The organism is Croceitalea sp. MTPC6 (assembly GCF_036985525.1).
In the GTDB taxonomy this organism is placed as follows: domain Bacteria; phylum Bacteroidota; class Bacteroidia; order Flavobacteriales; family Flavobacteriaceae; genus Croceitalea.
The window spans coordinates 57,672-115,342 of record NZ_BTGR01000004.1 but is presented as its reverse complement, the minus strand read 5'-3'; the positions used below and the strand labels follow the sequence as shown (position 1 = coordinate 115,342).

Below are 57,671 nucleotides of genomic sequence, written 5' to 3'. Positions count from 1 at the left end.
TAGGTAAAAAAAATAATTTTGAAATGGGGATGCGTATTGAGCACAATGAGGTTAATGGCGAGGTTGCTACGGAAGATTCCCCAGTTATTTCTAGGTCGAATACCAATCTTTTTCCCAAAGCCAATCTCTCAATTACAATTGATAGTACACAAACTCTCAACTTAAATTACGCAAGAAGCATTCAAAGGCCAGATTTCTCTAGGGCAAGCTCTATTACGGTTTTTATAAATCCGTTTTTAGAAGGCTCTGGCAATGTCAATTTAAGACCAACCTTGACCAATGAAATATCCGTGAATTACCAAAAGGGGAATAAATCACTATTTTTTAATTACTATCAAAATCAAAACCCAACTAATTTTACTATTGCTTATGATACGCAAAATGATACAGGGGTACTGTCATTGGTAAATTTGGAAAAAGAAAGAGGGTTTTATGCAGGCGTCACATTGCCCTATACCAAAGGAATATGGACTTCAAACAATACGGTAACCTTGAATTATAATCGTTTAATAGATAGTAGAGCTTCTTTTTCTTCTACTAAACCTTATATATATATTTATACCAATCATCAGTTGAAAGTAGCAAAAGATATGACTTTGGTATTGTGTGCATGGACCTTGGGTAGAAGACAAGAAGGTATCTTTAAAAGAAATGGCCTCACAGTATTTGAAGCGTCTTTATCAAAAACTTTTTTAAAAAAATGGGATTGTACCCTACGTTTTAATGATATCACCAGAGCGATGAACTTCGAGGAAAGCTATGCAGTAGATGGTGTTATAGCGGATGGAGTTTATTTTGGAGATGTGAGGGAAATTGCCCTTTCCTTAAAATATAGATTTGGTTCAAAAAATAATCCCAATTTTAAAAATAAAGATGTTGACGGAAATATTGACAGAATAAAATAAAAGCCATATCAGTTGGTTAGCTCAGTAAACAAACTCTCTAAGTTTTTATTCTTTCTGCTCAACTGCAATGTTTTTAATTTGTTCTCATGAGCAAAATCAAAAACTACTGGTCGCATATCCTCTGAGGTATTAAAGGTAATTTCATAAACAAAACCACCAGTATTTTTGACCTTGGATACATTTGATAATTTGTTTAGTAGTACTTCTTCTACCCGATAATCAAATTCTACCTCTACTATTTGATTTTCGTCTTCTCTTAGGTCTTCCAGTTTTTTGTCTACAACTAACTTTCCTTTATTGATAATTATGACTCGGTCACAAACAGCTTCAACTTCTTTCATGATGTGGGTTGAGAGTAAAATGGTTTTCTCTTTTCCAATTTCCCGAATCAATTTTCGGATCTCGATTAATTGATTAGGATCAAGGCCAGTAGTTGGTTCATCTAAAATCAGTACATCAGGATTGTGCAGTAGTGCAGCTGCCAAGCCTACACGTTGGCGATACCCTTTTGATAATTGCCCTATTTTTTTATGTGCCTCAGGATTTAATCCTGTTTGTGCTATAACTTCGTTGATTCGGTTTTTTTCAACTTTATACACATCAGCATTAAAGGCCAAATATTCTTTAACAAACATCTCTAAATACAAAGGATTGTGCTCAGGTAAATAACCAATACTTTGTTGGACTTTGGTTTTCTCCTGCTGTACATCAAACCCATTTACGGCAGCTTCACCGGAATTTGCTTTATGGTATGTAGTCAGCACTCGCATCATAGTGGATTTTCCAGCTCCATTGGGACCTAAAAAACCAACTATTTCACCTTTATTTATAGAAAATGAAATGTTACTAAGAGCTTCCTGAGTTCCAAATTTTTTGGTAATGTTTTTTACTTTAATAGACATTAATTCAAATTTCAGTTCAAAAATAATATATTCCTGTTTGCGAAATCAGTTTTCATATTCATAAAAAAAATAGCGATGATCCTATCTATCTTCAACGAATGTTTTAATTATTCAAAAAATTCAAAAAACTTAACTATTATCTTTGATTTCTCGATTGAATGCCTAATCTTAGCTTAGAATTACAACAAAATGACTAATACGTATTTCTGGAACGGTTTTTATTTCTATTTCTTTTTTAAAAGAAGTACGGGACTGTTCTAACATACGCTAAGTATAAAAAACAATGAGGTCCTGATATTAATCAGGACTTTTTTTTGTAATGAATTTAAAAATAGCCATACAGGGAATAAGGGGAAGTAATCATCATCAAGTCGCTAAGGACTTTTTTGGTGAAGGTATCGAACTTGTGGAATGTTTGTCTTTTGATAAGTTAATAGCCTCTCTTTTAAATGGTAAGGCTGATAAGGGCGTAATGGCTATTGAGAATTCGATTGCTGGGAGCATTATCCCGAATTATAATCTAATCTACCATAATAAAATCCACATTATTGGGGAATACTATTTAGGTATTCATCACAACCTAATGGTTAAAAAGGGAATTACCATTGATAATATCAAAGAAGTACACTCACATCCTATGGCACTTTTACAGTGTAAAGAGTTTTTTAAAACATTTCCAGATATTAAGTTGGTAGAGGATGTAGATACCGCAGAAACTGCAAAAAGAATTCAAGAAAAGGAGTTGACCAAAATAGGTGCTATAGCACCTAAAGTAGCAGCAGAACTATATGATTTGGAAATTATTGCTCCAGGAATACAGACAATTAAAAATAATGCAACCCGCTTTATAATTCTTAAAAAACAAAATAAAGTACTGCCAAAAGAGGAAATTAATAAGGCATCACTTCGCTTTATTACAGATCATAAACGAGGTAGCTTGGCTACAGTATTAAATGTAATGAGTGATTGTAACATGAATTTGACTAAGATTCAGTCCTTACCAGTTATTGAAACACCATGGAAATACGCATTTTTCGTGGATGTGACATTTGATGCTTATGCAGATTTTGAAAAAGGAAAAGCTTTATTGAACATTATGTCTGAAGACTTTAGGGTTTTGGGAGAATATAAAAATGCATTGAAGTTATGATAACGGCAGATAGGTTAAAATCAGTTCAAGAGTATTATTTCTCTAAAAAATTACGTGAAGTTAGAGGATTAATTGCTGATGGTAAGCCCATTATAAATATGGGTATTGGCAGTCCAGATTTGGCACCTTCAGAAGAAGTTTTAGATATTTTAAAGGACGCGGTTAGAGACCCAGGAGCTAGTCAATATCAAAGTTATCAAGGCTTGCCAGAGCTTAGGGGAGCAATTGCATCTTTTTACAAAACTAAATTTGTAGTAAAAGTAAATCCAGAAAACGAAATTTTACCCTTAATGGGGTCAAAAGAGGGTATTATGCACGTTAGCATGGCATTTTTGAATGCTAGGGATGAGGTTTTAATTCCAAATCCTGGGTATCCAACATATGCCTCGGTCACTAAACTAGTAGAAGCCATACCACGTACATATGATTTAAAAGAGGAAAATGCCTGGTTTCCTGATTTGAATGAACTTTCAAAACAAGACTTGTCAAAAGTAAAGTTGATGTGGGTGAGCTATCCACATATGCCAACTGGAGCAAAGGCATCTAAAGAGCAGTTAACAAAATTGGTAGCTTTTGCAAAAGCCAATGATATTTTATTGATAAATGACAATCCATACAGTTTTGTTCTTAACGATAACCCTATCAGTATTTTATCTATTGATGGGGCAAAAGACTGCTGTTTGGAGTTAAATTCTTTAAGCAAAACCTTTAATATGGCTGGTTGGCGTGTAGGGATGGTTCTTGGAAATGCCGAAAACGTCAATTCGATTTTAAAGGTGAAAAGTAATATGGATTCCGGCATGTTTTATGGAATTCAGAAAGGAGCTATAGCTGCGCTACAAAGTGGAAGTGATTGGTTTACAAATCTAGATACGGTATATAATAGCAGACGAAAATTACTTTTTGAATTGGTAGATAAAATCGGTGCCACCTATGATAGCAATGCAGTAGGGATGTTTGTTTGGGCCAAGCTGCCTGAAGGTTCAAAATCGTCTGAAGAGTATATAGATGGCTTACTGAATGATAAAAATATTTTCATAGCTCCCGGGACAATTTTTGGCAGTAATGGGGAAGGATATATTCGGTTCTCACTATGTGTAAAAGAAGAAAAAATTAAAGAAGCAATTGACAGATTTTAAACAATGAAAGTAGTAATAATCGGCGTTGGATTAATAGGAGGCTCTTTTGCAAAAGATTTAAGGAAGTTGCATGCTAATGTTCAAATTATTGGAGTGGATGCAAGTACCGAACATTTAGATAAGGCTGTGACATTAGGGCTAATTGATGAAAAATCAGATTATGGTGCCTTATCAAATGCAGATATGGTATTTGTTGCCATACCTGTAGACGTTTTGGTAACAGAAATTCCAATAATCTTAGATAAGGTCGGAGATGAAACTATGGTTTTTGATGCAGGTTCAACAAAGTCAATGGTATGTAAAGCAATAGAAGACCATCCAAAACGAAGAAATTTTCTTGCCTGTCACCCCATAGCTGGAACAGAGTTTTCGGGTCCTGAAGCTGCTGTAGAAAATCTTTACAAAGGAAAGACCAATATCATATGTGAGGTGGAAAAGACTGCTTTTAAACTTCAAGAAAAAGCTTTACAGCTTTTTCAAGATATGGGAATGCGCATACGCTATATGAATGCAAAAGCGCATGACAAACACATTGCATATGTTTCTCACCTGTCGCATATTAGCTCTTTTATGTTAGGAAAGACGGTTATTGAAAAAGAAAAGAATGAGCGTGATATTTTTGATATGGCTGGGAGTGGATTTGAAAGCACAGTACGGTTGGCAAAAAGCTCTCCAGCCATGTGGACACCCATTTTTGAACAGAACAAGGAAAATGTAATCGAAACTTTAGCGGAATATATCCAAAATCTTGAAGCCTTTAAGAAATTGATTGAAGAAGATGATTTTGGAGCAGTGTATGCAGAAATGGATAACACAAATAAGATAAAACAAATTTTAAACGGAATACCACTTACAAAATAGAATACACCTATGGAAAATTCAAAAGAAATGAGAACATGGTTAGATGATATGGCTTTACCACATCCTTTGGTTATTGCAGGACCATGTAGTGCAGAAACGGAAGGTCAAGTGCTTAAAATCGCACATGAGCTTAAAGATACCGATGTAAATTATTATCGTGCAGGTATCTGGAAGCCTAGGACCAGACCAGGAAATTTTGAGGGTGTTGGTGCCATAGGTTTAAAATGGCTACAGAAAGTAAAAGAAGAAACTGGATTAAAAACTGCTACTGAAGTTGCTAACAAAGCTCATGTAGAGTTAGCTCTTGAGCATGATATTGACTTGTTGTGGATTGGAGCACGTTCTACGGTCAGTCCCTTCATAATGCAGGATTTAGCCGATGCTCTGGAAGGAACTGATAAAATCGTTTTGGTAAAAAACCCAGTAAATCCAGATTTGGCATTATGGCTGGGAGGAATAGAGCGATTACATACTGCGGGCATTAAAAAGTTGGGGGCTATACACAGGGGTTTTTCAACCTATCAAAAAACAAAATATCGTAATATTCCAGAGTGGCAATTGGCAATTGAATTTCAGAATAGATTCCCGGATTTACCATTGATTAATGACCCATCTCACATTACAGGAAAAAGGGATATGATTTTTGATGTTTCTCAAACCGCATTGGATTTAAATTTTGATGGGTTGATGATTGAAACCCATACAGACCCGGATAATGCCTGGAGTGATGCTGCACAGCAGGTAACACCTAAACGATTGGTACAGATTATGCAAGATTTAAAAATTAGAAAAGAAACAGATGAGGAAGCTGAGTACAATACCAAACTTAGTAATCTAAGGGCCCAAATAGATGTTATAGACAATCAATTAATTGAAACTCTTGGCGAAAGAATGAAAGTGTCTGATGGTATTGGGAAGCTTAAAAAGCAAAAGAACGTTGCAGTTTTACAAACCAATAGATGGAATGCTATTCTGGGTAAAATGATTCTAGAAGGAGAGTCAAAGGGATTAAGCGAAGAATTTGTGCTTAGAATGTTCAAGGCAATTCACCAAGAATCTATTAATCATCAAGAAAAGATTATTAAGGCATAGTATTATTTTATTAAAATATGACTAAATAAAAAAGCCCCAATTTTAAATTGGGGCTTTTTTATTTGGAAAAAGAAATCTTACTTTTTAAAGATATATCTCGTAATAAAAATACCTTTACCATCACCCTTGCCACCTTCACTTTCAACGGCACTGGTAACGAATGCAAGTTCCCAACCATTGGCAACCATATCATTGATCATAGATGTTAACAAAGCATCATTGGCAGCAATATTCTGAAAACGAATACCGCCAATATTGTAGAAGTTCAATAATTTGGTTTCCTCAAAATTCTTAACTCTAATCTCACCTCTTTTTGATTTGTTTCTCGTGTTGTCTTCATCAGTTTGTACACTAGTGTATTCACGATAGTCTTTATCTTCAAGGGCATTGACAATTCTTGATCTACCTAACCCATTGGGAACAATAGATTCTACACTGGTAATAACTTTAAATTGTTGAGCATTCATTTCAAAAGTTGAAGCCAAAGCGATAAAGGCAATAAAAAGTACTTTTTTCATAATTGATTTGTTTTTGTTGATTATGACTTATCAAGTTTAATACCATTTTTTAAGAAAAGAAAATTGTTTCTTTGTTATTCTATGAATTGTTATCAACATGCCTCTTAATGAAGGGAATCGTTTATAAATCTACAGGAAGTTGGTACACCGTTAAATCGGAAGAAGGCAACTTTTACGATTGTCGTATAAAAGGTAAATTTCGAATTAAGGGAATAAAGAGTACCAATCCAATAGCTGTTGGGGATATTGTATTGTTTGAGTTGGAAAAAAAGGGGGACGAAACTATTGGTATTATTCATGAAATTAAGGAAAGAAAGAATTACATTATCCGAAAATCGGTCAATCTTTCTAAACAGACCCACATTATTGCAGTTAATCTTGACCAAGTTTTTTTAATGGTCACTTTAAATAACCCAACTACTTTTAGCAGTTTTATAGATCGTTTTTTAGTAACTGCTGAAGCCTATGAAATCCCTGCAATTTTACTATTCAACAAAATAGACTCTTATGATAATAAAGAAAAAGAGGAAGTAGATTATTTATTACAACTCTATAAGGATATTGGTTACCAATGTATTGAAATTTCAGCTAAAAATGGAATTAATGTAGATTTGGTAAAAGAATTGATGAAAGATAAAATAAGTATGTTTTCAGGTCACTCTGGAGTGGGAAAATCCACTTTAGTGAATGCTTTGGAGCGTGGACTGGCATTGAAAACTGCAGAAATCTCCGAGCAGCATCTGCAAGGGCAGCACACGACTACATTTGCAGAAATGTACGACCTTTCCTTTGGGGCTAAAATTATCGATACACCGGGTATCCGTGGTTTTGGAATTGTAGATATGGAAAAGGACGAAATAGGGGATTATTTTCCAGAATTTTTTGAACTAAAATCCGAATGCAAGTTCAATAACTGTATGCATTTAGATGAACCTAAATGTGCTGTTAAAAAAGCACTTGAAAATAATCAAGCTTCTTGGAGCAGATACCGCAGTTATGTTCAGATGGTAAACGGAGAAGATGAGAATTACAGAGTAGATATTTATAAGGAACAATAATGCGTGCAGTTGTACAAAGAGTGTCTAGAGCCAGTGTTACTGTAGATGGCAATTTAATTTCAAAGATTTATAAAGGACTCTTGGTTTTAGTTGGTATTGAAGATTTAGATAGCACTGAAGACATTGTTTGGCTTTCAAGAAAGATTGTAAACCTTAGGATATTTAATGATGAGGAAGGTGTAATGAACAAATCCCTTCATGAGATTGATGGAGAAGCAATTATTGTAAGTCAATTTACTTTGCATGCTTCTACAAAAAAAGGGAACAGGCCTTCATATTTAAAGGCTTCAAAACCAAAAATTGCTATTCCATTGTATGAAGAATTTGTAAATCAATTTGAACAAGAATTGGGTAAAAAAGTTGGGACAGGTATTTTTGGTGCTGATATGAAGGTGGAATTATTGAATGATGGTCCAATTACTATCGCAATTGATACTAAAAACAAAGAATAATGAACATACAAGACTCCCAAAAAGCTGTTGATGATTGGATTAAGAACCATGGAGTGCGATACTTCAACGAGTTGACCAACATGGCACAATTAACTGAAGAGGTTGGTGAAGTTGCACGAATTATTGCGCGTCGTTATGGGGAACAAAGTGAGAAAGAATCTGATAAGGGTAAAGATTTGGGCGAAGAGTTGGCAGATGTTTTATTTGTGGTATTATGTTTGGCCAACCAAACCGGCATAGATTTACAACAAGCTTTTGATAAAAAGTTAGATTTAAAAACAAAACGTGATCACGACCGTCATCAAAATAATCAAAAGCTCAAATAAAGTTATATTTGAGCTTTTATTTTCACCAATCTAAGTAGGCAATTTTGAAACTTCATCTTTCCGGTCCATCGGATATAGTATTAAATACTGAAATAAAAATAACGGGATCTAAAAGCGAAACCAATAGGTTGCTTTTGCTTCAAGCACTTTTTCAAAACATTACGATTGCTAATCTTTCCAATTCTGATGATGCCCAAGTGATGGAAAAAGGCCTTAAAATTTCTAAGGGAGAAGTAGATATTCACCATGCGGGCACAGCAATGCGTTTTCTTACTTCTTATTTTGCTATTAGTGAAGGAAAAGAGGTAATTTTGACCGGTTCTGACCGAATGAAGGAGCGACCCATAAAGGTATTGGTAGATGCGCTTATAAGTATGGGGGCGGATATTTCTTATGCTGGGAATGAAGGTTACCCACCATTAAAAATAAGGGGTAAAAATCTAGAGAAAAGTACGGTAAGTTTACCCGCCAACATTAGTAGTCAATATATTTCATCCCTAATTTTAGTTGCACCTAGTTTAGAAAAGGGGTTAGAAATCGAGTTAGTAGGTAAAATTACTTCGGTGCCTTATATCAAAATGACCTTAGCTTTATTAAAAGAAGTAGGTATAGATTCTGATTTTGTAGGGAATAGTATTAGAGTGTATCCAATGGAAAAAGTAGCTGCTAAGGACTTGGTAGTGGAATCAGATTGGAGTGCTGCAAGTTATTTTTATAGTATTGTAGCACTCTCAGGAGTAGGAAGTGAGATTAAACTTTCCAGTTACAAAAAGAGCTCTTTACAAGGGGACAGCATACTATCTAAGATTTATGAAGCTTTTGGTGTAAAAACTACTTTTCTAGAAAATTCAATACTACTAAAAAAGGAGGATGAACTAAAACCTAAGACTTTCAGCTTAAACCTTAGAAATGCTCCAGATATAGCACAGACTATTGCGGTAACCTGTTTGGGCTTGGGAATGGACTGTCATTTGACAGGCTTACATACTTTGCCTATAAAAGAGACCGATAGATTGGCAGCTATGAAAATAGAATTGGAAAAACTAGGTGCTGAGGTTGCGATTACTTCGGAAAGCCTCACACTTATGACTTGTAAAGTCCTTAAAAAGGATATAGCAATAGATACTTATAATGACCATAGAATGGCAATGGCTTTTGCTCCAATAGCATTTAAAACAGATTTATTTATCAATGATGCAGGTGTAGTTTCAAAATCATATCCAGATTTTTGGAAGGATATGAAAACTATTGGAATTACAGTAAATAAGGTCTAATTCCGAATTAATTGTAGAATTGCTTGACAACCCCTATCCCAAGATTGTATATTTGCCATCTTTGAAAAAAACCAAATAGATTCCATGAAATTATCAAACTTCAATTTTGAGCTTCCAAAAGAATTATTAGCAGAATATCCCGCAGAAAATAGGGATGAATCTAAATTGATGGTCATTCATCGGGAAACCGGAAAGATTGAACACAAAATGTTCAAAGACATGATTGACTATTTTGATGAAGGAGATGTAATGGTACTGAATAACACCAAAGTGTTTCCTGCTAGATTATACGGTAATAAGGAGAAGACAGGTGCACGTATTGAGGTTTTTTTACTTCGTGAATTAAATGAGGAGCAACGTCTTTGGGATGTTTTGGTCGATCCCGCTAGAAAAATAAGAATTGGTAATAAATTATACTTTGGAGAGGACGAAAGCTTGGTGGCCGAAGTAATTGATAATACTACTTCTAGAGGTCGTACACTTCGTTTTTTGTATGACGGTTCATATTTAGATTTTAGAAGAAAATTGAGGCAGTTGGGAGAAACACCATTGCCAAAGTACATAAAAAGGGATGTTACTCCAGAGGATGAAAGTCGTTACCAGACCATTTATGCAAAGCATGAAGGCGCAGTAGCAGCACCCACTGCCGGTCTACATTTCTCTAAGCACCTTTTAAAAAGATTGGAGATAAAAGGACTTGATTTTGCCGAAGTTACTTTGCACGTAGGATTGGGTACGTTTAACCCAGTAGAGGTTGAGGATTTGTCCAAACACAAAATGGACAGCGAAGAATTGGTGATTGATGAAAAAGCTACTGATATTGTAAATAATGCAAAACTCGAAAAGAGACGTATTTGTGCTGTAGGTACTACCGTTATGCGTGGATTGGAAAGTGCAGTATCTTCTGACCATATGTTGAATACATTTGAAGGATGGACGAACAAATTTATTTTCCCTCCCTATGATTTTAGTATTGCCAATTGTATGGTTACCAATTTTCATTTGCCAAAATCAACTTTATTGATGATGGTCTCAGCGTTTATGGGCCATGATTTAATGAAAAAAGCATACAAACAGGCAATTTTGGAACAATACCGTTTTTATTCTTACGGGGATGCGATGTTGATTCTCTAAAAAAAATTCATTCCCACAAAAGTGGGAATCTAGAAAATCCCGATGTAGTCGGGATTTTTCATTTCCTACCTTTGTTACAGTGAAGCAAGAAAAAAAAGACATACGATCGTTGACCAAAGATCAACTTAGAGATTTTTTTGTTTCTCAAGGAAATCAAGCTTTTAGGGGCAACCAAGTCTATGAATGGCTTTGGCAAAAAGCTGCACATTCCTTTGATGTAATGACTAATATTTCAAAGGAGACAAGGGATATGCTTGAATCTAATTTTGTGATCAACCACATCAAGGTAGACCAAATGCAGCGCAGTAATGATGGTACTATTAAAAACGCTGTACGTCTTCATGATGGTTTAATAGTGGAATCAGTTTTGATTCCTACCGCCACTCGAACCACAGCATGTGTATCAAGTCAGGTAGGTTGCAGTTTGGATTGTAAGTTTTGTGCAACTGCAAAGTTAAAGCGAATGCGAAACTTAAATCCTGATGAAATTTATGACCAAGTTGTCGCTATAGATAATGAAAGCAGATTATATTTTGACAGACCGCTGAGCAATATTGTTTTCATGGGAATGGGAGAACCATTGATGAATTACAATAACGTACTTAAGTCCATTGAAAAAATAACCTCCAAAGAAGGTTTGGGAATGTCTCCAAAGCGTATAACGGTTTCAACTTCCGGAGTCCCAAAAATGATTAAGAAAATGGCAGATGATGGAGTTAAATTTAACCTGGCAGTATCACTCCATTCCGCCATAGATGAGGTGCGTACTTCCATAATGCCTTTTAATGAAACCTTCCCTTTAAAAGATTTAAGAGCTTCTTTGGAACATTGGTATGCCAAAACCAAAAATCGTATTACCTATGAGTACGTGGTTTGGGAAGGAATTAATGATTCGAAAAAAGATGTGGATGCGTTGGTCAAATTTTGCCGTTTTGCACCTTCCAAAGTGAATATTATCGAGTATAACCCCATAGATGACGGAGAATTTCAACAGGCCTCAAACAAAGCTATAGAGCTATATAAAAAAACTTTAGAAGCAAATGGAATTACTGTGACCGTACGCCATTCTAGAGGTAAAGATATTGATGCTGCTTGCGGGCAGCTGGCTAACAAAACATGAGTTAGAGTATAACCTTAACATGTTTCCTCATACGCGAATGATGATCAAATTCATCTTCCATGCTGTACGCACATACTAACCACGTCTTTTCTCCTTCTTTAAGATTAAAATGATAGTCGTCTGCATTGTTTGTAGGAATGGAAAATTTGACTTTGGTCTTACCATTGATTTCTTCACCAGAAAAATTTATGATTCTTGATTTTGAACCCAACTCTTCGACCGGTTTAGGATTCCCAGCACTAACTACATAAAAATCTTCTGCAAGAACACCATTTTTAGTAACATTAATCATGTACAGATTTGCACCAATAATATTATCCTCAGAATTTATTCCAATAGCAATCCAACCATCGTCTGGAGCCGTAGCAGTAAATTCAATAATGTCTTTGTTAATCTCCCAACTAATATCCATCTGTTCAACTTTAATATGGTTAGGCGCTTTCTGATTTATGCCAAACAAACAAATAACAACCAAAAGGATTATTTTATTCCACATAATTTATTCTTTTAAGTAGACTTATTTTACTCTAATCTAAATTATGGCCATGAATTTTGGTCATAACATCTCGTTAAAAATGGTATATGTAACTATATTTGAGTGTTAATGAAAATTGTAGCACAAATACGTGAGCCCATAGAGGAGGAAATGGAACTTTTTGAGGAGAAGTTTCGCAATTCTATGTCTTCTAAAGTAGCACTTTTCAATCGCATTACTTATTACATCGTAAACAGAAAAGGGAAGCAAATGCGACCTATGTTCGTTTTTTTAACTGCCAAGCTTTTAAACAAAGGAAAAGTTGAAGAACGAACCTATACAGGCGCATCTATCATAGAACTTATTCACACGGCAAGTTTGGTGCATGACGATGTAGTGGATGATAGCAACAAACGTCGCGGATTTTTTTCTATAAATGCGCTTTGGAAGAATAAGATTGCCGTTTTGGTTGGAGATTATCTTTTTTCAAAGGGATTATTGGTGGCTCTCGAAAAAGGGGACTATGATTTATTACAGATTATTTCCAACTCAGTAAAAGAGATGAGCGAAGGCGAATTGTTGCAAATCGAGAAGGCGAGACGGTTGGATATTACCGAGGAGGTCTATTACGATATTATCAGACAGAAAACAGCCACTTTAATTGCAGCTTGTTGTAGTATGGGAGCGGCTTCGGTAAAACCAGATTCCGAAGAAGTTGCTGTTTTTAGAAAATTTGGACAGTTATGTGGAATGGCATTTCAAATAAAAGACGATTTATTTGATTACGGGAGTGAAAGAATTGGAAAACCGACCGGTATAGACATTAAAGAACAAAAGATGACCTTACCGCTTATTTATGCTTTGAACAACAGCTCAAAGGAGAAAAAAAGATGGCTCATCAACTCCATTAAAAACCACAATAAAGATAAAAAGCGTGTAAAGGAAGTTATTGCTTATGTAAAGGGAAAAGGGGGATTGGATTACGCTGTTGCCAAAATGCTTGAATTTAAGGACGAAGCACTGGCTTTACTCAACAACTATGATGATTCTGAATACAAAGCTGCACTTACTCTTATGGTCAATTATGTAGTTGACCGAAAAAAATAATATTTCCAGACAACCTTTTTTATTTTCCTCTCGTCTATATTTATAGAAGGGTGCATTAGAGTGCCAATAACAAACCGAGAACATTGAAGATTATTTCATTTTATTCGAATGAAAAGCAATTGATAAAAAAAGCAATTGCTAGTAACAGAGAGGCACAACGCACTATTTATGAGAAGTTTGCGCCAAAAATGTTGAGTGTTTGCCGCCAATACATTAAGGACATTCATTTTGCTGAAGATGTAATGGTTAATGGGTTTGTAAAGGTCTTTAAAAACCTTGAAGCGTTTGAACATCGAGGAAGTTTTGAAGGATGGATTCGCAAAATAATGGTTCGTGAAAGCATCTCATACCTCCGAAAAAAAACAGTTTGTTGTTTTTGACGATGAGGTTTTTGAAAATAAAGAACGAATTCTAGAGGAAACTACTTCAGTAATAGACGTTGAACAAGTACAGCAATTGATAGATGCGCTGCCAGAAGGATATAAAATGGTTTTTGTCCTTTATGCAGTTGAAGGATACAAACATCATGAAATAGCAAAGATGTTGGGAATAAGCGAAGGTACTTCCAAATCGCAATTATTTAAGGCGAGGAAAATGCTTCAGGAGAATTTAAAATTAAAAGGAATAACAAAAAAAGCATCACATTGAGATGTCACACTGAGCCTATCGAAGTGTTAAAAACAGAGTATGGAAAAGTTAGAAAAACATATAAAGGAAAAGCTAGAAGAGCGAAAGATTTCTCCAAGTAATGAAGCTTGGCAGCAAATAGAATCTTCCCTGGGTGCTCAAGCTGAAAAGAAGCGCAAAGGCACTTATTGGTATGCTATAGCAGCAAGTATAGTGGGTCTTTTGGTTATTTCAGTAATGTATTTCAATAATCAAAAGGCAATTGAAATTGTGGATATCGAGAATACTCAGGAAAATGACTTAAAAAGCATAGAAAAAGCAGGTGTTATTGAGTCGAGTAAAAAAGAGAATATTCCTCAAGTTGATAAAGAAACTCATGTAGTGAACTCTGAAACCAACTTTGTTAAAGAGAAAGCTATTAAAGATGAAAAAAGACTAATAGCGGCGATACCTAAATCTAAAGAAAAAAGTACTCTTAAAGATAGTTTTGTGACTACTAAAGCAGAGAATTTGATTATTGATAAAAAAGTAGAGGAGGTCCTCGCAACCGTAATCAATTTGGAGAGTACGGCCAACCAAGTCACCGATGCTGAAATTGATTCCCTTTTGAGGACAGCACAGCAAGAAGTTTTAAAAGAACGCCTGTTTCAGGAAGACGGTAAAGTGGATGCGACAGCATTACTTAATGAAGTTGAAACTGAGATAGATCAATCTTTTAGAAACAAAATCTTTGAAAAATTAAAACAAGGCTTTATTAAGGCACGCACAGCCGTAGCCGACCGTAATAACTAAATATTCATCAATCATTAATTGGCCTGTACTTGACCCCTTCTTTTACGAGGGGGCAGGGCAAGGCTTGTAAAAATCAAAATCATCATGAAAAAAATTACAACAATTCTAGTAGGTTTAGTACTATTGTTTTTAACTCAGAATATAGTAGCGCAAAACGACAACTATCACAAGAAAATCGAGACTCTAAAAAAACAAAAAGAGAAAATCACACAACAGGAGAAAAAAGCTTTAAGGTTAGAGGTTGAAGAAATAAACAAACGTGTTGAGCGTGGTTCCATCTCCAGTTCTGAGGCGGAAACCTTAAAAGCGGAAGTTGCTAAAAAAAGAGCGCTGAACATTGATAATAGATTAGCGATAATTGATAATAGAATTGCATTATTGGAAAGAAATGATGGACTTATTTTGAATGATATGGGTGAGGATGCAAATGTAGAAGACCAGGTAAGAATAGGTATAGACGTTAATGGAAAACCCTTTGAAGAAATCTTTTTTAGCACTAAAAACTGGAGACGTGAACTTAAATATGACCGCAGGACGTACTCAGATTTGGTAATGGCAATTGGGCTAAACAATGCGTTGATTGATGGGCAATCCCTAGATGATTCTCCTTACAAAATTGGAGGCAGTCGATTTTTTGAGTTAGGAATACAATGGAGAACACGTGTATTTAAAAATTCAAATTTTATGCGATTAAATTATGGATTTTCATTTCAGTTCAATGGTTTAAAACCAAATGACAATCAATTTTTTGTGGAAAATGGGGACCAAACAGAACTACAGGAGTTTGATGTGCAATTGAGAAAATCAAAATTGCGAATGGATAATTTGGTTTTTCCAGTCCATTTTGAGTTTGGTCCTTCAAAATTTAGGGAAACAGAAAAAACCATACGATATTCAATTCACAAGCAGTTTAGATTTGGTATTGGTGCTTACGGAGGATTTAATATTGGTACACGCCAAAAGTTAAAATATGATTTTAACGGAGAACGTGTAAAATACAAGTTCAAGCGTGATTATAATACTAGTGATTTAATTTATGGCTTGAGTACTTACATGGGAGTTGGCGGAACATTACTTTATGTGAAGTATGATTTAAATCCAATATTTAAAGATGCAGCTATAGACCAGCATAATATCTCCCTGGGACTTCGATTTGATTTATAATTAGTTCGAGATTTCCTCAATCATCTCTGGACTAAATTCCTGCTTATAATAAACACGCTTACAATGGGAACATTCTGCATAGTGGGATGTTCCTATTTTAAATAATGGTATCCAGAACAAATGAAAATAATTGGCTTGTGCAATTACATTTATTGTTCCTATTTGAGAACAGTATGGGCAAGCGGTATTTTTTAATTTCTGGATAGTTTGTTTACCTGTTTTTGTTCCGAAGAAAAGAATCATTTATCTTAAGAGATTTTACTTCTAAATGTAATAATTTTAGAGGCTATATTTTTAGTGCGAAAACATGATTTCAAAAACTACCATAGACCAAGTGTATGAGACTGCTCGTGTAGAGGAGGTTATTGGTGATTTTGTAAATCTTAAAAAGTCGGGGACTAATTTTAAGGGTTTAAGTCCATTTTCAGATGAGCGTACACCTAGTTTCATGGTAAGTCCAGTGAAACAAATTTGGAAAGATTTCAGTAGTGGTAAAGGTGGTAATGTGGTTGCTTTTTTAATGGAGCATGAGCATTTTACTTATCCAGAGGCTATAAAATATCTCGCCAAAAAGTATAATATTGAAATTGAAGAAACCGAACAAACTGATGAGCAGAAAGAGCAGGCAAATGAACGCGAAAGTATGTTCTTGGTCTCAGAATATGCCAGTAAATATTTTATAGAGACGCTCTGGGAAACAGAACCAGGAAAAGCAATAGGGCTTACTTATTTTAAAGAACGCGGGTTTACAGATGACACTATTAAAAAGTTTGGCTTGGGTTATAACCCAAACGAGTGGGAGGCTTTTACAAAAAATGCATTGGATAACGGTTATCAACTAGAGTTTTTAAAAAAAACGGGACTTACCATTGTAAAGGAACAAACCGCAGGAGAAAGTAAAAAGTTTGACCGTTTTAAGGGAAGGGTCATGTTTCCTATTCATTCGATGAGCGGTCGTGTTCTTGGTTTTGGGGGTAGAATACTGACAAATGATAAAAAGGCCGCTAAATATCTAAACTCCCCAGAGAGTGATATTTACCACAAGAGCAAAGTCCTTTATGGAATCTATTATGCTAAACAAGCAATAGCCAAGAATGACAACTGTTTCTTAGTAGAGGGTTATACAGATGTTATCCAAATGCATCAGCGTGGTATAGAGAATGTAGTTTCCTCGAGCGGTACAGCATTGACTCCTGAACAGATTAGATTGATCAATAGATTAACAAAAAACATTACTGTTCTGTTTGATGGTGATGCAGCTGGATTAAGGGCTTCGCTACGGGGTATAGATTTAATTTTGGAACAGGGGATGAATGTTAAGGTATGTTCATTTCCAGAAGGTGAAGACCCGGATAGTTTTGCCAAGAATAATGCCTATGAAGACGTTGTACTTTATTTAGAGGAGAATGCCAAAGACTTCATACAGTTTAAAACATCACTCCTTGCTGAAGAAGCTGCAAACGACCCTATAAAGAGAGCAGAAACCGTTAGGGATATTGTAAACAGTATTTCTAAAATTCCTGATCAAATCCAGAAGGAAATCTATATCCAGGAATGCGCTAAGATTATGCAGATTTCAGAGGAAGTACTTTACAATACTTTAGCTCAAATAGGTAAAAAAGGAGCTGCGGATGCCACAAAAAAATTAAGGCTGGAACAAAAAGCTTTTGAAGTGGTCAAAAATGACCAAGTTGTAGAAAAGGTTGATGTTCAATATGAGTTAGAAAGAAAAATAATAGAGATGCTCTTGTTATATGGGAACCAAAAACAAGAGTTTGAAGATTTAGTGTTAAAGGAGAACGAGGAAGGGGATTTGATTTTGGCTCCAGAGGTAATTGAAGCCAAAGTATATGAAAAAGTATACTTAGACCTTCAGGAAGATGAGATAGAATTGACCAACGAAAGCTTTAGAACCATATACTATAAGTTGATAGAAGGATTAAATGAAAACGAGGATTTCTCTATCAACTCTTTTTTAAATGTATTAGATCAAGATTTTGTTGGGGAAGTCTCTTCTATTTTAATGGAAGAAGAGAAATATGTATTACATGATTGGGAGCGTAAGGATATCTATCCCAAAGAAAAAGAACATGGGGTAGCTCAACTAGTGGGTGAAACCATACTTACATTAAGATGTAATCTAATTAAAAGCAGAATTGCAAAACTCCAAGAAGATACGAATGGGGAAAGAGAAGATAATTCTGAAACTTTAGAAGAAATAATGAATTACCTACAATTGAATAAATTGTTAAATGCTAAATTGAACAGGGTACTTTCCTGAAAAAGAAAAACCCCAGAATTTTGGGGTTTTCATTAATTTTAAATTGTTTTCTAGTACAATTCCAAAGCTTTTGCTTGTTGTAGAAGATCAACTAGGTTGTCAACATTCAATTTTCGCATTAATCTTGCTTTGTAAGTACTAACCGTTTTTTCGTTAAGGTTTAAACCTTCTGCAACTTCTTTATTGCGTTTTCCGCTAGCAAGAAGTTTTAATACCTCTATCTCTCTAGTAGATAGTTTTCTAAAGAATCTTCGCGGTTTTTGAGAACCTTCGTCGAATGCCAAGCGTTGTGCTAGTTCATTGGTAATGAACATATTACCTTCACTAACTTTTTTTATGGCGGCAACTATATATTCAAGATCAGCAGCTTTTGATAAATAACCATAAGCACCTGCACGAATACTACTTAGCGCATACACGTCTTCAGATTGGCCACTGTACATAAGTACTTTAGCTTCTGGGAATTCTTGCTTCATTTTTCTAAGAGTAGCAATACCATTTATATCTGGAATATCCATCTCCAGCATCACTACATCCGGGGAAACTTTTTCTAAAGTTTCAAAAAGTTCAGATGTAGAGGACACATCGGCAACCACATCAAAACCAGAAGCTGTTTCAAGAACATGTTTTACTCCTAGTCTTACTACAGGATGATTGTCTGCAATTAAAACTTTAATCATTATTAATAGGTTTTAAAATCCATTAAATCTGTTTCGTAAATAATCCCTTACAATTACGGAAGGGCAATATAACTAAATTTATTGGACAAATATGCCTTTTTTTTATTAAAACCCTAATTTTTTAGGGTTTTTATTCGTCTTATTACAATGATTTATAGTTGAGTGGTAGGTTTTAACGTTTCTGGCACCTCACAAACTGGTATAGGAATCATCTTATGTTGGTTGGCAGAATTTAATTTTTTATAGATTTTAAAGACTACTTTTTCTCTATCAGAAAAGTCATCTTCTGTTTTTCCTTGGTCATCCATGGCCATTGCCCATTCCAATTCTGGATAACTAGCTCCAATTTGGTCTTCATCGGTTCTACTATCCCCCCAAAGACCATCCGTAGGTGCGGCATCAATAATTTCTTGGTTAACACCCAATGCTTTAGCTACTTGGTAAACTTCAGACTTGAGCAAATCTGCAATAGGGCTTAAATCCACGCCTCCGTCACCATACTTGGTATAAAATCCAACACCAAAATCCTCTACTTTGTTACCTGTCCCGGCAACTAAATATCCTTTTAAAGCAGCAAAATAGTATAGAGATGTCATTCGCAATCTTGCCCGGGTATTAGCTAAAGACATAAAACGCTGCTCCTCGTTCTCTACTTTCGGGAAAGCAGTAACCAAACTATCAAAAACTGGGGTAAGTTCCACTTTTTGTCTATTTACGTTCGTAAAGTTTTTCATTAGCCAGTCTATATGATTATCGGCTCGAGTAACTTGGTTGCTCCCTTGGTGAATAGGCATTTCCAGGCACAACAAATCAAGACCGGTTTTTGCGCAAAGTGTAGATGTCACAGCAGAATCAATACCACCTGAAACCCCAATCACAAAACCTTTACATTTTGCATTGATAGCATATTCCTTTAGCCAATTAACAATATATTCTATTACCTTTTCAGTTTGCATAGTTCTCTATTAAAGTCAAAAATTTACCTTTGTGCCTTGTAAAATTAAACCCTGAAGGGCAAAAAATGAAGTTGATGCAAAAATACTTTTCCATTTTAATGTGTATTTGTCTATTTCTATCCTGTAAAGAGGAGGATAAGACAGCAGAAGCTATTGATAAAATACAAGTTGATTTAGATATTATACGTTTTGATAGGCTTTTTGCGGAAGCATCGGCAAATGATATTCCAGAACTTAAAGCAGATTACCCCTATTTGTTTCCTGAACAGTATGCGGATAGCATCTGGATAGCGAAACTAACAGATACCCTTCAAGTGGAACTAGAAGATGAAGTGGATAAGGTTTTTAAAGATTTTGATAATGAATCAGAACAAATAGAATCCTTATTTAAACACATCAAATATTACTTTCCAGTTTTCAAAGAACCAAAAGTAATTACAGTAATTTCTGAAGTTAATTATAATGATAGAACTATTCTGGCGGACTCCTTGTTGTTTTTAGGCTTGGATAATTATTTAGGAAGGGAACATCATTTTTATGCGGGACTGCCAAATTATGTGGCCAAAGGCTTGGATAAAGCGTATTTAGGCTCCAACATAGCTAGTACATTTGCCAAAAAAGTAAATAGATACCCAAGAAACCGAAGCTTTTTATCCCGTATGGTATACTATGGTAAGGAACTATATTTAATTGATAAGCTATTGCCCAGTAATGAAGATTATCAAATAATTGGATATACCCAGGAAGAGATGGATTGGGCCAATGCCAATGAAGAACAGATTTGGAGGTATTTCATTGAGCAAGAATTACTATATAGTACAGATGTCAAGTTAGACCAACGGTTTTTAGACCCTGCACCATTTTCCAAATTTGGTCTGGAATTGGATAGTGAATCGCCAGGTAGGTTAGGACGTTATGTAGGTTGGCAAATAGTACAGGCTTTTGCGGAGAAAAATCCTAAAATAACCCTTCAGCAGATTTTGGATTTACCTGCAGACGAAATTTTTAAAAAATCAAATTACAAACCAAAAAGATAATGGCGGTAGCACATACTTCGGAGATAAAATTAAAAGTTGGATTGGATGAAAACCGAATTCCTGAAGAACTCACCTGGTCCGCAGAGGACGGTGGAATTGATAATGAAACCGCAAAAGCAATGATGCTTTCGGTATGGGACAGTAAAAATCAAGAGTCCTTAAAAATCGACTTGTGGACAAAAGATATGCCCGTAGACGAGATGAAAACCTTCTTTCACCAAACCTTGGTAACGATGGCGGATACTTTTATGAAGGCTACCCAAGATGAAAAGATGACGGCAACCATGAAAGATTTCTGCGACTATTTTGCTGAAAAATTGGAATTGAAAGGGTGATGCTTATTTCTTGTAGCGGTAGTGTCCAATAATTTTATAATCAAACAAACAATCTTGTAGCACTTGTCCGGCACCAATATTATGGACAATCAAGTTTCGGCTATCGCTTGACTTTTTATCACTTACGATACCTATATGCGTAATTGCACCACCAAGGTTCCAACAAACAATATCCCCTGGATGGTAGTCTTGCGCTTTATTGGAAATAGATTTTACTTCACCAAAACGTTCAAAAAATACCATAAGATTTGGAACCCGCCTATGGTCTATGTTTTTGTCGGTATTTCGTAAACCCCAAATTTTTGGATATTTAGAAAAGTTTGCGAGCATATCTTCATGCACTTCTTTCTGTAAATCAATGTTTAATTTTCGGTAAGCTCTTATAATTACATCGGTACATACTCCTTTGTCTTTTGGAACATCACCATTTGGGTAGGAGATTGAAAAATAACTTGGGTCATATTTTACATTATCCTTAGTAAGTGTTAGGGCAGAATCTGCCAGTTTTTGATAAAAACTTTCTTGAGCATTTAAACCAGAAAAACTCAAGAAAATGGCAAGTATACTGATGAGGTGATTTCTCATACTATAAAGGTTCATTTCCTTTGTTAAATTGTCTTTTATGTTCGCCTTTTAATTCTAAATCATTTTCAATTTTAGTTTTGGTGGGCCTAAGGATAAAAAGATAGATAAGCAAGACCCCTCCGACTGTTAAATATAAAAGGTTACCTGTTTGGCTAAACCAGACAATATTAAGAAAAGCGGGTCCTTCTATTAAAGCATATTGAATAAGCGAAGCCGATTGTAGTCCGGCTAATTTATCTCGCAGCTGTTCTTTTTGTTTTAAAGGATTTAAAAATAAACGATAGAGTACTTTACTGGCAAAAATTCCTGCTAGTGCAATCATGGGAAAAATATAAATAAAGATATCATTTGTATTTCCGCTGGTATTTATCTCTGTATTTAGATAGAAAAAAGCCCCTGTTAAAAGTGGTCCTGCCAATAGGGCTAAATGGATTATTGAAATGGTTTTGACTATTTTGTTGGGTGTTGTTGTCATTATTTTTATTAGAAGTTAATTTATGGAAACTGAATCAGCTGATTTTTAGGGATTTTGTTCTAAAGCATTATTTAGCTGATTCACAAACTCAATCTTATTATCAACATGGAGCACCAAAACCTTAAAATTTCTTTTTATTCCATACAATCCAGTAAGTGTATGTTCTTTTTTCAGCCTGATCATTACATTATGACTTTCCAGTTCACCTAGAAAAGAAAGCTTTCTTGTTTCTCTATCTAATTTAATACCCTTTGTGAATAATTCTACAGAATCAATTGCTTTTATAGGTACTACGGATTCATTCATAATCCCATAGCGTAAATAAAGCGTATTGTTTTCAATTAAAATTGGCCTTTTTAGCATTGACTTTAAGAATCCAAATAACTGAATAGCTGTATAAATACTTAGGATACTTAATATCCATGCTGCAATTGCACTCCATTTTGCAAGTAGTATGTGTAAGACTACCGTTTCAACTCCAATTATGAATATGATTGCTACCAGTAAGGATATGGTTCCACTGTTTTTATGATAAGAGTATTCACCTGGCTTTAATACGCTTTTTCTCCAATTAATAAACCCATAGTAAAAAACTGCTACTTCTGTAGCAAAAGGAATAACAAGTTTTTTAGGAAGAATTTCGGAGCAAGTATCTTTCAATATAGTATAAAAGTCTAGCGATTTATTGTGTAGTCTTTTATAGGTCTTTATGGCCTTTCGGATCTTAAGTATGATAAAGAATAGGATAGAAAGTTCAATAATAGGTAAAGCCCAGTTTTTAAATACCTCCAAATAGGTTTGACTTTCCTTTGGTAAAAAATAGGATCCCACTAGCAGTCCAACTAACATTACTGGAATTACTGTTGTTTTTGGGATTTTAGATTTGTGAATGAGTAGAAAATAAACAAAGGGAACCGTTAAAAGTAAATCCGCTGTTATGGCAAAACTTAGTGTATCATTTCCATTTAAAAATGAAGACTTTATTACTAAGATTAGGATTCCTAATAGTAAAAGGGGAATTCCAAAATTGATAAGGTTACGGTTTAATGGTAATACTTTGTTCATTTCGTTTTTTTATCATAACGCCGCAGGCATATTCGACGGTCTCGGCTATGAGTAGTTGCGTGGTTTAGTACTTAACTTTGAAAGTAAACACCAAACTGAAAATCCGCGAGGATTTTCAGAAGTAGGCGAAAGCAAGCAATTACTTATAGCCAATGTTGTATATAATGCTTTATTTTTTTTCAATAACAGAGTCAATCCATTCGTTTGCGGTTGAAACTCTTGCTAAAGCCATTACTGACCCATATTTTATTTGTCGATTTAACGCTCCAGAAACTATTCCAACCAGATGCGTTTCGCCATCTTCTTCTATGAAAATTCCTCCTCCGCTATCTCCTTTTGAGCCTCCAATTTCTAATTCCAGTGGAATAGGTGAACCAAAGTGATTGGATTCAGGGTTATCCGGATTATCAAAGTCACAAACCATTACGTCTGTGCTGAACTTTCTATTCTCGAATGTTCCGCCAATAGCATCTATGACGTTTTGACCTCCAAGTTTTTCTTGTTTTCTCGGGTTGTCCATTCCATCTTTTCCGTTACCTATGTATCCATATCCAACTTTGGTTATGGTTTGTCCAAGTTCCTCGTGTCCATAATAGCGTTTAGCTGGAATAATGTCCAAAACGGGTTTGTCCAGTTCTATTAATGCCATATCCCATCCATTCCATTGTGCTTCTTCAGAACCAGGTTTTAATTTGGGATGTTTAATTATTCGCTTAGTTTTATAAAAATTATCTCCAAATTTCCAGAAAGATGTGTCCTGTACAAAGTGAGATGCAGTCAAAACCCATTTGGACGAAATTAAAATTCCAACTGCATAATCATTACTTTCTATGGATTCAGAATAGCGACCAACACAGTCAAATTCTGGTTTATTTCCTAATTCAATATATTTTTTGGTGTCTTTGTCGTGTCTTATAATTCCAAAGAGTTCTAAACTATCTTTCGGAAAAGTAAATGCGGTCAGTGTGAGAATAGGTATTAAAATCAAGAATTTTTTCATAGTTAGATTTAAAAGTGATTGATGAAATTATGACGATTGATTTTCTTATTTGTTACATTTTCAGCATTGTATACAACACTTAAATAAGTCTGTAAAATACAGATTTATACATCTAATATAGCATGTAATAGCTGTATTTTTATATCATGAAAAAGAAAGTTCCCAAAGAAATCGTTTTTGTCTACAATGCCAATTCAGGGGCAAAAAATGCCGTGATGGATAGTATGCGCAAAGTATTTAGTCCATCCACTTATGATTGTAAACTATGTGACATAACTTATGGTGTAGTTTCAGAGAATAGAACTTGGAAAAGGTTTAGGCAAAATAGCAGAGATAAAATGGTGTTTCTCCACAAAGATGAATTTGCTAAAAAATATGCCAGTAAGTTTGGGTATAAATTTGAATTTCCAATTGTGCTTATTGTAGGGGAAAGGGGATTAGAGCTATTAATTTCCAACAAAGAGCTAAATGAACTTAAGACCGCTCACGGATTAATTGGACTGCTTAAAGAACGCACCTAACTTTTCTGCTGCTCAAAAAAGCCCTTATTAATATCCTCAATATAGTCCAGCAATTCTTCTTTGCCTGTCTTATTTGCAGAGGAGGTTACAAAATGTGGAGGTGCTTCTTCCCAAGCTGTTTCCAATAGCTTATTTAAATAGCTGTCCACATGATTGGTGATTGCTCCTGGTTTTAACTTATCTGCTTTGGTAAAGATTATGGCAAAAGGAATACCATTGGAGCCCAACCACTCCATAAATTCCATATCAATGGGTTGAGGTTCATGACGAATATCCACTAGAACAAAAGAGCATACCAATTGTTTGCGTTTTTCAAAATACTCGGTAATATACTTTTGAAATATCTTTTTGTCTTTTTTGGAAACCCGTGCATAACCATAGCCAGGCAAATCCACCAAAAACCAATTTTGATTTATTTTAAAGTGATTGATGAGCTGTGTTTTTCCTGGGCGACCAGATGTTTTTGCCAAGCTCTTCCTGTCAACCAACATATTGATTAATGAAGACTTACCTACATTGGAACGGCCTATAAAAGCATACTCTGGTAAAGGTTCGTTTGGGCATTTGGCCACATCTGAATTGCTCATTACAAATTCGGCCGAAGTAATTTTCATTGTACTAGAAGTTTCGCTTGGTAAGCCAAGCATCTAAAATAGCATTGAACTCTTTGGGGTGTTCCATCATTGGAGCATGACCACATTTTTCAATCCAAAAAAGGTCAGAATCTGGTAAAAGCTCATGAAACTCTTTTGCAACTTTCGGAGGTGTTACATTATCATTTTCGCCCCAAATAATACATGTGGGAGTATTCATTTTTGGTAAATCTTTAGACATGTTATGGCGAATGGCACTTTTGGCAATAGCCAATGTCTTTACCAATTTCATACGGTCATTGACCGTTTCAAAAACCTCATCTACGATTTCTTTTGTGGCAACTGCAGGGTCGTAAAAAACATCCTGTGCTTTCTTTTTAATGAACTCGTAATCTCCTCTTTTGGGATATCCATCGCCCATTGCACTTTCATAAAGCCCCGAACTTCCGGTGATGACCAAAGCTTTTACCATTTCTGGAAACATCTTGGTGTGTAGTAACCCAATGTGTCCCCCTAGGGAGTTGCCCAGTAGAATTACATCTTTTAAACCTTTGTATTCTATAAAACCTTCTAAAAATTTGGCAAAATTTTTGACCGTAGTTTTCAGCATTGGCATATCATAGATTGGTAGCTCAGGCACTAAAACCTTATATCCTTTTTTTGGAAAATAATCGGTAACACCATGGAAGTTACTCAAGCCGCCCATTAATCCATGTAGGATAATTATAGGGGTTCCTTCGCCAATCTCAATATACTTGTATTTGCCTTCAGAAATAATTTGGTCTTCCATCTAAGTTAGTTGGTCAAGAAGGGCAAATATAGTTAATTCAATACAATACCTATTCCCACAAACAATATCTAGCAGATTGAATTTTCACCATTAAAAAGCACTAATTGACGAGCTAGGTGGTAATTCTTACCCAAAATCTTATTTTTGGTGGTAAAATATCCCAAAATCTCTTATATTTTTATTAACAATTGTATTTTCGTGGTAAAATGTGGTAATAATATTTCTATATTTGAGTTATATAAAGTAAACAAAACCAGTTTTGAACATCTTTTTCTTTGGTACATACAATTGCAAGGCAGATGCAAAAGGGCGAATTATGCTCCCTATTGCGTTGCGCAATCAAATGCAGCCAATTCTAAAAGATGGTTTTTATATTAAGAAGTCATACTATAAAGAATGTCTGGAACTTTATCCCGCACATGAGTGGGAAAAAGTGATGGGGGAGTTGGATGAAAAGAATCGTTACGATGAAGAGGTGGATGACTTTATAAGAATATTCACTGCTGGCTTAAGACCTGTTGAAGTGGACAATACAGGTAGATTGCTAATTGCTAAGGAGGTAATGCAAATGGCCGGAATCAGTAAGCAAGTAAAAATAGCCCCAATTAGAAAGCATTTGGAAATTTGGGATCTTGAAGTTTATGAAAACGCAGTCAAAGCTTCAAAAGAAAGAAAGAAAGAATTGGCAGGCAAAGTGATGTTGGGCAAAACCAAAGAAGATGTATCATAATCCGGTACTGCTTAATGAGGCGGTCAATGGATTGAACCTAAAAGAAAACGGAGTATATATAGATGTCACTTTTGGTGGTGGCGGTCACTCCAAAGAAATATTAAAAAGACTGGGCGAGGAGGGTAGGTTATTCGCTTTTGATCAGGATGAGGATGCGTTGGCAAATACAATTGATGATGAACGGTTCACTTTGATCAATGAGAATTTCAGGTTTCTCAGACAGTTTTTAAAGTTCTATGGCATTCTAAAAGTTGATGGAATCTTAGCGGATTTTGGGGTGTCTTCGCATCAATTTGATGAAGCTGAACGTGGTTTTTCAATCCGTTTCAATGCTGATTTAGATATGAGAATGAGCAAGAACAATTCTTTATCTGCACACAAAGTGGTCAATACATACCCAGAAGAAAATTTATCAAAAGTATTGTTTGAATATGGCGAGTTGCGAAATGCAAATGCTATTGCAAAGGCCATAGTGGATGCTAGAGCAGAAGGGTCAATCAATACCACTGACGAATTAAAAGGTGTTTTGAAAAAGTTTCTGCCTAAAATGAAGGAGAATAAAATTTTGGCGCAAATCTATCAGGCAATTCGAATTGAGGTGAATCAGGAAATAGAGGTGCTCAAAGAATTTCTGGAACAAACACCAGAATTACTAAAGCAAGGGGGAAGGCTAAGCTTAATGAGTTATCACTCTTTAGAGGATAGATTGGTAAAAAGATTTATCAGGGATGGGAAATTTGAAGGTGAGGCTGAAAAAGATTTTTATGGCAACACAAATGTTCCCTTAAAGAAAGTAGGCGGGTTAATAGTTCCATCAGCAGAAGAAATTTTAAAAAATAACAGGGCAAGAAGTGCAAAACTCCGTATTGCGGAGCGCAAATAAAATATTATCACACTGATAGCAGTGAAATGCAGTCGCAGTATTAATTTCCATTTTTATGGAAAATGATGATAAATAAGTATGAAAATGAAAAAAGGATTATTGGACATATTAAAGGGTAAGTTTTTGGTAGGTACCGATACTGCACCAAAAAACTGGCTTTTTCTGCTTTTTGCTTCCTTTTTGGCAGCTATGATGATTTCTAGCAGTCACCAAGCTGATAAGAAAGTCCATGAGATTTCCCAGTTAAATGAAGAGGTTCGCGGATTACGAAGTGAGTTTTTAAAAAACCGACGGGATTTGCAGCAATTAAAGTTAGAGTCGTCCTTAAAAAATGAAGTAGTGGCAAAAGGATTAAAACCATCTATTGATCCGCCTCAAAAAATCATCGTTAAATCAATAAAGTAAGTGGCAATCAAAGAGAAAAATATTATGCTTAGACTTTATCTCATTGCGGGAGGTCTATTTCTTTTTGCCATTGCCGTGGTGGTGAAATTGGTGGATATTCAAATGGTCAAAGGACATACCTACAAAGAAATGGCCATGGCGAAGACAGAGAAGATGTTCACTATTCAGCCAAACCGGGGAAATATTTATGCAGATGATGGAAGTCTTCTTGCAGCCTCCGTTGCTAAATATGAAATACGTTTTGATGCCAATACCGTAAAAGAAAAAGATTGGGCAGAAAATATAGGTCCATTATGTGATTCTTTAGGTGTTTTGTTTGGTAAGCCTTCATCACATTACCGTCAAATGCTAAGAAAAGCAAGGGCAAACAGGAACGGCTATAAATTAATTGCACGAAACGTAGAGTATCTGGATTATGCTCGAATGCGAAAATTCCCCTTGTTTAGATACGGTCCAAACCGTGGAGGTTTTATGGAATCCCATCGTGTGGTTCGTGAGTATCCTTTGGGCGGAATGGCCGCTCGTAGTATAGGATATGAAAGAGTGGATGAAGAAGGACATTTTACTAGAGTTGGTTTGGATGGTGCATTTGGAAAAGATTTCCTAAGAGGAAACGAGGGAAAAAGGTTAAAACAAAAGAGCGCTGGAAGCCAATGGAAACCTGTTGGTTTTGATAATATAATAGAGCCACAAGATGGTCGGGATATTGTAACTACAATAAATACCAACATTCAAGATATTGCCCATCATGCGTTATTGAAGCAATTGGAATATTATAAAGCCGACCATGGTTGTGTTGTGGTTATGGAAACCAAAACCGGCGAGATTAAGGCGGTCTCCAACTTGGGAAGAACCAAAGAAGGTAAATACTATGAAAGATTGAACTATGCCGTGGGTGAATCCCATGAGCCTGGTTCTACATTTAAGTTAATGTCCTTGGTAGCTGCTTTGGAAGATAAGGTCATTGATACCGGTACAGTGGTAGACACCGAAAAAGGGCGTTGGAAAATATACGACCGTACCGTACGTGACTCTAAATGGAATGGTTACGGAAAAATATCTATAGGCAAAGCATTTGCACTGTCTTCAAACACTGCTTTTGCGAAAATGATTCATGAAAATTATAAAGAACGCCCTGAAGATTTTGTGGACAGATTAATGAATATGGGTCTTCATAAAGATTTGGATTTGCCAATAGTAGGTGAAGGACAGCCTGTACTAAGATATCCGGGGGATAAGGGTTGGTCTGGAATTTCATTGGCATGGATGTCCCATGGGTATGAAGTGGCCATGACCCCCATGCAAACATTAGCCTTTTATAATGCGATCGCCAATAATGGAGAAATGTTGCGTCCGTGTTTTATTAAACAAGCGAGGATAGGAAATAAAGTAATAAAAGAGTTTGATAAAGAGGTAATCAACAAATCCATCTGCTCTAAGGAAACTGTAAAGAAAGTACAGCAATTGTTGAAAGACGTGGTAGAGCAGGATTTTGGAACTGGAAATGGCCTGTATTCAAAAAGTTTTTCTATGGCTGGAAAGACAGGAACAGCCCAGAAAAACTACGTGACAAAAGACCCGGATAAACTACAATATATCTCTTCTTTTGTTGGGTATTTCCCAGCGGATGACCCAAAATATTCATGTATAGTTGTCATACATGAACCAGATAGGGAAGTTGGTATTTATGGAGCAGATGTTGCCGGACCAGTTTTTAAGGATATGGCACAGAAAATTCACACCATTTCTCCAGTAGCGGATGAAGTCACTCCCTCTGACCCAGAGTTTGATCAATTGGAAGAGGCTTACAAAAAGTTTTATGCACACGCTCAAAAAAAATATCAGCAAGTGCCTAATTTAAAAGGAATGTGTGGTATGGATGCCGTAGCCATTCTTGAGAATTTGGGAATAGAGGTAGAAGTAAACGGAAATGGTAAAGTTAAGGCTCAATCTGTTTCCCAAGGTACCAATGTAAACGAAGTTGAAAAAATAGTATTGGAATTATCGTGAAGTTGCTCAAAGACATATTGTATGGGGTAAGTCTTGCTGTAGTAAGTGGGGATACCAATGTGATGATAAACCATCTCCATTTTGATTCGAGAAAGGTTGAAATGGATGATGTTTTTGTAGCAATCAAGGGGCTTATTACAGATGGGCATAAGTATATCCAAAAGGCAATAGACCAAGGAGCAAAAGCAATTGTTTGTGAAACCCTTCCAGAGCAAATAGTCAATGGAGTCACTTATTTGGAAGTGGATAATGGGAACAAGGCATTGGCTATTATGGCTTCTAACTTTTACGGTACGCCTTCGAAAAACCTAAAGCTAGTTGGAGTAACTGGCACCAATGGAAAAACTACGGTGAGCACCCTGCTTTATAGTTTGTTTAAAAAAGCAGGCTATAAAGTTGGACTAATTTCTACCATTAAAATAATGGTTGATGATAAGGAGTATACTACTTCCCATACCACTCCTGATGCAATGACAATTAATGAACACTTGTATTTAATGAGTGAGCAAGGAGTGGAGTTCTGTTTTATGGAGGTAAGTTCACATGGAATCCACCAGAAAAGGGCAGAAGGTTTACATTTTGAAGGTGCTGTTTTTACCAATTTATCACATGATCATTTAGACTATCATAAAACCTTTGCAGAGTATAGGGATACCAAAAAACAATTGTTTGATGGTCTTTCCAAAACAGCCTTCGCACTTACCAATTCCGATGACAAAAACGGTATGGTAATGTTGCAGAATACAAAGTCTAGAAAATATACTTATGCCTTAAAATCTTTTGCTGATTACAGGGGGCAGATATTAGAAAAACAACTTAATGGTCAATTGTTAAAGATTGACGACAATGAACTTTGGTCAAAATTGATAGGGGATTTTAATGCCTATAACCTTTTGGCAATTTACGCTACCGCTGATATTCTTGGATTGGAAAAATTGGAAATCCTGAGACTTATCAGTGAACTGGAAAACGTAGATGGAAGATTTCAATATTACATATCGAAAGAGAAAATTACTGCAATAGTTGATTATGCCCATACACCGGATGCGCTAAAAAATGTATTGATTACAATCAATGCATTGAGGACTGGAAATGAAAACGTCATCACCGTAGTGGGGTGTGGTGGTGACCGTGATAAGTCTAAGCGTCCGGTTATGGGTCATATCGCTTCAGAAATGAGCAATCAGGCAATTTTTACTTCTGATAATCCTAGAACAGAATCCCCAGCTGTAATTATTGAAGAAATGGAAGCAGGGGTTGAGCCTCAGAATACAAAGAAGATTTTATCGATAGAGAATAGAAAGCAGGCTATAAAAACTGCCTGCAAATTGGCTTCGGCCAATGATATCATACTTGTGGCGGGTAAGGGTCATGAGACATATCAAGAAACCAATGGAAAGCGTATTGACTTTGATGATTTTAAAGAAGTTAAGACTGCGCTCAACAGTTTAAATAAATAATGTAGTCTATGTTGTACTACCTTTTTGAATTTTTAGAAAAACAATATCAACTGCCAGGAGCATCTTTATTTCAGTTCCAGACATTTAGAGCGGGTATGGCCGTATTGTTTTCGCTGTTGATTGCCATGATTTATGGTAAGCGCATTATACTGTTCCTACAGGCAAAGCAAATAGGGGAAAGTGTCCGTGATTTAGGTTTGGAAGGACAAAAAGAAAAGACCGGTACGCCAACTATGGGTGGACTTATTATTATCATGTCCACGCTCATTCCTGTCATATTGTTTGCGGATGTTAAGAACATCTATATCATTTTACTGATAGTTACCACTATTTGGATGGGCATTATTGGTTTTATAGATGACTACATAAAAATTTTTAAGAAGGACAAAAAAGGACTAAAAGGGCGCTTCAAGGTTATGGGTCAGATTGTCTTGGGCCTAATTGTAGGCATTGTTCTGTATTTCCATCCCGAGGTGACAATGAAGGAGAAGGATGGCACCATGATTACAGAAAACTTTACGGTTGAACGGGTTGTGGGGAAAGAGAAGAAAGCGGTTAGGACCAATGTTCCCTTCTTTAAAGATAATGAATTGGATTATGCAGATTTTATTGCTTGGACAGGAGAAGGAATGGAAAAATATGCCTGGTTGATATTTATTCCTGTTGTGATTTTGATTGTAACTGCTGTTTCCAATGGCGCAAATTTAACTGACGGAATTGATGGACTTGCGGCTGGCTCTTCGGCAATAATTGTATTGACCTTAGGAATTTTTGCCCTAGTATCTGGTAATATTGAATTCTCTTCTTATTTGGATATTTTTTATATCCCAAGAGTAGGTGAGCTACTGGTTTTTATTGCTGCGTTTGTAGGTGCTTTGGTTGGATTTTTATGGTACAATACCTATCCAGCACAAGTTTTTATGGGAGATACAGGTAGTTTGACCATAGGTGGCGTAATAGCTGTCATAGCCATTATCGTTAGAAAGGAATTATTGATTCCGGTATTGTGCGGAATCTTCTTTGCAGAATCACTTTCCGTGATGTTGCAAGTCGGGTATTTTAAGCATACAAAGAAAAAATATGGTGAAGGTAAGCGCATTTTTTTGATGGCGCCTTTGCATCACCACTATCAGAAGAAATTATATCACGAAAGCAAGATTGTAACACGCTTTTGGATTATTGGGATTATTCTCGCCATAGTGAGCATAGTTACCCTGAAAGTACGATAGAATGGAAACGCTGGTCATTCTTGGTGGTGGAGAAAGTGGAGTGGGTACAGCTATTTTAGGGAAGCAAAAAGGATATCAAGTTTTTGTTTCCGATAAGGGAGAAATAAAAGAAGAATATAAAAAAGTTCTTGAACATTTTGAGATTGAATGGGAAGAGAATCAGCATAATGAAGCTAAGATTTTAAGTGCTGATGTGGTAATGAAAAGCCCAGGAATACCAGATAAAGTTGCTTTGATACAAAAGTTACTTAAAAATGGGGTTCCAGTAGTTTCTGAAATTGAATTTGCATCAAAATATACGGATGCCACAATAATTGGAATTACGGGAAGCAATGGAAAAACCACTACTACAATGTTAACTAATCATTTGCTTAAAGAGGGTGGTTTGGATGTAGGAATGGCGGGTAATATTGGTGATAGTTATGCTAAAATGGTCGCTGAAAATGATTTTGGACATTATGTTCTGGAAATCAGCAGCTTTCAGTTAGATGGAGTGGTTGATTTTAAGCCAAAAGTTGCCATTATAACCAATATCACGCCGGATCACTTGGACCGCTATGAATATAAGTTTGAAAATTACATAGCTTCTAAATTCCGAATTGCTATGAACCAAGAAGCGACGGATTATTTGATTTATGATGCGGACGACGATGTAATAGTCAATTGGTTAAAAAAACACCCAGTTCAATCCAAATTAGTGCCTTTTTCACTTAAAAGAGAACAAAAGTGGGGGGCATGGTTAGATAAAGACACCATAAGAATAAACGTAGAACAAAAAACTTTGAAAATGAGCACAGATTTTTTAGCCTTAGAAGGCCAACACAATGTAAAGAATGCCATGGCGGCCGGTCTTGCTTCGCTTTTGGTCAATGTTCGCAAAGAAACTATCCTTAATAGCATACAGAATTTTCAAGGAGCTCCACATCGTTTGGAAAAAGTGTTAAAAATCAACCATGTAGAATACATAAACGATTCCAAAGCAACCAATATCAATGCAACTTACTATGCATTGGACGGTATTAAAAAACCTATTGTTTGGATTGTTGGGGGAGTTGATAAGGGTAACGACTATAGTGAGTTAATGCCTATGGTCCGCGAAAAAGTAAAAGGCATTATTTGTCTAGGAATGGACAATTCGAAACTCATTGAAGCTTTTGGAAATGTTGTTGAGCCATTAGTGGAAACTTTCTCAATGGAAGAAGCCGTAAAAGTGGCCTATAAGATTTCAGAGCGAGGCGACACAGTTTTGTTGTCACCAGCTTGTGCAAGTTTTGACCTTTTTGAGAATTATGAGGATAGAGGAAATCAATTTAAAGAAGCCATAAAAAAATTATAGATATAAATGTTGGCACAACTGAGAAACTTAAGGGGAGATAAAGCTATTTGGGCAATTGTTGCCCTTTTGGCATTGTTTTCTTTTCTGCCAGTTTATAGTGCTAGTACAAATTTAGTTTATGTAAAAGATACTGGAACAACAATTAGTCACTTGATTAAACATGGGGTACTATTGTTTTTGGGCTTTATGATTATCTATGCGGTGCATAGAATACCAACCCACTATTTTAAAGGATTGGTGTTGATTGCAATGCCAATTGTTTTGGTTTTATTAGGATACACCTTGACAGTTGAAACCAATATTGGCGGGGTAAGTGCCAACCGTTGGATTCCCATCCCTTTTATTGGTGTAAGGTTTCAGACTTCCACATTGGCAACAGTTGTGTTAATGATTTGGATTGCCAGATACTTAAGCAAAATAAGAGAAACTAAAATCACTTTTACTGAGAGTATTTTGCCATTATGGCTTCCAGTTTGTTTAGTGGTCGGGTTAATTCTTCCAGCTAATTTTTCAACAGCTGCCATCGTTGGAGTTTTGGCATTGATAATATGCTTCTTAGGTGGATATCCATTAAAATATTTATTAGTGATTACTGGAACGGGAATTGTAATTGCCAGTACATTCTTATTTGTCTTGTTCAATGCGACAGAATCACTACCGGATAGGGCTGGAACTTGGAAAACAAGGATAGAGACTTTTATGCATCCAGAGAATGCCAGTGCGGATGCAATGAGACAAGCAAATGATGCAAAAATGGCCGTAGCTCAAGGTGGTCTTTTTGGAAAAGGTGCTGGGAAAAGCGTAATGAAAAATAGTCTGTCCCAGAGTGAGTCGGATTTTATATTCGCCATAATCATTGAAGAGTATGGACTCATTGGAGGCTTAGGACTTTTGTTTTTCTACTTGCTCTTGCTTTTCAGGATTGTGGTTGTTGCTAATTCTGCTAAGACGGTTTTTGCGAAACTTTTGGTCATTGGAGTAGGACTGCCCATAGTTTTTCAAGCATTTATAAATATGGCAGTGGTGGTACAATTGTTCCCTACTACAGGACAGCCTTTACCATTGATAAGTATGGGGGGAACATCTATTTGGATGACATGCTTGGCTATAGGTATTGTGTTGAGTGCAAGTGATAAAAAACAAGAGGAGCTATTATCCTCAGAGATTGATGATACAAATCCTTTAGAAGTATTAAGTGGGCAATTATAAGTTCATCCTTTCTGGAGGTGGTACTGGCGGGCATATTTATCCTGCCATTGCAATAGCAAATGAATTAAAAAGAAGACATGTTAATGCAGAATTCTTGTTTGTTGGAGCAAAAGATAAAATGGAAATGGAAAAAGTTCCTCAAGCAGGATATAAGATTGAAGGACTTTGGATAAGTGGAATACAAAGGAAACTAACGGTAAAGAATTTACTGTTTCCTATAAAACTGATAAGTAGTTTGTTGAGAGCACGCAAAATAGTAAAACAGTTTCAACCCCATGTTGCTATAGGCACCGGGGGGTTTGCAAGTGGACCATTGTTGAAAATGGCTGCTACTGCTAAAGTGCCTTGCGTGCTACAAGAGCAAAACTCATTTGCAGGAATAACAAATAAAGTTTTGGCTAAAAATGCTAAAGTTATATGTGTTGCTTATGATAATATGGAACGTTTTTTTCCAAATGGAACGGTAGTAGCAAAAACAGGGAATCCAGTACGTTCAGATTTAATAGATATTAAAGTTCACAAGGAGGAAGCGTCCACTTTTTTTGGACTTCAAACCAATCAGCCAACCTTATTGGTTTTAGGTGGCAGTTTAGGTTCAAGACGTATTAATCAATTAATAGAAAAAGAACTGAATTTCTTTAAAGAACTAGGCATTCAGGTCTTATGGCAGTGTGGAAAATTATACTACGATGAGTATAAAAAATATGAGTCTGAAACTATAAAAGTAAAAGCCTTTTTAAACAAAATGGATTTTGCCTATACGGCAGCAGATATCATTATCTCTAGAGCGGGTGCAGGTTCAGTATCGGAATTATGTTTGGTGGGTAAACCAACTGTATTTATCCCCTCGCCTAATGTAGCTGAAGATCATCAAACCAAAAATGCTGAGGCATTGGCAAAAGAGAATGCAGCAATATTATTACGAGAAAAGGATTTGGACAAAGATTTTGAATTAGTTTTTAATAGGGTTTTAAACTCAAAAGAAGAACAACAGACATTAGCTGTTAATATTAAAAAATTGGCTTTGCCAAAAGCAACGGAAGCCATCGTAGATGAAATAGAGCAATTATTAAAATGAATTTGAAAGATATACATAACGTGTATTTTATTGGTATTGGAGGCATAGGAATGTCTGCTTTGGCACGTTATTTCAAATTTATAAATAAGAATGTTGCTGGCTACGATAAAACTCAAACACCATTAACTAATAAGTTGATGGAATTGGGAATTGATATTCATTTTACGGATGGGGTGAACCTTATTTCGGAAGAATTTAAAACATTAGAAAATACACTTGTGGTGTATACCCCAGCAGTTCCTAAAAGGCATAACGAATTACAATATTATATAAACGCCGGTTTTCAAGTAAAAAAGCGTTCAGAGGTATTGGGCATTATTACAAAAGACACTTTTTGTTTTGCCGTAGCTGGCACACATGGTAAAACTACAACATCCAGTATCCTAGCTCATTTGTTAAAAGAAGCAGGAACTCCTCTTACTGCATTTTTAGGTGGGATTTCCGAAGATTTCAACAGCAATTTTGTGCTGGAAGGAACAGATTATTCGGTTGTAGAAGCAGATGAATATGACCGCTCATTTTTACAGCTTTCACCAGATGTGGCCTGTATCACTTCTATGGATGCAGACCATCTGGATATTTATGGGTCTGATGCCGAAATCAAAAAATCTTTTGAGGAATTTGCAAAAAAAATAAAACCAGATGGTAAATTATTTGTCTGTAACGGATTGCCGATGGATGGTATTACCTACGGTATAGATGATGCGTCGGATTATTGTATCACCAATATAGTAATTGAACATGGCACCTACATATTTGATTTGAAAACTCCGGAAGAAACATTGACAGATGTTCGTTTCAACAAACCGGGCAAGCACAATTTGCTTAATGGATTAGCTGCTTTTGCAATGGCGGCGCAGGCCGTTTCCCAGCCACGCCGTCTAGCTGAAGCATTGGCAACCTTTAAAGGGGTACAGCGTAGATTTTCTTATCAGATAAAGGAGAACGATTTTGTTTTTATAGATGACTATGCACATCATCCCACTGAAATTGAAGCAGTGTATCAAGCAGTTTCAGAAATGCATCCCAACAAGAAGGTAACCGTTGTTTTTCAACCTCACTTATACTCTAGAACACAGGATTTTGTAGAAGGCTTTGCAACCAGTTTGGCAAAATTTGATTGTGTACTTCTCTTGGATATTTATCCTGCTAGAGAAGAGCCAATTGCAGGAGTAACATCATCTTGGCTATTGGAAAAAATAAAGAATCCAAATAAAAAGTTAGTAGAGAAATCAAGCTTGTTAAATGCTATAAATGATTCTAAACCAGAGGTTTTGGTCACCATGGGTGCAGGCGATATTGGTCTTGAAGTTTCTAAGTTAAAAAATGAATTGGCTTATGCGAGTTAATTGGAATTACATAAAAATTAGTGGTTTGCTTTTGGCAATTGTTGGCCTCTATGGTTTTGCCGATCATAGGAGCAAACAGAAAAAAGTTGATGATATTTCTATTAAGTTTTTGGGAGACAACAACTTATATCTTACGGAAGATTCGGTTAATAAATTGTTAATACAAAATTACGGGAGCGTAAAAAATAGGGCAAAAGAACAAGTAGTTTTGAATACCATAGAGACTTTAATTAAGTCGGACCCTATGGTAAAAAATGCCCAAGTCTATCTCTCAATTGAGGGAGAGCTTATTTCTAAAATTGTTCAACGAAAACCTTTAGGAAGGGTTGAGGGCGTCTCTAAATTTTATTTGGACGACACAGGAAATCGCATGCCATTGTCAAGGCATCACTCTGCAAGAGTACCTATTATAACAGGTAAGATTACAGGGAAAAGCCTAGAGGATGCTTATGTCATATTGGAGTTTATAAATGAGGATGATTTTCTTCGAAAAAATGTGATAGGAATTCACATAGAAGATGAAGGGAGTTATCAATTAAAGCTAAGGGTAGAAAATTTTATTGTGAATTTGGGCGGAGTGGAAAACCTTGATGAAAAGTTCAAAAACTTTATGGCATTCTATGTGAAAGCAGCTAAAGATAAAACGTTGGAAAAGTACGCAAAAGTGAGTTTAGAATTTGAAAACCAAGTGGTTTGCACCAAAATATAAATTATGGAACAGGGTAATTATTCAGTTGGGTTAGATATTGGGACAACAAAGATTGTGGCCATTATAGGGAAGGAAAACGAGTACGGCAAAATTGAAATTTTAGGTACTGGTAGATCTAAAAGCCTAGGTGTTCACCGTGGCGTAGTAAATAATATAACACAGACAATTTCTTCAATCCAACAAGCTGTGGAACAAGCAGAGGTTAATTCTGGATTAAAAATTGGTTCTGTGGTGGTTGGTATTGCTGGTCAGCATATAAGAAGCTTACAACACAGCGATTACATTACCAGACCCGATGCAGAAGAAGTAATAAATGATGATGATTTGGATAAGCTCTGTAATCAAGTATACAAATTGGTCATGCTACCTGGGGAAGAGATTATCCATGTTTTACCACAAGAGTATAAAGTGGATGGTCAGTCTGAAATAAAACAGCCAATAGGAATGTACGGTGGACGTTTGGAAGCGAATTTTCATGTTGTAGTTGGTCAAGTCTCTTCTATAAAAAATATAGGTCGTTGCATCAAAAGTGCAGGTTTAGATTTAGCAAATATCACGCTAGAGCCTCTAGCATCTGCTGAAGCAGTTTTAAGCCAAGAAGAAAAAGAAGCTGGAGTTGCTTTAATTGATATAGGTGGTGGTACCACGGATTTGGCAATTTTTAAAGATGGCATTATCCGCCATACATCAGTAATCCCGTTCGGAGGTAACGTAATTACAGAGGACATTAAGGAAGGCTGTTCCATTATAGAAAAGCAAGCTGAGTTACTAAAAATGAAGTTTGGTTCTGCATGGCCAGGAGAAAATAAGGATAATGAGATTGTTTCTATTCCTGGATTAAGGGGACGTGAGCCAAAGGAGATTACACTTAAAAACCTCTCTAAAATCATACACGCTAGAGTAGTGGAGATTGTGGAGCAAGTATATGTGGAAATCAAAAACTACGGTCACGAAGAGCAAAAGAAAAAGTTGATAGCAGGTATTGTGCTTACTGGTGGTGGAAGCCAGTTAAAACACTTAAAGCAACTAGTGGAATACATAACAGGGATGGATACCAGAATAGGATATCCAAATGAGCATTTGGCCGGTGATTCTGATGAGGAAATCGCAAGTCCACTATATGCTACTGCAGTTGGCTTGTTAATGAATGCATTGGAAACTAATGCTAAAAACGCTATGCCAGAAGTTGAAGCTCAAGACCAAGAACTAGAAGGCGTATTAGTTGAAGACCATGCACAGGCTTCGGTTTCAGGAAATACAATTCAAAAAGAGCGCAAGTCCATTTTTGATAAATGGTCGGAAAAACTGAAAGACTTTTTAGATAACGCAGAATAAAAATATCATCAATAAATAGAACACCCATGAGTAAGAGCAACGAATTTGACAATATCGCTTTTGATTTACCCAAAAATAAAAGCAACGTGATTAAAGTAATTGGCGTAGGTGGCGGTGGTAGTAATGCCATTAACCACATGTTCCAGGCAGGAATCAACGGAGTTGATTTTATAATCTGCAATACGGATGCCCAAGCACTGGAAAATAGTCCGGTACCCAACAAGATTCAATTGGGAGTTTCTTTAACGGAGGGCCTTGGTGCAGGAGCAAACCCAGAAGTAGGTGAGCAGGCTGCAATGGAAAGCATGGAGGACATTAAGAGTATGTTGGAACACACCACTAAAATGGTTTTCATTACTGCTGGTATGGGTGGTGGAACTGGAACGGGTGCCGCTCCAATTATTGCCAAAGCTGCTAAGGAGATGGGGGTTCTTACAGTAGGTATAGTTACAACACCTTTTCAATTTGAAGGTATGCCACGTTGCAAGCAGGCTCAAACTGGAATTGAGAAATTACGTGATAATGTAGATTCGCTAATTGTAATTAATAATAATAAGTTGCGTGATATTTACGGAAACTTGGGCTATAAAGCTGGTTTCTCAAAAGCGGATGAAGTACTTTCTACAGCTGCCAAAGGTATTGCAGAAGTAATAACACATCACTATACTCAGAATATCGACCTTAGAGATGCCAAAACAGTGCTTTCCAATAGTGGTACTGCTATTATGGGGTCAGCAAATGCTTCAGGTTCTGCTCGAGCCAATGAAGCTATTTCCAAAGCATTGGATTCTCCACTACTGAACGACAATAAAATTACAGGAGCTAAAAACGTATTGTTGCTTATCGTTTCAGGCAGTCAGGAAATTACTATTGATGAAATTGGCGAAATCAATGACTTTATTCAGTTAGAAGCCGGCCATGGAGCCAATATTATTATGGGTATTGGTGAAGATGAAGAATTAGGTGACGCAATAGCAGTGACCATAATTGCTACAGGTTTTGCAAGTGATCAGCAAGATGATATCGTAAATACAGAATCTAAACGAATTATACACACACTAGAAGATGAGCAAAAAGCTGTTCATGATTTAAGTGCTGAGAATTCACCTAAAGCTTATGATATTAATGTTTCTCTTGAAGAAGAACCAGTAATAAAACATCAATTGGAAGAAGAGATAGAGGAGCCGGAGGTTAAGCAGCCAGAATCTGATTTGATTAAAACTACCAATTATATTAGAAACTTTAATGTGTTCTATGAAGAGGTAGTAGTTGCGCCAGTTAAAGAAACTATCGCAGAAAATCATGATGAAGAGTTTATCATTATCGAAGCAAAAGATGTTTTAAACGATATTGAAGTAGTTGACCCTGAAATAGTTTCCACTAAAGAGGAAGAAGATCAATTTGCATTGACTTTTGACATGCCAATCAATGATAACACTGAAGAAGAAAAGGAGAATACCATCACCTTTGACTTGGGTGAGGAGGCAAAGGATATTGATGTAAACGAATATATAGAGGTGAGTCCTGTAATGGATTACAATAAAGAAGGAGAGACCCGCTATAATCTAGAAGAGTATATGGAGTTGGAAACCCAGTTGACCGGTGCTAGGTCGGTTGCGGAAACCCATGAGCCTAAGTTGATGGAGGATGAATTGGTTTTTGAAAAGAAGACAATAAAAACTGAAGCTTCTACCGGAGGTGATGCATCTAAAGAAGTAGACCCTTTCAATAGTTCAATTGATGATTTATTAAAGGAAAGGGCAGATGAAAGAAGAAAAAAGCTAAAGAACTTCAATTATAAGTTTCAAAACAATAGAAACAGTATAGATGAGATAGAAAAGCAGCCTGCGTATAAAAGACAGGGGGTAGATTTAGAAGAAGGCCCGAAAGAACAAAAAGTGTCTAGAATGAGTTTGGGTGAGGATAGCAATGATGAGATTCAGTTGCGTTCCAATAATTCGTTTTTGCATGATAATGTTGATTAGTAGTGTTTAGTTTACGTCCATTTTAATGGAACGTTTAAACCCGAAAGATGGAAACCTACTTTCGGGTTTATTTTTTATCTTCGCTCACCAAAATATGACGAAAATGAGTTTGCAAGAAAGGATAATGTCAGAGATGAAAGCAGCTATGAAAGCTAAGGACACTGTAGCCTTAGAATCATTGCGAGCCATTAAATCTGCTATTTTATTAGCACAGACAGATAAAGGAGCAGGTGATGGACTTTCTGAAGAGGAAGAGGTAAAATTGGTGCAGAAATTAGTAAAACAGCGTAAAGACAGTGCAGCTATTTTTACCGAACAAGGTCGTAGCGATTTAGCAGACCCAGAATTGGCACAAGTTGCTGTGATAGAAAAGTTTTTGCCTGAACAATTGACCGAAGATGAAATTGAGAAGGTAGTTGTCCAAACCATTGATAGTATTGGAGCATCTGGAATGCAAGATATGGGTAAGGTAATGGGCATGGTATCTAAAGAGCTAGCTGGTCAGGCAGATGGGAAGACTATTTCTACAATAGTTAAGCAAAAGCTTAGTTCTTAATAGAAAATAAGGCCACGTAGCTCAGCTGAATAGAGCATTGGATTTCGGCTCCAACGGTCGGGGGTTTGAATCCCTCCGTGGTCACATTAGTTTAAAGCAGGCGATTAGCCTGCTTTTTTGTTTACTAGCAATAGTTTTTACTTTCAAACCTGTAATTATCCTAGATAAATACAAAGACTCTCTATATGAGGCAATGGGATTTTTTGATTCACTATAACTAATGCCGGATAGTTTACGGGCTGAAAAACTTTTTCAGTCCTTCTTTTTAAACGTAATTTATAAGTCTACTCATTTTCATCATAGAAAAACTGCTCTTTTACAATTTTTCCGTCCTTTACTTCATATACCGCTATCTCTGACATGGTAGAACGATGTCCGGAGGGTTTATGGGTGGTGTCCATTTCAAACCTTACCGAGAACCAATTATCGGCTACCAGAGGTTCTGATACATTAGTATTATGTACTTCAAAATTTTCTTGCCACCACTCTCCTTTTTTCTGTACTCCTTCAAAACCTTCAGCCCGTCCTCCTTCACCGGTTCCGTCATTTTCTATACTAACAATTTTTGGGCTGTAGAGCTCCTTATATGGTGTTTCAAAATCTCCTTTTTTACAAGAGTCTACCAGTTTCTGTGCAATTTCATTCGTGTTCATGATGGTTGTTTATTGATTAGATTTTTAAAATACAAAAAAATGAAACTCAAAAACTTCCATTAACACAATCTTAAAATAAAAAATCACCGCTTTCTAGATGGTGCTTTTAGCGAGTACTTACTAACGGCAGCTGAAAACTATAATGGTATCCTTTTTGTGCAGGCCATGCTGAATTATGTGATTATCCAGACCATTAAACGCAAATATGTAAGTCCTTTGTTTTTAAAAAATGTTGAGGAGAAACTGGACTCCAATAGTTTTATTAGGGTTCATAAATCGTATATCGTAGCTCTTGATAAAATAGAGGGAGTAGTCCATCATGAACTTCAAATAGGTATTTATAAAATTCCGTTGAGCAGAAATTACAGAAAGGCCGTAGTGCCCAAAATTTTAGGGGATAATCTTTGGAATGGTAATAGGTAAGCCATAAAATTTTAGCCTATTTTAAAGCACAATATAATTTTGCCGTTTTTGTTCGGAAATAGTTTACTAATTTAAGAACCTATGAAATTTGTACTTGCACCCGATAAATATAAAGGTTCTCTTACAGGTATAGAGTTTTGTGATGCTGCTGAAAAGGGGCTTCGGATGGTTTTTGCGGATGCAAATATCATTAAATTACCCTTGGCCGATGGTGGTGATGGCACCATAGAAGTAGTGAAAACCTATTTAAATGCAGATTCAGTAGAATTGAGTGTTTCTGACCCGTTATTTAGGCCAATACATTCTAGCTATTTACTTTCTGATGATAAAAAGACAGCCTTTATTGAGATGTCTGAAGCTTCAGGATATAAGTTGCTTAATAAGAGTGAATTAAATTGTATGCATACCACTTCTTTAGGTACTGGGAATTTAATTTTTGATGCTCTAAATAAAGGGGTCCAAGAAATTATTTTAGGTATTGGAGGAAGCGCCACCAATGATGGAGGCATGGGAATGGGTTCTGCTTTAGGGTTTGAATTTTTAGATCGTGACGGGAATAGATTAAGCCCTACAGGAATTAACCTTATTAATGTAGTCACTATTAAAAAGAGTTCAATTCACAAAGGTCTAGCAAATGTGAAAGTAAATGTAGCTTGTGATGTTTCCAATCCATTTTATGGACCTGATGGAGCAGCTTATGTTTATGGGCCGCAAAAAGGAGCAAACCCAGAAGAAGTGAAATTGTTGGATATGGGACTCAAAAATTTTGCAAAAGTTATAAAATCTGAATTAGGAATTGATGTGCAAAATATAAATGGCTGCGGCGCTGCAGGAGGATTAGGCGGTGGAGCTGTAGCTTTTTTAAATGCTAGGTTAAAATCCGGTATTGATTTAATTAAAGAAATATCAGATTTTGATAATGCTATTAAAGATGTCGATTGGGTAATTACAGGAGAGGGCAGGTTAGATGCACAAACACTTTCTGGTAAAACTATCGCAGGAGTATTATCTTCTGCTAAAAGAAAAGGAATTCCGGTTGCGGCTCTATGTGGTTCAGTTCTACTTACTCCGAAAGAACAGGATGAAGCAGGGTTAAATTATGTTGTTGCAGTTTCTAAAGAAACGGAAAGTTTGGAGGTAGCTATGAAGAATAGCTATGGAAACTTGATTCAGGCTGCATATAATTTTGGTGAACAAATAATTCATAAACAATTATTCTTCATCGCGTTATTTATTAGAAATCTTGATTTATTGGTTTAGATTATTTTTTCCTTTACCTTAAACGTGATTAGTTGATTGCTTATTTTCAATCTAAATATTGTCCAATCATTAGAACCAATCCAATGACTCAAAAACGTATTGAAATTGCCAAAATATCTAGTTTAAAAGAAAAAGAACCCGCTTATGCTTTAGTTAAAAACACCGATTTAGTAATCATTAAACATGAATCGGGTATTTCTGTACTGTATGGTAGATGCCACCATAGAGGAGCACTATTATCAGATGGTCATATAGATGGTCACAACCTAATTTGTGGTGTTCATGGGTGGGACTACCGTTATGATACAGGGATTAGTGAATACAATAATGATGAGCAATTACATAAGTTTCAGGAATATGTGGATGGAGATTCACTCCAAATAGATGAAAATGAGGTTGCAGCGTTTGAAACTGAACATCCGCAACCTTTTGATAGAGATGCTTATTTAGGAGTTTATGCAGATACACATCCTGAAGATACTGAGCCTTACACAGGTTATATTAAAGAATTAGCGGTAAATGGATTAAAAAATTTAGGACATCATGGATTTTCTGCTTCCATGGGGGTAGATAGAAATACCTTGCCAAAATGGAGTGACATCCAGTTTCTCCCTGCCCAGCTGGCTTTAAGACCGTTATTGGACCATGAGGAAGTAGCCACAAAAGTAATTATTGGGCCAAAAGCAAAAAAGCCACTGGTTTTAGATATACCGTTGTTTGTTAGTGATATGAGTTTTGGAGCACTTTCTAGAGAAGCTAAAATTGCATTATCTAAAGGAGCGGAAATGACCGGAACGGGAATATGTTCAGGTGAAGGTGGAATGCTTCCAGATGAACAAAAAAACAATTCAAAATACTTTTACGAGTTGGCTTCTGCCCAATTTGGTTTTTCTTGGGATAAATTGGATAATGTTCAGGCATTTCATTTTAAAGGAGGTCAAGGAGCCAAAACGGGAACCGGAGGTCATTTACCAGGAAATAAAGTTACCAAGGAAATTGCAGAAGTACGTGGATTAAATGAAGGGGAGACGGCAATTAGCCCAGCAACTTTTCCTGAATTTCATGGGGTTAAAGATTTTAAAGCATTTGCAAAGAAAGTAAGGGAACACACTGGTGGAATCCCAATTGGTTTTAAAATAGCGGCGAGTCATATAGAAAAAGATATTCAGTTCGCTTTAGATGTTGGGGTCGATTATATAATTCTCGATGGTAGAGGAGGGGGGACAGGTTCTGCTCCTACTATTCTTAGGGACAATATAAATGTACCTACTATTCCTGCTTTAGCAAGGGCAAGAAAGTATTTAGATAAAGTCGGAGCAACAGATGTAACGCTAATTATAACTGGCGGTTTACGAATAGCTGAAGATTTCGCAAAAGCTATGATGATTGGTGCAGACGCCATTGCAGTTTCTAATGCTGCTATACAAGCAATAGGCTGTTTAGGTATGAGAGCTTGTGGCTCAAATAACTGTCCTGTTGGTATTGCCACACAGAAGGAATCTTTGCGCAGTAGATTAATTATTGATTCATCTGCAAAGCAATTGGCTAACTTTTTTAATGCTACAAATGATTTGATAAAAGTAATAGCTCGTTCTTGTGGGTATGACGATATATCCAAATTTAATTATGATGATTTATCTACTTTTAAAAAAGAAATGCATGAGCTGGCAGGAATTCCTTTTGCTGGGGTCAAAGGATAAGTTTTATGTTATAATTTGAAAGGAAATCATATTCATCAAGACATACTTACGTAGATAAATTAATTTATTAAGATGAAAAAAGTACTGTTATTAGTTTTTTGCCTTGTTGGATATATAGGTTTGGCACAATCCATAGACTATAATACCAAAAAAGGATATGTGGCAAAAGGCTATGATGTTGTTGCCTATTTTGATAATAAAGCAGTTGTGGGTAATGATTTATTTGTTACCACTTATGATAAAGTAAAATTTAAGTTCTCAAGCCAAGAAAACCTTAAAAAATTTAAAAACAATCCAAAGCAGTACCTGCCAAAGTATGGGGGTTATTGTGCTTACGCAGTAGCAGTCTCAAGTAAAAAAGTACCTGTAAATCCAGAAACTTTTGAAATAAGAAATGGGGAATTGTATTTGTTCTATAATTCAGGTAAGAACAACACCTTGGCACTTTGGGAAAAAGAATCACCTGAAAACCTTAGGGTTAAGGCAGATAAGAATTGGGAAAAAATCAAGAATTAATAATTTTCTTATTGATTTTTGAATGTTAGCTATGGTTGCAAATTTAAAAGTTCTGGTTGCTGGTCTTTTGATTAGTTTTTTAGGAGCCTTGCCTTTAGGAAGCCTAAATATTACCGCTTTTGATATTTCTGCTTCCCAAAATGTTCAAAACGCACTTTTGTTTTCTTTTGCAGCTATTTTTATCGAACTTATTTATGTTCGCTTAACATTATGGGGTAGTCAAAAAGTAAAACTGAATAGTAAATGGATTTATCTGTTATTGCCTTTAGGGGTTTTACTTCTTCTATATTTAGCAATATCTAGTTTCATTACCGCTGTACATATTGAGGATATAGCTACTTCTAAATCGATATTGCCAAAAATAACCTCTCCTATTTTGTTGGGCTTGCTGCTTAGTGCGCTAAACCCACTTCAAGTACCTTTTTGGCTCACATGGAATAAGGTTTTAGAATCAAAAAAAATACTTAAGCACAATACCAGTTCATTCACAAGCTATATGTTTGGTATTGGTGCTGGAACTCTGACAGGGCTGATAGTCTTTATTTTTGCAGGAAAATTAATCGTTACTGGTTATGGGCAATATGCGCAGATAAGCAATTTTATATTGGGCTTGCTCTACCTCGGTTTTTCTTTCTATCTTTTATTTTTATTATTTAAAAAACGCCATCAATTCAAAATCCAATAAGCTTATGTTCAACTCCTCAGTTCAGACAATTGAACAATTCAAGGAAATATTGTTACAGCTCCCCCAAGAATGCTATGTAATGTCTTGTGGCGAACTTTCTAGTGCAACAATAGGACAACATACAAGACATATCATAGAATTATATCAGTGTTTAATTGCTGGATATGATTCTGCGCATGTATGTTATGATAAGAGGGAGAGAAACAAAACGATAGAAGAAGATAAAGCTATTGCACTAGCCCAATTGGTTACAATACAAGAAAACCTAGAAAAGCCTGATAAAGAACTTAAAATCAACTATGAATTAGGTGAAGATGAGGTATGCTTAAATTCTAATTACTACAGAGAAGTCATGTATAATTTAGAACATGCAATTCATCATCATGCTTTAATTAAAGTTGGGATTAAGGCTATGACCACTATGGTATTACCAGATTCTTTTGGTGTTGCCCCATCTACCATACAGCACAGAAAGGTATGTGTACAGTAAGTTTTATTCCCAGAAAAGACTCTTTTGTAATCACATCCAATAGAGACGAACATATTTCGAGGTCTCCAGCTTATAAGCCAAAAGTGGAACTTATTAATGGACTTAAAGTTGTTTTTCCTAAAGACCCAAAAGCTGGTGGTACATGGTTTGCCGTTAATGAAAAAAACGTTGCTGTTGTACTATTGAATGGTGCGTTTGAAAACCACAAGTCTACAGGTAATTATGAAAAGAGTAGGGGACTGGTCGTTTTGGATATTGTTGGTCATCACAATCCACAAATATATCTAGAGGAGACTGACTTGATGAATATTGAACCTTTTACGGTCATAGTGGTTGAAAAAGGCAAGGTAGTGGAATTAAGATGGGATGGGAAAGATAGATTTATTGAACTTTTGGATAGTTCTGAAAGCTATATATGGTCATCGGCTACACTTTACAGCAAGATGGCGATTAACAAGCGGGAAGAGCTATTTTCAAAGTTTATTGATGAGAATGATATAAATACAAGTACAATTATAGATTTTCATTCTAACAATCATCAAGATTTTCAAAACGGCTTTGTAATAGATAGAGCAAGTGGTCTAAAAACATTTAGCGTAACACAAGCTGTTTTGGGAAAAGAAAAAATTTGTCTAAAACACATTAATTTGTTGAAAGACGATACAAACACGGTTGAGCTTCCAGTAAATCAATTGATGAATCAGTTTTAATGGACTCTTTAAGATTAAAATGGCATAAGCTGACTCATTGGGAGTATTGGCCTCTTTGGGCCATATATTATCCGTTATTTCCTGTTTGGGTATTTCTTTCTATTAAGGCTCGTTCTTTTTTCTTTTTTAACGCAGCCAATCCTTCTATGAAAAATGGTGGAATGGCAATGGAATCAAAAAATGATATTTATAATTTAATCCCCAATGAATACATACCGAAAACCATTCTTATTGAAAGGGAAACTGCACTGGAAGATATTGAAAAACAAATAGCTTCTAGCAAAATTAATTTTCCATTCATTGCCAAGCCAGATATTGGAATGAAAGCCTATGGAGTAGATAAAATTCATGATCTTGAAGATTTACAATTATATATTGACCGTACGCCTACCAATTTTTTAGTTCAAGAACTAATACCCTATGCTAAGGAGGTTGGAATTTTCTATGTTAGAATCCCTGGAGAAAAGAGTGGTAAGATAACGGGTATAGTAGCTAAAGAGTTTCTTTCTGTAATTGGCGATGGAAAAAGGAGCATATTAGAACTGATTAAAAACAACCCTAGAAGCCATTTTCAGTTATATGCGTTGACTAAGAAGTTTGGAAGTAAGTTAGACCAAGTTTTAAAAGAGGGGGAAGAGTTTATTTTGGTTCCTTATGGTAGTCACACCAGAGGGGCTAAGTTTATAGATAAAAGCGCTGAAACTAACCCAAGTCTTGAGAAGATTATTGATGCAATATGCATGCGTATGCCAGAATTTTATTACGGCAGATTAGATGTGCTTTATGATAACTTCCAAGACCTTTCTCAAGGGCAAAAATTTAAAATTATTGAAATAAATGGGGCAGGAGGAGAAGCTACACATATCTATGACCCAAAACACTCCTTATTTTTTGCATGGAAAGAGATTTTTAAGCACTGGAATTATTTATGTAAAATCAGTATTATAAATCATAAAAGGGGTTACCCTTATTTAAGTTTTAAAGATGGTAGAGCTATGTTAAAGGCAAATAGTCTATTGGAAGAACAACTAAAATTGGTTTAAAATGAATATTAGAACAACACTTTTAGTAATCGTATTAGGTTCTATTTCTTTAACTGCACAAAATACGTCGGATAAAAGGACAGATTTGGGTGTTTCAGTACAACTTTACCCTGCTGGTATTATTCCAACCGTGAATCTAGAGCACTATGTAGAAGAAAATTCCTCCTTATTATTTCGATTAGGATTGAATATTGTTGATAGGCAAGACTTTAGTGATTTTAATGAAACGGAAGAAGGTACTGGTTTTGGAGGTTCTATAGGCTATCGAAAACATTTTCCTTCTGGAAAGGGGAAATTTATTGCAGGTTTAAATCTAGATGTCTGGAGTTTAACCATTGATTGGACAGATATTGGCCCTGCTGATGGTTTAGTATCTGGAAGTACTTATACCCTAGTGATACAACCCTGGCTAGAGGGCGGTTATTTCTTACCTATTAAAAATACAAAATCCCAAATAGGACTTACATTAGGTTTTGGTCGGGAAATTAATGCAATTACAAGTGGTGATGAGGTAGAACAGGGCTTTATTGGCAGTGTTTCTTTACAATATCAATTCTCACTTTAATCGGTAAAAGCTTTAAAGGCTTCTTTAAAAAATCTAACTGCCGTTTCCTCACCAGAAGAAGTTGCTGGAAGGATAGCACCTTTAAACGTATCATTTTTCCATTCACCATAGGTAAGCTTAGGAAAACTATCTGTTTTTAAGCTATCATGACCTCTATAACCACTCATGTAGAAATAATGGTCATTAGAGATTGAATCTGGTATAGCCATACCCATACCTATAGATTTTCCAGAGCCATCATTCAGTTCTACATAAGCGCCTGTATCCAAATGGTGTGGCCAAATACGAATATCGGACTCCAACTTTTCATCACTTAAGAATTGTAATAAGACATGCTGAACTAAAATACGTAGTTGCAATAATTGGTTCAAATCTTTTGGATTAGATAACTCAAATTTAAAGTCATTTGAAACTGTACAAGGCAGGTCATAATGTAAATCGTAGCCATAGGATTTTTTAAAAGAAGATATGGTAGCCATTTTTGAAATCCAGTCTACGATTTCATCATGGGGTTTCCCGTCAAGTTCAAAGGATGTTTTATTGCTCTTGAAACTCCATTGCAATGCAAAATCCTCAAAACTGAAGGCCAAGTAGGTGCCTAAATCATCTAAATTCCATGTTCGAAGGGTTTGGTCTTCGATAAAAAAACCTACGTTGGTATGACTATCATCGGAGCGATGTTCCAAAAAACTTTTTCCAGCAGTAGCCAAATACTGTATAGCCAAGTGTAGTTGTTTATTCATAGTGCGGTTTTTTTATACTTTGGAGAATGGAATAGATAATCATAGGAGCATGGACACGGGAATTCTCAATAAACCACTTGTGCGTTTCCATTCCACCGCAAATAACCCCTGCTAGATAGAGCCCTTTTACGTTTGACTCCATTGTGTCAGGATTGTAAGTAGGCAACAATTTTTTATCATTAGAAAGCTCAATGCCCAAATTTTTAAGAAAGTTAAAATTGGGCTTATACCCCGTTAGGGCAAGGACAAAATCATTTTGAATTGTAACTAAACCATCAGGAGTATTTATTAGTATTTCTTTGTCTTTAATTTCTTTAACGGTAGCGTTGTAGTAAACTTTAATGCTTCCTTCTTTAATTCGATTTATGATATCTGGCCGTACCCAGTATTTGACTCGTTTTCCAACTTCTGGACCACGAATTATTAAAGTTACCTCAGAACCCTTTCGGTAGCACTCCAAAGCAGCATCAATGGCAGAATTGCTGGCACCTATGACTGCTAACTTTTGACTAGCATAAAAGTGAGGGTCTTTATAGTAGTGGGAGACTTTGGGTAAATCTTCTCCAGGAACATTAATTTTGTTGGGCAAGTCATAAAAACCAGTGGCTAAAATAATATTTGATGCCGTATAGTTTGATTTAGAAGTTTCTACAGTGAATTTATCATGTAGCTTTTCAACTTTTTCAACCTGTTCAAATAGACTTATTTTTAAATCATTGGAGGTTACTATTCTTCTGTAGTATTCTAATGCTTCATTGCGTTTTGGCTTGGCTTCTTTACTAATAAAGGGAATCCCATCTATTTCCAATTTTTCCGAAGAAGAAAAAAACTGCATATTGATGGGGTAATTGAAAAGGGAGTTTACAATTGGTCCTTTTTCGATAATGAGATAGGACAAGTTTTTTTTCTTGGCCTCCAATCCACAAGCAATACCAATTGGGCCTCCACCTACAATTATTATATCAAAGTGCTGCATTAACGAATGGCTTCTTTGAGATTCTTAATGGTTTCGGTGGGATACTCACTTTTAAATACAAAACTACCGGCGACGAGTACATCAGCTCCCACATCCGTAAGTTTTTTAGCATTATCAGAATTTACACCGCCATCAATTTCAATCAACGTGGTCGTATTTTTTTCGATTATCAATTTTTTTAAATCGATAACTTTTTGATAAGTATTTTCTATAAATGACTGTCCCCCAAAACCAGGATTAACACTCATTAAGCAAACCAAATCTATATCTTGGATAGTATCTTCCAATAATTGTATTGAAGTATGCGGGTTTAAGGCAACTCCAGCTTTCATGCCAGCACTTTTAATAGCTTGTAGCGTTCGGTGTAAATGAGTGCAAGCTTCGTAGTGAACAGAAAGTATTTCTGCCCCAAGCTCTGCAAAAGTATCGATATACCTATCTGGGTCAACAATCATTAAATGTACATCCAGCGGCTTTTTCGCATGTTCTTGAATGGATTTTATGACTGGCATCCCATATGAGATATTTGGAACAAATACGCCATCCATAACATCAATATGGTGCCAATCTGCCTGACTGTTATTGACCATTTCAACATCTCTTTGCAGGTTTCCAAAATCTGCTGCTAATAAGGAAGGTGCTACTTTTTTACTCATTGTTGCATTCTATAGTGCAAAAATAAGGAAATGGTTTTTGGCTAGTTCACCTATTTTTTTAATCTATGAATGCAGTTTTAGGTAGGATTATGGGATCACATCGCAATATTTTGCTGCTGCACATTTTACATTGATTGTTCTGATTTAATTCCTTTAGGTTTTTCAATGTTAACACTTCTGGTAACCTGTACTCGTTTGATTTGTTATAATCAACGGTATATCCCATATCTTCAAAAGCCGCTATCGATAAACGGCTAATTGGGTTATCGCCCATATTTATAAAGCCAGTCATCAATTCATTGGAAAAAATTGCTTCCCTCCAATGTCCATCGCGAGTACCTTGTCCTCCGGTATTGGCCAAAGGAACATTAATCAGGTTTTCTTCTTGCCTCAGTATTTTATATTCGCGGATTGCATTAGTCCCTGTAAAAGTTGGGTTTTCAGAACCTTCACCAGTAATAAGGTTTAAAAATTGAGAAGACCAAAGCGTCCCAAAACCTAAAACATGACCCATTTCATGGATTATTGCATCTTTAAGACTGTCTTCAGCTTCCAAACGTGCTAAATCTGCAGTGTCAAATTGCATGATGCCAGTAGCAGGCAAAAAACTTTCTGCCCTAAGTTGGGTTGGTCCTGCCTGTCCCAAAATCCCTAATGAGCCATCAATATTTACTGCCTGAGCATCAATACGAACATCTTCAATAATTTCACCATTAGCCAATTGCACCCTGGGGAGGTCGCCTGTAATTAATTCTGACCATCTAGAACTTGCCTCTTCAAAAACTATTTGTTGACTTGAAGTAAGTCCACCTAAAAACCGAATTTCTATTGTAAAACCCATAAATAACAAGTTTTGATATTGTTTTGTTATTTATTTACGAACAGGAATACTTTTTAAGCCTTGTGCATAGAAATTTTAACAGAATAATGAAATATTGAATAGAATGTCAAAAGGCATTATTGCATGTTTTTGAATGAATTTTATTACCAGCATTCCAAATTAAATATTAGGTGTAAAACACTATCCATTACATCTAAATGAAACCAATCAACTTCACTTTTATTACCATTTGAATACCACGTTACAAGTAGACAAAATCTGAGGCCAGTAGTGAAGGCACTACTAAATTTGAATTGATGGTAAAAAAATCAAAATTCAGATGATTTTTACTTGATTGAAGTGGGCAGAATATTAATCTTTTTTAGTTGTGTCTTTTAACGGGGCGGTTGGTGTTGTTTTAAACGCGGAAGGATTTTTGGTTAAAATTCTAATATTTCGCCATTTTATCTTTTTGCCCGAATTCAAAGAATCAGTACCTATACTATGAACTTGAAGTCCAATAAAACCAGATTTGGTATCATTATCTTTTAAATTGGCAGTATTGATGTTATTTACCCAGATTACCAGTTTATTACCAATAGCTTCAATACGATAATGATTCCATGTACCATTTTTAAAAGCTTTTTGACCTTCAGGATTGTTCTTTAAATCGTACAACCAGCCTCTTTTCCCTTCTTCATATATTCCCCCGCTCCAAGCTCTATTGCTTGGGTCTATTTCTGCTTGGTAACCATGCACTTGCCCATTATTAAAATCAGGATAACTGTTACTCCTAAACTGTACTCCAGAATTAATTTTTGGATCAACCATGACCTCAAACTCTAGTATAAAATCATCGTAAATAGTTTTGGTACAAAGAAATGTGTTTGGAGTGTTCATTAGTGTAGTGCCAATAATTTCATTATTCAATACAACATATTTGGCCATACCATTTTTCACTTCCCAACCAGCTAAGGAATTATCAGGTATAAGATTAATCCATTCTTCCTTTGGCTGTTGTTTACAAGCGAAAAAAAATAGGCATAACCCAAATATGAAATTAATGGTGTGAATATGTTTGTTGAAGCTCATTTTCAGTATACATTTTATCTAAGTGTCTTGGTAAATTTCTAAGGCTATCTACGAGTTTACTGGTTAAAGATTGGGAAGAGGTAGTAAAGGCATTTCTAATGTAATTACCAATATCTTTTATATTTTCATCTGAAATATTCTTATTCATTCCTACACCAGGCATGGAATTAGAAAAGTTAAATTTCTTACCATTTACAGAAATAGGGCCTTTTAACCCATAAAGCATAACAGCAGCTAATTTTTCTTCTTCTTCTGATACATATTCAGAATTAAGTAATGGTGGTGCCAAATCTTTGTTTCCACCACCATCTGGTCCATGGCATGTTGCGCAATATTTCATATAAAGTAATCGTCCTTTGGTTAAACCATCACTTTCATTTATCTGTTTTTTCTCAGTTTTAGCTTGTTGTTCCAAAGAATCTATTTTGGCTACAATTTTATTAAAACCTTTATTTGATGAATTTCTTAAATTAAATGTGGTTTGGTGAATTCCGGAAAGAATTGGTTCCAAGAACCAATCTTCATTTTTATACCTCTCCATAAGTGTAGCAAGATAGGCTTCATTGTTAGCATTTAATCTTTTAGAAAAGTAATAGGCTAAATAGTAGTCAATCATTTCATTTTTAGCATTTAAAAGATTTTCTATATGGGTGTCCTTAATTTTTTTACCTCTATCTGCATACAACTTTATAACGTGTGACATGAATTTTGGTTGATTGATAATATTAGAAAGTTCAATATCTGGGAAGGATAATTTTTGAAGTCCTTCTAGAGCGTATAAGGCGTGTATTTTACTGATCTCAATCAGGTCTTTTTCAATAACCTCTACAAGTTGCTTTTTCAGAGCTGTATGTTTTCCTGAAATAATAAGCTGTTGCGCCCTATTTCTAATCCAAATATTTTTAGATGCTAGTGAGTCAACTAGCTGAGAACCATTTAATAACGTTAAGTCTATGTTTTTATGCTTATTATTCCCTTGAGTTGAAACTTTTAGAATTCTTCCCATGCCAATTACCGTATCTAGGCCTTTTTCCATATACTTATTTCTAAGGTAGCTGGTCATATATGTTTTGTGTTGAATAATGCCCCTATGCATATCAACAATATATAACGCACCATCAGGTCCATTATAGAGATTTACGGGTCTAAAAGTTTCATCTGATGAACGAATAAACTCTTTATCTTTCCAAGCTTGCTCACCAGTAATTTTAAGATTTTTAAAGTCTAAAATGTTACGTTTTATAAGATTGGCTTCAGGGGCGCATACCATAACATTCCCTTGATAATCATTTGGAAATGATTTCCCTTCTAAATATAAAGGACCACAAGCACTCGTAAACCTTTTTAATTTTCCATCTGCATGCAACATATCGGGGAGATAACCTCTATTGACAGCTGTTGCAGTTAGGGGATATACATTTTGATCAGATACCAGGTTATTACCGATAGCTGAGCTTGACTTATATAAAGGATTCTTGTTAAGTATATTGGGAATCGCCCAATCTCCTCTAATTTGGTTGGAGTTGTCATTATATAAAAGCCTCCCCATATTATCACTTGTAATGCCCCATTGCCCTCTAAACGATGTGTCTTCTGTGAGCCACTCCTCATTTTTTAAACGGTATCTTTTAGATGCCTTTGCGCTATAAATCCAATTATCAATATTCAATAGTAATCCATTAGGTTGATGTTCAACATTTCCACCAACGGCATATTCATTATCAACTACTATTGTTTTTCCTGGAGTCAAGTTTTTTTGTATTTCAGTAAAATATAAAAATGGGGGTTCCGCATGTAGCAAACCACCGTTTATATGTAGAAGGGCACGTGTCAATTTTAAATTGTCAAGGAATACTTTGGTGTGATCCATAATACCATCATTGTCCTTGTCTTGCAAAACGACAATGCGACCAATTGGAGCGTCTTCATTTATACCTTCTAAAGATTGCATGTATCCAGTCATTTCCAATACCCATATTCTTCCAGAATCATCAAAACTAATTGCTATAGGTGCTTCAATTAAGGGTTCGGCCGCAAGTGCTTGTATATGAAATCCATCCTCAATTTCATAACTAGATAAGTCTACTGTAGTTTCTTGATACTCATGTTTACATGAGCTGAAGGATAAGAAGAGTAATACACAAACAAAAAGCCTCATTAAATAGAATCTACAATCTTAAATTTATGAAAATCAAATGAGTATTACTTTGATTAAAAGTAGAATAAAATGTAGTATTTACTTACCTAGTTGCCGTAAACCCTCATAAACAACTATACCAACCGCATTGGCTAAATTTAAACTTCGTATCCGCTCATTGTACATTGGAATTTTGTACAATCTTTCTGAATTTTCTTGTGTTATTAATGAAGATAGGCCAACAGATTCTTGGCCAAATACTAAAAAGAGTTCTTTTTCAAATTTAATATCCCAATGTCTTTTTGTCGCATGGCTAGAAAAGTATACTAACTTTTTGTCACTATGTTTTGCCATAAATTCATCAATGCTTTCATAAGTTTGGACGGAAAGATGCTGCCAATAGTCTAATCCAGCCCTTTTTAAGCGTTTATCATCAATTTTGAAGCCTAATGGCTTTACTAGGTGAAGGTTACAGCCAGTAGCTAAACTTAAACGTCCAATGTTTCCAGTATTA

At 35.8% G+C, this 57,671-nt stretch carries 61 protein-coding genes, 1 tRNA gene and 1 pseudogene (2 of these 63 cut by a window edge); 43 read left to right on the top strand and 20 right to left on the bottom strand.

What is annotated here, in order from left to right:
* A protein-coding gene (locus AACP56_RS09495) for an outer membrane beta-barrel family protein (protein WP_339337342.1) crosses the window boundary here: on the top strand, positions 1-905 show its 3' portion. The gene continues 1,420 nt to the left of window position 1, outside the view; 905 of the gene's 2,325 nt are visible here — the last part of the coding sequence; its start codon lies off the left edge, out of view; its stop codon occupies positions 903-905.
* An 8-nt stretch (positions 906-913) separates the two neighbouring features.
* On the opposite strand, the gene gldA is transcribed toward AACP56_RS09495, so the two are convergent.
* Entirely contained in the window at positions 914-1,807 is an 894-nt protein-coding gene (gene gldA, locus AACP56_RS09490) for a gliding motility-associated ABC transporter ATP-binding subunit GldA (RefSeq protein ID WP_339337343.1), read from the bottom strand.
* 319 nt (positions 1,808-2,126) lie between these two features.
* Between gldA and AACP56_RS09485 the strand changes: the two genes are divergently transcribed.
* The 4 genes from AACP56_RS09485 to AACP56_RS09470 are packed head-to-tail and all read left to right on the top strand — an operon-like array spanning position 2,127 to position 6,049.
* The gene (locus AACP56_RS09485) at positions 2,127-2,957 is read left to right on the top strand and encodes a prephenate dehydratase (protein WP_339337344.1); all 831 of its coding nucleotides are present in this window, start codon (positions 2,127-2,129) and stop codon (positions 2,955-2,957) included.
* Positions 2,954-4,096 (top strand): pyridoxal phosphate-dependent aminotransferase, encoded by a 1,143-nt coding sequence (locus tag AACP56_RS09480; RefSeq protein ID WP_339337345.1) that lies wholly within the window; start codon positions 2,954-2,956, stop codon positions 4,094-4,096. The genes AACP56_RS09485 and AACP56_RS09480 overlap by 4 nt, the downstream gene beginning before the upstream one ends.
* 3 nt (positions 4,097-4,099) lie before the next feature.
* Positions 4,100-4,957 carry a prephenate dehydrogenase gene (locus AACP56_RS09475; RefSeq protein ID WP_339337346.1) on the top strand — a complete coding sequence of 286 codons (858 nt, stop codon included), beginning with the start codon at positions 4,100-4,102 and terminating at the stop codon, positions 4,955-4,957.
* Between the two features lie 9 nt (positions 4,958-4,966).
* Entirely contained in the window at positions 4,967-6,049 is a 1,083-nt protein-coding gene (locus AACP56_RS09470) for a bifunctional 3-deoxy-7-phosphoheptulonate synthase/chorismate mutase type II (protein WP_339337347.1), read from the top strand.
* 77 nt (positions 6,050-6,126) lie between these two features.
* On the opposite strand, the gene AACP56_RS09465 is transcribed toward AACP56_RS09470, so the two are convergent.
* Positions 6,127-6,567: a hypothetical protein gene (locus AACP56_RS09465; protein WP_339337348.1), complete on the bottom strand. Its 441-nt coding sequence runs from the start codon at positions 6,565-6,567 to the stop codon at positions 6,127-6,129.
* A 107-nt stretch (positions 6,568-6,674) separates the two neighbouring features.
* On the opposite strand from AACP56_RS09465, the gene rsgA reads away from it, so the two are divergent.
* The 6 genes from rsgA (at position 6,675) to rlmN (ending at position 11,931) form a co-directional block, all read left to right on the top strand.
* Positions 6,675-7,625, top strand: a complete 951-nt coding sequence (rsgA, locus tag AACP56_RS09460) for a ribosome small subunit-dependent GTPase A (protein WP_339337349.1) — start codon at positions 6,675-6,677, stop codon at positions 7,623-7,625.
* Complete coding sequence (dtd, locus tag AACP56_RS09455; RefSeq protein ID WP_339337350.1) at positions 7,625-8,077, top strand: D-aminoacyl-tRNA deacylase; 453 nt, start codon at positions 7,625-7,627, stop codon at positions 8,075-8,077. The genes rsgA and dtd overlap by 1 nt, the downstream gene beginning before the upstream one ends.
* Positions 8,077-8,403, top strand: coding sequence for a nucleotide pyrophosphohydrolase (locus AACP56_RS09450; protein WP_339337351.1), 327 nt, complete (start codon positions 8,077-8,079; stop codon positions 8,401-8,403). The genes dtd and AACP56_RS09450 overlap by 1 nt, the downstream gene beginning before the upstream one ends.
* A 44-nt stretch (positions 8,404-8,447) precedes the next feature.
* Positions 8,448-9,677 carry a 3-phosphoshikimate 1-carboxyvinyltransferase gene (locus AACP56_RS09445; protein WP_339337352.1) on the top strand — a complete coding sequence of 410 codons (1,230 nt, stop codon included), beginning with the start codon at positions 8,448-8,450 and terminating at the stop codon, positions 9,675-9,677.
* 84 nt (positions 9,678-9,761) lie between these two features.
* The gene (queA, locus tag AACP56_RS09440; protein WP_339337353.1) at positions 9,762-10,811 is read left to right on the top strand and encodes a tRNA preQ1(34) S-adenosylmethionine ribosyltransferase-isomerase QueA; all 1,050 of its coding nucleotides are present in this window, start codon (positions 9,762-9,764) and stop codon (positions 10,809-10,811) included.
* A gap of 79 nt (positions 10,812-10,890) precedes the next feature.
* Entirely contained in the window at positions 10,891-11,931 is a 1,041-nt protein-coding gene (gene rlmN, locus AACP56_RS09435) for a 23S rRNA (adenine(2503)-C(2))-methyltransferase RlmN (RefSeq protein WP_339337354.1), read from the top strand.
* A gap of 1 nt (position 11,932) precedes the next feature.
* Here rlmN and AACP56_RS09430 read toward each other — a convergent pair whose 3' ends face one another.
* The gene (locus AACP56_RS09430) at positions 11,933-12,427 is read right to left on the bottom strand and encodes a DOMON domain-containing protein (RefSeq protein WP_339337355.1); all 495 of its coding nucleotides are present in this window, start codon (positions 12,425-12,427) and stop codon (positions 11,933-11,935) included.
* 108 nt (positions 12,428-12,535) lie between these two features.
* Between AACP56_RS09430 and AACP56_RS09425 the strand changes: the two genes are divergently transcribed.
* The 4 genes and pseudogenes from AACP56_RS09425 (at position 12,536) to AACP56_RS09410 (ending at position 16,096) form a co-directional block, all read left to right on the top strand.
* Complete coding sequence (locus AACP56_RS09425; RefSeq protein WP_339337356.1) at positions 12,536-13,513, top strand: polyprenyl synthetase family protein; 978 nt, start codon at positions 12,536-12,538, stop codon at positions 13,511-13,513.
* 83 nt (positions 13,514-13,596) lie between these two features.
* Positions 13,597-14,161: pseudogene (locus AACP56_RS09420) on the top strand (RNA polymerase sigma factor).
* Positions 14,162-14,200: 39 nt separating this feature from the next.
* On the top strand, positions 14,201-14,932 hold the full coding sequence (locus AACP56_RS09415; protein WP_339337358.1) for a hypothetical protein: 732 nt from the start codon (positions 14,201-14,203) through the stop codon (positions 14,930-14,932).
* 84 nt (positions 14,933-15,016) lie between these two features.
* On the top strand, positions 15,017-16,096 hold the full coding sequence (locus tag AACP56_RS09410; protein WP_339337359.1) for a hypothetical protein: 1,080 nt from the start codon (positions 15,017-15,019) through the stop codon (positions 16,094-16,096).
* Here the strand turns inward: AACP56_RS09410 and AACP56_RS09405 are convergent, their stop codons facing one another.
* Positions 16,097-16,339, bottom strand: a complete 243-nt coding sequence (locus AACP56_RS09405) for a zinc-ribbon domain-containing protein (protein ID WP_339337360.1) — start codon at positions 16,337-16,339, stop codon at positions 16,097-16,099. It lies immediately after the preceding gene.
* A 64-nt stretch (positions 16,340-16,403) separates the two neighbouring features.
* Between AACP56_RS09405 and dnaG the strand changes: the two genes are divergently transcribed.
* Positions 16,404-18,377: a DNA primase gene (dnaG, locus tag AACP56_RS09400; RefSeq protein ID WP_339337361.1), complete on the top strand. Its 1,974-nt coding sequence runs from the start codon at positions 16,404-16,406 to the stop codon at positions 18,375-18,377.
* A 50-nt stretch (positions 18,378-18,427) separates the two neighbouring features.
* Here dnaG and AACP56_RS09395 read toward each other — a convergent pair whose 3' ends face one another.
* Together AACP56_RS09395 and nadE are read right to left on the bottom strand one after the other, a co-directional pair.
* Positions 18,428-19,057: a response regulator transcription factor gene (locus AACP56_RS09395; protein WP_339337362.1), complete on the bottom strand. Its 630-nt coding sequence runs from the start codon at positions 19,055-19,057 to the stop codon at positions 18,428-18,430.
* A gap of 152 nt (positions 19,058-19,209) precedes the next feature.
* Positions 19,210-20,013, bottom strand: a complete 804-nt coding sequence (gene nadE, locus AACP56_RS09390) for an NAD(+) synthase (RefSeq protein WP_339337363.1) — start codon at positions 20,011-20,013, stop codon at positions 19,210-19,212.
* A gap of 65 nt (positions 20,014-20,078) precedes the next feature.
* Between nadE and gldB the strand changes: the two genes are divergently transcribed.
* Positions 20,079-21,050: a gliding motility lipoprotein GldB gene (gene gldB, locus AACP56_RS09385; RefSeq protein ID WP_445227704.1), complete on the top strand. Its 972-nt coding sequence runs from the start codon at positions 20,079-20,081 to the stop codon at positions 21,048-21,050.
* Positions 21,050-21,385 (top strand): gliding motility protein GldC, encoded by a 336-nt coding sequence (gene gldC, locus AACP56_RS09380; RefSeq protein WP_339337365.1) that lies wholly within the window; start codon positions 21,050-21,052, stop codon positions 21,383-21,385. The genes gldB and gldC overlap by 1 nt, the downstream gene beginning before the upstream one ends.
* 3 nt (positions 21,386-21,388) lie before the next feature.
* Here gldC and AACP56_RS09375 read toward each other — a convergent pair whose 3' ends face one another.
* The 4 genes from AACP56_RS09375 to AACP56_RS09360 form a co-directional block, all read right to left on the bottom strand.
* Entirely contained in the window at positions 21,389-21,970 is a 582-nt protein-coding gene (locus tag AACP56_RS09375) for a DUF1287 domain-containing protein (RefSeq protein ID WP_339337366.1), read from the bottom strand.
* 1 nt (position 21,971) lies between these two features.
* Positions 21,972-22,445 (bottom strand): hypothetical protein, encoded by a 474-nt coding sequence (locus AACP56_RS09370; RefSeq protein ID WP_339337367.1) that lies wholly within the window; start codon positions 22,443-22,445, stop codon positions 21,972-21,974.
* A 45-nt stretch (positions 22,446-22,490) separates the two neighbouring features.
* Positions 22,491-23,510, bottom strand: coding sequence for a hypothetical protein (locus tag AACP56_RS09365; protein ID WP_339337368.1), 1,020 nt, complete (start codon positions 23,508-23,510; stop codon positions 22,491-22,493).
* 169 nt (positions 23,511-23,679) lie between these two features.
* Positions 23,680-24,510: a trypsin-like serine protease gene (locus AACP56_RS09360; RefSeq protein ID WP_339337369.1), complete on the bottom strand. Its 831-nt coding sequence runs from the start codon at positions 24,508-24,510 to the stop codon at positions 23,680-23,682.
* Between the two features lie 146 nt (positions 24,511-24,656).
* On the opposite strand from AACP56_RS09360, the gene AACP56_RS09355 reads away from it, so the two are divergent.
* Positions 24,657-25,031 carry a GTPase gene (locus AACP56_RS09355; protein WP_339337370.1) on the top strand — a complete coding sequence of 125 codons (375 nt, stop codon included), beginning with the start codon at positions 24,657-24,659 and terminating at the stop codon, positions 25,029-25,031.
* Here the strand turns inward: AACP56_RS09355 and yihA are convergent.
* Positions 25,028-25,645 carry a ribosome biogenesis GTP-binding protein YihA/YsxC gene (gene yihA / locus AACP56_RS09350; RefSeq protein WP_339337371.1) on the bottom strand — a complete coding sequence of 206 codons (618 nt, stop codon included), beginning with the start codon at positions 25,643-25,645 and terminating at the stop codon, positions 25,028-25,030. The two genes, AACP56_RS09355 and yihA, sit on opposite strands and share 4 nt — an antisense overlap.
* A 4-nt stretch (positions 25,646-25,649) precedes the next feature.
* Positions 25,650-26,414: an alpha/beta fold hydrolase gene (locus AACP56_RS09345; protein ID WP_339337372.1), complete on the bottom strand. Its 765-nt coding sequence runs from the start codon at positions 26,412-26,414 to the stop codon at positions 25,650-25,652.
* Positions 26,415-26,673: 259 nt separating this feature from the next.
* Here AACP56_RS09345 and AACP56_RS09340 point away from each other — a divergent pair, with 259 nt between their 5' ends.
* The 15 genes from AACP56_RS09340 to AACP56_RS09270 all read left to right on the top strand — a co-directional run bounded on the left by AACP56_RS09340 (position 26,674) and on the right by AACP56_RS09270 (position 42,772).
* Positions 26,674-27,144 (top strand): division/cell wall cluster transcriptional repressor MraZ, encoded by a 471-nt coding sequence (locus AACP56_RS09340; RefSeq protein ID WP_339338656.1) that lies wholly within the window; start codon positions 26,674-26,676, stop codon positions 27,142-27,144.
* A complete protein-coding gene (gene rsmH / locus AACP56_RS09335; protein WP_339338658.1) occupies positions 27,134-28,027 on the top strand; it encodes a 16S rRNA (cytosine(1402)-N(4))-methyltransferase RsmH in 894 nt (297 codons plus the stop codon). The genes AACP56_RS09340 and rsmH overlap by 11 nt, the downstream gene beginning before the upstream one ends.
* A gap of 84 nt (positions 28,028-28,111) precedes the next feature.
* Positions 28,112-28,432, top strand: a complete 321-nt coding sequence (locus AACP56_RS09330; protein ID WP_339338660.1) for an FtsL-like putative cell division protein — start codon at positions 28,112-28,114, stop codon at positions 28,430-28,432.
* Positions 28,433-30,442 (top strand): penicillin-binding protein, encoded by a 2,010-nt coding sequence (locus AACP56_RS09325; RefSeq protein WP_339338662.1) that lies wholly within the window; start codon positions 28,433-28,435, stop codon positions 30,440-30,442.
* On the top strand, positions 30,439-31,902 hold the full coding sequence (locus AACP56_RS09320; protein ID WP_339338664.1) for a UDP-N-acetylmuramoyl-L-alanyl-D-glutamate--2,6-diaminopimelate ligase: 1,464 nt from the start codon (positions 30,439-30,441) through the stop codon (positions 31,900-31,902). The genes AACP56_RS09325 and AACP56_RS09320 overlap by 4 nt, the downstream gene beginning before the upstream one ends.
* Positions 31,903-31,910: 8 nt before the next feature.
* Positions 31,911-33,131: a phospho-N-acetylmuramoyl-pentapeptide-transferase gene (mraY, locus tag AACP56_RS09315; protein WP_339338666.1), complete on the top strand. Its 1,221-nt coding sequence runs from the start codon at positions 31,911-31,913 to the stop codon at positions 33,129-33,131.
* Between the two features lies 1 nt (position 33,132).
* Positions 33,133-34,467 (top strand): UDP-N-acetylmuramoyl-L-alanine--D-glutamate ligase, encoded by a 1,335-nt coding sequence (gene murD, locus AACP56_RS09310; protein WP_339338668.1) that lies wholly within the window; start codon positions 33,133-33,135, stop codon positions 34,465-34,467.
* Positions 34,468-34,473: 6 nt separating this feature from the next.
* Positions 34,474-35,676 (top strand): FtsW/RodA/SpoVE family cell cycle protein, encoded by a 1,203-nt coding sequence (locus tag AACP56_RS09305; RefSeq protein WP_339338670.1) that lies wholly within the window; start codon positions 34,474-34,476, stop codon positions 35,674-35,676.
* Positions 35,663-36,754 carry an undecaprenyldiphospho-muramoylpentapeptide beta-N-acetylglucosaminyltransferase gene (gene murG, locus AACP56_RS09300; protein WP_339338672.1) on the top strand — a complete coding sequence of 364 codons (1,092 nt, stop codon included), beginning with the start codon at positions 35,663-35,665 and terminating at the stop codon, positions 36,752-36,754. The genes AACP56_RS09305 and murG overlap by 14 nt, the downstream gene beginning before the upstream one ends.
* Entirely contained in the window at positions 36,751-38,103 is a 1,353-nt protein-coding gene (gene murC / locus AACP56_RS09295; protein ID WP_339338674.1) for a UDP-N-acetylmuramate--L-alanine ligase, read from the top strand. Before murG ends, murC begins: the two co-directional genes overlap by 4 nt.
* The gene (locus tag AACP56_RS09290) at positions 38,093-38,812 is read left to right on the top strand and encodes a cell division protein FtsQ/DivIB (protein WP_339338676.1); all 720 of its coding nucleotides are present in this window, start codon (positions 38,093-38,095) and stop codon (positions 38,810-38,812) included. Before murC ends, AACP56_RS09290 begins: the two co-directional genes overlap by 11 nt.
* A gap of 3 nt (positions 38,813-38,815) precedes the next feature.
* Entirely contained in the window at positions 38,816-40,147 is a 1,332-nt protein-coding gene (gene ftsA, locus AACP56_RS09285) for a cell division protein FtsA (RefSeq protein ID WP_339338678.1), read from the top strand.
* 26 nt (positions 40,148-40,173) lie between these two features.
* Positions 40,174-42,132 (top strand): cell division protein FtsZ, encoded by a 1,959-nt coding sequence (ftsZ, locus tag AACP56_RS09280; RefSeq protein ID WP_339338680.1) that lies wholly within the window; start codon positions 40,174-40,176, stop codon positions 42,130-42,132.
* Between the two features lie 103 nt (positions 42,133-42,235).
* Positions 42,236-42,688, top strand: coding sequence for a GatB/YqeY domain-containing protein (locus AACP56_RS09275; protein WP_339338682.1), 453 nt, complete (start codon positions 42,236-42,238; stop codon positions 42,686-42,688).
* 10 nt (positions 42,689-42,698) lie between these two features.
* Positions 42,699-42,772 (top strand) — tRNA-Arg (locus AACP56_RS09270).
* A 200-nt stretch (positions 42,773-42,972) separates the two neighbouring features.
* Here AACP56_RS09270 and AACP56_RS09265 read toward each other — a convergent pair.
* Positions 42,973-43,341, bottom strand: a complete 369-nt coding sequence (locus AACP56_RS09265; protein WP_339338684.1) for a nuclear transport factor 2 family protein — start codon at positions 43,339-43,341, stop codon at positions 42,973-42,975.
* Between the two features lie 75 nt (positions 43,342-43,416).
* Between AACP56_RS09265 and AACP56_RS09260 the strand changes: the two genes are divergently transcribed.
* From AACP56_RS09260 to AACP56_RS09220, 9 genes are all read left to right on the top strand, one after another.
* Positions 43,417-43,764 (top strand): LytR/AlgR family response regulator transcription factor, encoded by a 348-nt coding sequence (locus AACP56_RS09260; RefSeq protein WP_339339927.1) that lies wholly within the window; start codon positions 43,417-43,419, stop codon positions 43,762-43,764.
* An 81-nt stretch (positions 43,765-43,845) separates the two neighbouring features.
* Positions 43,846-45,024 carry a glycerate kinase gene (locus AACP56_RS09255; protein WP_339338686.1) on the top strand — a complete coding sequence of 393 codons (1,179 nt, stop codon included), beginning with the start codon at positions 43,846-43,848 and terminating at the stop codon, positions 45,022-45,024.
* Between the two features lie 83 nt (positions 45,025-45,107).
* Entirely contained in the window at positions 45,108-46,724 is a 1,617-nt protein-coding gene (locus AACP56_RS09250; protein WP_339339915.1) for a glutamate synthase-related protein, read from the top strand.
* Between the two features lie 72 nt (positions 46,725-46,796).
* Positions 46,797-47,240, top strand: coding sequence for a YHS domain-containing (seleno)protein (locus AACP56_RS09245; protein WP_339338691.1), 444 nt, complete (start codon positions 46,797-46,799; stop codon positions 47,238-47,240).
* Between the two features lie 31 nt (positions 47,241-47,271).
* On the top strand, positions 47,272-47,925 hold the full coding sequence (locus tag AACP56_RS09240) for a LysE family transporter (protein WP_339338693.1): 654 nt from the start codon (positions 47,272-47,274) through the stop codon (positions 47,923-47,925).
* A gap of 4 nt (positions 47,926-47,929) precedes the next feature.
* On the top strand, positions 47,930-48,415 hold the full coding sequence (locus tag AACP56_RS09235; RefSeq protein WP_339338695.1) for a DinB family protein: 486 nt from the start codon (positions 47,930-47,932) through the stop codon (positions 48,413-48,415).
* A complete protein-coding gene (locus tag AACP56_RS09230) occupies positions 48,403-49,125 on the top strand; it encodes an NRDE family protein (protein WP_339338697.1) in 723 nt (240 codons plus the stop codon). The genes AACP56_RS09235 and AACP56_RS09230 overlap by 13 nt, the downstream gene beginning before the upstream one ends.
* Positions 49,125-50,168: a D-alanine--D-alanine ligase gene (locus tag AACP56_RS09225; RefSeq protein WP_339338699.1), complete on the top strand. Its 1,044-nt coding sequence runs from the start codon at positions 49,125-49,127 to the stop codon at positions 50,166-50,168. The genes AACP56_RS09230 and AACP56_RS09225 overlap by 1 nt, the downstream gene beginning before the upstream one ends.
* A 1-nt stretch (position 50,169) precedes the next feature.
* Entirely contained in the window at positions 50,170-50,733 is a 564-nt protein-coding gene (locus AACP56_RS09220; protein WP_339338701.1) for a hypothetical protein, read from the top strand.
* Here the strand turns inward: AACP56_RS09220 and AACP56_RS09215 are convergent.
* From AACP56_RS09215 to AACP56_RS09185, 7 genes are all read right to left on the bottom strand, one after another.
* Positions 50,730-51,476 (bottom strand): hypothetical protein, encoded by a 747-nt coding sequence (locus tag AACP56_RS09215; protein WP_339338703.1) that lies wholly within the window; start codon positions 51,474-51,476, stop codon positions 50,730-50,732. The two genes, AACP56_RS09220 and AACP56_RS09215, sit on opposite strands and share 4 nt — an antisense overlap.
* Positions 51,469-52,452, bottom strand: a complete 984-nt coding sequence (locus tag AACP56_RS09210) for a YpdA family putative bacillithiol disulfide reductase (RefSeq protein ID WP_339338705.1) — start codon at positions 52,450-52,452, stop codon at positions 51,469-51,471. The genes AACP56_RS09215 and AACP56_RS09210 overlap by 8 nt, the downstream gene beginning before the upstream one ends.
* Positions 52,452-53,108 carry a ribulose-phosphate 3-epimerase gene (rpe, locus tag AACP56_RS09205; protein WP_339338707.1) on the bottom strand — a complete coding sequence of 219 codons (657 nt, stop codon included), beginning with the start codon at positions 53,106-53,108 and terminating at the stop codon, positions 52,452-52,454. Before rpe ends, AACP56_RS09210 begins: the two co-directional genes overlap by 1 nt.
* 58 nt (positions 53,109-53,166) lie before the next feature.
* Positions 53,167-53,949, bottom strand: coding sequence for a leishmanolysin-related zinc metalloendopeptidase (locus AACP56_RS09200; RefSeq protein WP_339338709.1), 783 nt, complete (start codon positions 53,947-53,949; stop codon positions 53,167-53,169).
* 351 nt (positions 53,950-54,300) lie between these two features.
* Positions 54,301-55,020 carry a 3-keto-disaccharide hydrolase gene (locus AACP56_RS09195; RefSeq protein ID WP_339338711.1) on the bottom strand — a complete coding sequence of 240 codons (720 nt, stop codon included), beginning with the start codon at positions 55,018-55,020 and terminating at the stop codon, positions 54,301-54,303.
* Entirely contained in the window at positions 54,989-57,178 is a 2,190-nt protein-coding gene (locus AACP56_RS09190) for a DUF7133 domain-containing protein (RefSeq protein ID WP_339338713.1), read from the bottom strand. The genes AACP56_RS09195 and AACP56_RS09190 overlap by 32 nt, the downstream gene beginning before the upstream one ends.
* A gap of 78 nt (positions 57,179-57,256) precedes the next feature.
* Positions 57,257-57,671, bottom strand: the 3' portion of a protein-coding gene (locus AACP56_RS09185; protein ID WP_339338716.1) for a tRNA (cytidine(34)-2'-O)-methyltransferase. It continues 41 nt past the right edge of the window; only the last 415 of its 456 coding nucleotides appear in the window; its start codon lies beyond the right edge, outside the window; the stop codon is at positions 57,257-57,259.

Bases quoted from the DNA above. Each gene is read 5' to 3' on its own strand.
- gldA (WP_339337343.1), bottom strand. From the start codon at position 1,807: ATGTCTATTAAAGTAAAAAACATTACCAAAAAATTTGGAACTCAGGAA.
- AACP56_RS09485 (WP_339337344.1), top strand. From the start codon at position 2,127: ATGAATTTAAAAATAGCCATACAGGGAATAAGGGGAAGTAATCATCAT.
- AACP56_RS09480 (WP_339337345.1), top strand. From the start codon at position 2,954: ATGATAACGGCAGATAGGTTAAAATCAGTTCAAGAGTATTATTTCTCT.
- AACP56_RS09475 (WP_339337346.1), top strand. From the start codon at position 4,100: ATGAAAGTAGTAATAATCGGCGTTGGATTAATAGGAGGCTCTTTTGCA.
- AACP56_RS09470 (WP_339337347.1), top strand. From the start codon at position 4,967: ATGGAAAATTCAAAAGAAATGAGAACATGGTTAGATGATATGGCTTTA.
- AACP56_RS09465 (WP_339337348.1), bottom strand. From the start codon at position 6,567: ATGAAAAAAGTACTTTTTATTGCCTTTATCGCTTTGGCTTCAACTTTT.
- rsgA (WP_339337349.1), top strand. From the start codon at position 6,675: ATGAAGGGAATCGTTTATAAATCTACAGGAAGTTGGTACACCGTTAAA.
- dtd (WP_339337350.1), top strand. From the start codon at position 7,625: ATGCGTGCAGTTGTACAAAGAGTGTCTAGAGCCAGTGTTACTGTAGAT.
- AACP56_RS09450 (WP_339337351.1), top strand. From the start codon at position 8,077: ATGAACATACAAGACTCCCAAAAAGCTGTTGATGATTGGATTAAGAAC.
- queA (WP_339337353.1), top strand. From the start codon at position 9,762: ATGAAATTATCAAACTTCAATTTTGAGCTTCCAAAAGAATTATTAGCA.
- AACP56_RS09430 (WP_339337355.1), bottom strand. From the start codon at position 12,427: ATGTGGAATAAAATAATCCTTTTGGTTGTTATTTGTTTGTTTGGCATA.
- AACP56_RS09425 (WP_339337356.1), top strand. From the start codon at position 12,536: ATGAAAATTGTAGCACAAATACGTGAGCCCATAGAGGAGGAAATGGAA.
- AACP56_RS09415 (WP_339337358.1), top strand. From the start codon at position 14,201: ATGGAAAAGTTAGAAAAACATATAAAGGAAAAGCTAGAAGAGCGAAAG.
- AACP56_RS09410 (WP_339337359.1), top strand. From the start codon at position 15,017: ATGAAAAAAATTACAACAATTCTAGTAGGTTTAGTACTATTGTTTTTA.
- AACP56_RS09405 (WP_339337360.1), bottom strand. From the start codon at position 16,339: ATGATTCTTTTCTTCGGAACAAAAACAGGTAAACAAACTATCCAGAAA.
- dnaG (WP_339337361.1), top strand. From the start codon at position 16,404: ATGATTTCAAAAACTACCATAGACCAAGTGTATGAGACTGCTCGTGTA.
- AACP56_RS09395 (WP_339337362.1), bottom strand. From the start codon at position 19,057: ATGATTAAAGTTTTAATTGCAGACAATCATCCTGTAGTAAGACTAGGA.
- nadE (WP_339337363.1), bottom strand. From the start codon at position 20,013: ATGCAAACTGAAAAGGTAATAGAATATATTGTTAATTGGCTAAAGGAA.
- gldB (WP_445227704.1), top strand. From the start codon at position 20,079: ATGAAGTTGATGCAAAAATACTTTTCCATTTTAATGTGTATTTGTCTA.
- gldC (WP_339337365.1), top strand. From the start codon at position 21,050: ATGGCGGTAGCACATACTTCGGAGATAAAATTAAAAGTTGGATTGGAT.
- AACP56_RS09375 (WP_339337366.1), bottom strand. From the start codon at position 21,970: ATGAGAAATCACCTCATCAGTATACTTGCCATTTTCTTGAGTTTTTCT.
- AACP56_RS09370 (WP_339337367.1), bottom strand. From the start codon at position 22,445: ATGACAACAACACCCAACAAAATAGTCAAAACCATTTCAATAATCCAT.
- AACP56_RS09365 (WP_339337368.1), bottom strand. From the start codon at position 23,510: ATGAACAAAGTATTACCATTAAACCGTAACCTTATCAATTTTGGAATT.
- AACP56_RS09360 (WP_339337369.1), bottom strand. From the start codon at position 24,510: ATGAAAAAATTCTTGATTTTAATACCTATTCTCACACTGACCGCATTT.
- AACP56_RS09355 (WP_339337370.1), top strand. From the start codon at position 24,657: ATGAAAAAGAAAGTTCCCAAAGAAATCGTTTTTGTCTACAATGCCAAT.
- yihA (WP_339337371.1), bottom strand. From the start codon at position 25,645: ATGAAAATTACTTCGGCCGAATTTGTAATGAGCAATTCAGATGTGGCC.
- AACP56_RS09345 (WP_339337372.1), bottom strand. From the start codon at position 26,414: ATGGAAGACCAAATTATTTCTGAAGGCAAATACAAGTATATTGAGATT.
- rsmH (WP_339338658.1), top strand. From the start codon at position 27,134: ATGTATCATAATCCGGTACTGCTTAATGAGGCGGTCAATGGATTGAAC.
- AACP56_RS09330 (WP_339338660.1), top strand. From the start codon at position 28,112: ATGAAAAAAGGATTATTGGACATATTAAAGGGTAAGTTTTTGGTAGGT.
- mraY (WP_339338666.1), top strand. From the start codon at position 31,911: ATGTTGTACTACCTTTTTGAATTTTTAGAAAAACAATATCAACTGCCA.
- murD (WP_339338668.1), top strand. From the start codon at position 33,133: ATGGAAACGCTGGTCATTCTTGGTGGTGGAGAAAGTGGAGTGGGTACA.
- AACP56_RS09305 (WP_339338670.1), top strand. From the start codon at position 34,474: ATGTTGGCACAACTGAGAAACTTAAGGGGAGATAAAGCTATTTGGGCA.
- murC (WP_339338674.1), top strand. From the start codon at position 36,751: ATGAATTTGAAAGATATACATAACGTGTATTTTATTGGTATTGGAGGC.
- AACP56_RS09290 (WP_339338676.1), top strand. From the start codon at position 38,093: ATGCGAGTTAATTGGAATTACATAAAAATTAGTGGTTTGCTTTTGGCA.
- ftsA (WP_339338678.1), top strand. From the start codon at position 38,816: ATGGAACAGGGTAATTATTCAGTTGGGTTAGATATTGGGACAACAAAG.
- ftsZ (WP_339338680.1), top strand. From the start codon at position 40,174: ATGAGTAAGAGCAACGAATTTGACAATATCGCTTTTGATTTACCCAAA.
- AACP56_RS09275 (WP_339338682.1), top strand. From the start codon at position 42,236: ATGAGTTTGCAAGAAAGGATAATGTCAGAGATGAAAGCAGCTATGAAA.
- AACP56_RS09265 (WP_339338684.1), bottom strand. From the start codon at position 43,341: ATGAACACGAATGAAATTGCACAGAAACTGGTAGACTCTTGTAAAAAA.
- AACP56_RS09255 (WP_339338686.1), top strand. From the start codon at position 43,846: ATGAAATTTGTACTTGCACCCGATAAATATAAAGGTTCTCTTACAGGT.
- AACP56_RS09250 (WP_339339915.1), top strand. From the start codon at position 45,108: ATGACTCAAAAACGTATTGAAATTGCCAAAATATCTAGTTTAAAAGAA.
- AACP56_RS09245 (WP_339338691.1), top strand. From the start codon at position 46,797: ATGAAAAAAGTACTGTTATTAGTTTTTTGCCTTGTTGGATATATAGGT.
- AACP56_RS09240 (WP_339338693.1), top strand. From the start codon at position 47,272: ATGGTTGCAAATTTAAAAGTTCTGGTTGCTGGTCTTTTGATTAGTTTT.
- AACP56_RS09235 (WP_339338695.1), top strand. From the start codon at position 47,930: ATGTTCAACTCCTCAGTTCAGACAATTGAACAATTCAAGGAAATATTG.
- AACP56_RS09230 (WP_339338697.1), top strand. From the start codon at position 48,403: ATGTGTACAGTAAGTTTTATTCCCAGAAAAGACTCTTTTGTAATCACA.
- AACP56_RS09225 (WP_339338699.1), top strand. From the start codon at position 49,125: ATGGACTCTTTAAGATTAAAATGGCATAAGCTGACTCATTGGGAGTAT.
- AACP56_RS09220 (WP_339338701.1), top strand. From the start codon at position 50,170: ATGAATATTAGAACAACACTTTTAGTAATCGTATTAGGTTCTATTTCT.
- AACP56_RS09215 (WP_339338703.1), bottom strand. From the start codon at position 51,476: ATGAATAAACAACTACACTTGGCTATACAGTATTTGGCTACTGCTGGA.
- AACP56_RS09210 (WP_339338705.1), bottom strand. From the start codon at position 52,452: ATGCAGCACTTTGATATAATAATTGTAGGTGGAGGCCCAATTGGTATT.
- rpe (WP_339338707.1), bottom strand. From the start codon at position 53,108: ATGAGTAAAAAAGTAGCACCTTCCTTATTAGCAGCAGATTTTGGAAAC.
- AACP56_RS09200 (WP_339338709.1), bottom strand. From the start codon at position 53,949: ATGGGTTTTACAATAGAAATTCGGTTTTTAGGTGGACTTACTTCAAGT.
- AACP56_RS09195 (WP_339338711.1), bottom strand. From the start codon at position 55,020: ATGAGCTTCAACAAACATATTCACACCATTAATTTCATATTTGGGTTA.
- AACP56_RS09190 (WP_339338713.1), bottom strand. From the start codon at position 57,178: ATGAGGCTTTTTGTTTGTGTATTACTCTTCTTATCCTTCAGCTCATGT.